We start from the raw sequence: 57,671 nt of genomic DNA on the forward strand, positions 1-57,671 counted from the left end.
CGCCCTGGACGCTCCGCGTCCATGTGACGCAGAGCGTCACCGGGATGCGTTACCACGCAGGAGCGTGGGAACGATCATCTATGGAAAACCCCAAAAAAAGCCCCGCGACCGAATGAGGCGCGGGGCTGAAAAATGGCTGGTTGCGGCCAACCAAAGAAGTGTTTGAATCAGTTGCTACTGGCAACCGTCTCTGGCTGCCAGCCGCCGCCGAGGGCTTTGTAGATGGCGACGATGCCGCGGTACAGATCGACTTCGGCCTGGGCCTGGGAATCTTCGGCAGCCAGACGTTCGCGTTGCGCGTCGAGCAACACGAGGAAGTCCGCAGTGCCTTCGCGGTAGCGAATTTCCGCCAGGTCGGCAGCAGCGCGGCTTGATTCACTCTGACGAATCAACGAAATCAGGCGCTGCTGACGTTTGCCGTAATCACTGAAGGCATTTTCCGATTCTTCCAGTGCCAACAGCACTTGTTGCTCATAGGTCGCCAGCGCGCCCTCGGCTTGAGCATTGGCACCGCGCAAGCGAGCCCGCACACTGCCCAGGTCGAACGCTGCCCAAGTGATGCTTGGGCCCAGCGCCCAGGCGTTGGCGGCCGAAGAACCGATCTGCGAGCCACGTCCGGCAGTGAAACCGAGGAAACCGCTCAAGCTGACCTTGGGAAACAAGTCGGCCTTGGCCACACCGATTCGCGCCGTCGCTGCCGCCAGTTTGCGCTCGGCGCTGAGGATGTCTGGACGGCGTTGCAGCAACTCACCCGGATCGCCAATCGGCAATGCCTTGGCAATCGCCGGCAGATTCGCCGGGCTGAGGTCCACGCTCAGTTTGTCCGGGCGCTCACCGAGCAGGGTGGCGATGCGATTACGCTCGCGCACTTGCTCGGCTTGCAATTGCGGCACGCTGGCTTCGACCGCCGCGAGGCGGGCATCGGCACGCACCACATCGAGCTGGTCACCGACGCCGACGTCACGCAGGCTTTCGGTGATTTTGCGCGAGTCCTGCTGGTTCTTCAGGTTGGCCAGCGCGATCTTTTCCCGCAGTTGCGCGCCGCGCAGTTGCCCGTAGGCATCCACCAACTCGGCAATCATGGTGACTTGCAGTTGGTAGAGATCGGCGGCGGCCACTTGGGTGTCGGCATCGCTGGCTTCCAGATTGCGCTGGATACGTCCGAACAAGTCCAGCTCCCAGGCCATGTCCAGGCCCAGATCGTAGCGTTCGGTGTGCACGCGCTTTTCAGTGATGCCAGGTTGCTGAGCCGTGCCTAGATTACTGCTGGCGCGGCTGGTGATGGTCGGCATGGCGTCATCGCTGACGTCATCGCGGATCGCTCGAGCCGCTTTCAAGCGGGCAAAGGCCACACGCAACTCACGGTTGCCCTGCAAGGATCGAGTCACCAACTGGTTGAGGGTCGGATCGTCGAACTGCTGCCACCAGATGCCTTCGAAACGTGCACGGTCGAAGTTCTTCTGACCGGCAGCGCCATCGGTGGCGGCCGTGATGTTGGCCGGCTCCGTGGCAGGGGTCTTATAGTCCGGGCCCACGGCACAGGCGCTCAAGGCTAGTGCCAGCAAGCTCGGCAGGAAGGCTTTCAGGCTCATTGTTGCTCCTCCAGTTTCAGGGCCTTGGCCGCTTTGCGTGCTTCGCCGCGCTCCACATAACGTCGGATCAATACGTAGAACACCGGTGTCAGCAACAGACCGAAGAAGGTCACCCCGAGCATCCCGGAGAACACCGCCACACCCATGGCGTGACGCATTTCCGCACCGGCACCGCTGGAGTAGACCAATGGCACCACACCCATGATGAAGGCAAACGAGGTCATCAGGATCGGCCGCAGACGCAGACGGCAGGCTTCCAGTACCGCACTGAGCGGGTCCAGTCCTTCCTCTTGCTTATCCTTGGCAAACTCGACGATCAGAATCGCGTTCTTACAGGCCAGTCCCACCAGTACGATCAAGCCGATCTGGGTGAAGATGTTGTTGTCGCCACCCGAAGCAATCACACCGGTGATGGCCGAGAGCAGGGTCATCGGTACGATCAGGATCACCGCCAGTGGCAGGCTCCAGCTCTCGTATTGTGCGGCCAGTACCAGGAACGCCAGCAGCACGCAGAGCGGGAACACGAACAGCGCGGTGTTACCCGAGAGAATCTGCTGGTAGGTCAGGTCGGTCCATTCGTAGGTCATGCCGTTAGGCAATTCGTCCTTGAGCAGTTTCTCGATTGCTTTCTGGGCTTGGCCGGAGCTGTAGCCAGGGGCTGCGGCACCGTTGATTTCAGCGGTGATAAAGCCGTTGTAATGCATCACGCGGTCCGGGCCCGAGGTGTCGCTGACCTTGATGAAGGTTGCCAGCGGGATCATCTCGCCTTTGTTGTTGCGCACTTTCAGCTGACCGATCTGCTCAGGCTCGAGGCGGAACTGTTGCTCGGCCTGAACGTTGACCTGATAGGTGCGGCCAAAGCGGTTGAAGTCGTTGGCATACAACGAGCCCAGGTAGATCTGCAGGGTGTCGAAGATGTCGCTGACGGCCACACCATGGGTCTTGGCTTTCTCCCGGTCGATGGCGGCATCGACCTGTGGCACGTTCACGGTATAGCTGGTGAACAGCCCGGCCAGTTCCGGCACGCTGCGGCTTTTGTTGATGATGTTCATGGTTTCTTTGAACAGCTCGTCATACCCCAGGTTGCCACGGTCTTCGATCTGCAGGCGGAAACCACCGATGGTGCCCAGGCCCTGTACTGGCGGCGGAGGGAAGATCGCCATGTAGGCTTCCTGAATGCCGGCGTACTGGCCGTTCAAGGCACCGGCAATGGCACCGGCCGATTGGCTCGGGTCCTTGCGCTGATCGAACGGTTTCAGGGTGACGAACACAATGCCGGCGTTAGGGCTGTTGGTGAAACCGTTGATCGACAGACCCGGGAAGGCCACTGCACTTTCCACGCCAGGCTGTTTCAGGGCCAGGTCGGACATGCGTTTGATCACATCCTCGGTACGGTCCAGGCTCGCTGCATCCGGCAGTTGGGCGAAGGCCACCAGGTATTGTTTGTCCTGGCCCGGCACGAAACCGGTCGGTGTGCTGGAGAAACCGAGGAACGTCAGCGCCATCAGGCCGGCGTACAGCAGCAGGGCGATACCGCTGCTGCGGATCACGCGGCTCACGGTGCCTACATAACCATGGCTGGCACGATCAAAGAAGCGGTTGAACGGACGGAACAGCCAGCCACCGAAGATCCCGTCGAGGACCTTCGAGAAGCGGTCCTTGGGCGCATCATGGCTTTTGAGCAATACCGCAGCCAATGCTGGCGACAGCGTCAGCGAGTTGAAGGCCGAGATCACCGTGGAGATCGCAATGGTCAACGCGAACTGCTTGTAGAACTGCCCGGTCAACCCGGAGATGAAGGCGGCCGGAATAAACACCGCACACAGCACCAGCGCGGTGGCGATGATCGGGCCGGTCACTTCACGCATGGCGCGCTTGGTCGCTTCGACCGGTGTCAGGCCCAGGCCGATGTTTCGTTCGACGTTTTCCACCACCACGATGGCGTCGTCAACGACGATACCGATGGCCAATACCAGTCCGAACAACGACAGCGCGTTCAGCGAGAAGCCGAACAGGTGCATCACCGCGAACGTACCGATCAGCGATACCGGCACTGCCACCAACGGAATGATCGAGGCGCGCCAGGTTTGCAGGAACAGGATCACTACCAGCACGACCAGAATCAGTGCTTCGAACAGCGTGTGCACCACTGCCTCGATAGAACCGCGAACGAAAATCGTCGGGTCATACACGATGCTGAAGTCCATGCCTTCAGGGAAGTTCTTCTTCAGCTCGGCCATTTTCGCCCGAACTTCGTTGGAGATCTCGATAGCGTTCGAACCCGGGCGCTGGAAGATCGGGATCGCCACGGCCGGTTGGTTGTTCAGCAAGGAACGCAAGGCGTATTGGCTCGAGCCCAACTCGACGCGAGCGATGTCTTTGAGGCGGGTGATTTCACCGTTTTCGCCGGAGCGAATAATGATGTTCTCGAACTCTTCCTCGGTGACCAGACGACCTTGGGTATTGACCGAGAGCTGGAACGCGGTGGCGCTCGGTGCTGGCGGCGCACCCAGGGCACCCGCGGCAACCTGACGGTTCTGTTCGCGAATCGCGTTGACCACATCGGTCGCGGTCAGGTTACGCGAAGCGGTCTTGTTCGGATCGAGCCAGACCCGCAGCGAGTAGTCGCCCATACCGAAAAGCTGCACATCGCCGACACCGCCCAGACGCGCCAGCTCATCCTTGATGTTGAGCAGGGCGTAGTTGGACAGGTAGAGCATGTCGTAGCGTTTGTCCGGCGAAGTCAAGTGCACAACCATGGTCAGGTCGGGCGAGGCCTTGTCCACCGTGATGCCGATGCGGGTCACTTCTGCGGGCAGCTTGGGCTCGGAGCGGGTGACGCGGTTCTGCACCTGCACCTGAGCGTTGTCCAGGTCGGTGCCCAGAGCAAAGGTGATGGTCAGGGTGATCTTGCCGTCAGCGGTTGACTGCGAGGACATGTACAGCATGTTCTCGACGCCGGTGATGGCTTGCTCCAAGGGAGCGGCCACGGTTTCACCGATGACTTTAGGGTTGGCACCCGGGAAGTTGGCGCGCACCACCACGGTCGGCGGTACCACTTCTGGGTATTCACTGATCGGTAACTGGAACAGCGAGATGGCGCCGGCGATCAGGATCAGCAGCGAAAGCACCGCTGCGAAGATCGGTCGTGAGATGAAGAATTGGGAAAAATTCATCGGAGTTGTCTCCCCTTAACCGCGTGGAGTCGCAGCGCTGGCCAGTTTCACCGCTACGCCAGTTGTGCTCTTGGCGGGCGCGACTTGGGGCAGGTTGCTGGCTTCCAGTGCTTGTCGTTGTTGCGCCAAAGCGGCGAGGGTTTCGTTGCTGGCCATGGGGACCACTTCAGGGGCGACCGGTGAACCCGGACGTACCCGCTGCAAGCCCTTGACGATGATGGTGTCGTCTTTGTTCAGGCCGCTGCGCACGATGCGCAAGCCTTCGATTTTCGGACCCAACTCGACCGCGCGATAGGCCGACTTGTTGTCGGCATCCATCACCAGCACGAACTTCTTGCCCAGATCAGTACCGACCGCTTCGTCGTTGATCAGCACAGCGGAGTAGGTACCGCTGCCGACCAGTTTCAGGCGGGCATACAAGCCAGGGGTGAATTCGCCTTTGCTGTTGTCGAAGACGGCACGACCACGGATGGTGCCGGTTTTCGGATTGACCTGGTTGTCGACGAAGTTCATCTGACCCTGGTGCGGGTTGCCGTCCTCATTGGACAGGCCGAGGTAAACCGGAGTGGTTTGACCGCGTTGGCCCTGGCGGGCGAGTTGGGTGTATTTGAGGAATACACGTTCATCGGCGTCGAAGTAGGCATAAACCTTGTCAGTGGAAACCACGCTGGTCAGGGCCGTTGTGTCGGCGGTCACCAGGTTGCCGGCGGTGATTTGCGCACGGCTGACGCGCCCGCTGATGGGCGAGATCACGCGGGTGAAACTCAGGTTCAGCTTGGCGACGTCCAGTTGCGCTTGAATTGCCGCGACGCCGGCGCGGGCTTCTTGCGCGGCGCTGGTGCGCGAGTCAGCCAGTTCGGCGGAGATCGCGTTGCTGGTCCGCAGCCGCTCGCCACGCTGGGCTTCGTTTTCACTGCGGGTGGCATTGGCGCGGGCCTGTGCAACTTGAGCTTCGAGGCGGCGGACTTCAGCCTGGAACGGCCGAGGGTCGATCTGGAACAGCAGGTCGCCTTTCTTGACCAGTGCACCTTCGATAAAGGCTACTTCATCGATCTGGCCGGACACCCGAGGACGGATTTCCACGGTTTCCGGGGCTTCGAGGCGACCGGTGAATTCGTCCCACTCGTTGACCGGTTGTTCCAGCACCTTGGCCACGCTGACCTTGGCTGCTGGCATGCTGGCGGCAGTGTTTGGCGTCTTGCCGCAGGCGCTCATCACCAGCAAGGCCAGAACGGCCAAGGGGAAGCGCATATGTTTGAGTGACTGTTCCATGAGTGCATCCGCCAATGTATTGAGATGGGCGGATAATGCTCGGCGTGGTTGTATCGCACGAATCGAATGAAGCAAAGGTAACTATCATTCGGAATGATATGAGTTCGAAACGAGCCCTCTAGCATGAGGCTTTCGTTAGGCGGCTATCAATCTTTTTGATGACAATTCACTATTGCAGGGAATGCAAAAGACGAGGTATCACCTCGTTCCTGTCGCTGGCAGGTTTTCCTCCCGCAGGTTCGTGTAAAGCCCGTAGCGGCATGGCTTGCAGGCGATTAATACCAATGTAGTGCAGCAAAGCTTCGGCCACTGCCGGTTCGGCAGTGACGAAGCCAACCCGCAGCGAGGGCGCCATGCTTTTAGAAATGCTGCCAATATAAATCACCGCTGCAGGTTGTCGAGGGCGGCCAGTGGTGGCTGGTTGTTCTGTATGTCTCGTCCTGAATAAGGTTTACACCTTCTGACCTGTCTTCAGGACTAGACACTACTCCTGTGGGTAACGATTCAAAGGGTGTTGCAGGTGATTCAGCGATCCCAGGGCGCGGTGCGCGAAGGGGCGGGTTTGTAGCGCTGGATCGCGTCGGCGAGTACGCCGGGGTCGAGGCCGTCATGGTCCACCAGACTTTTTAAACTGGCAATGACAATGCTGTGCTGATCCACCTCAAAGAATGCCCTGAGGTTTTGTCGATTATCGCTGCGGCCAAAACCGTCGGTGCCCAGGGTGGTGTAGGGCGCTTCGAGGTACTGGGCGATCAGTTGGGGCCAGGCGCGGATGTAGTCGGTGGCAGCGATGATTGGCCGCGTGCCGCCCAGGTATTTGTCCAGCTGGCTGCTGCGCCGGGCGCTGGCGTCCAGCCGATTGTCCCGCTCGACCTCGCGGGCCTGACGCGCCAGTTCGCTGAAGCTGGTGGCGCTGAACACCTCGCTGTCGATGCCCCAGTCCCGGGCCAGAATCTCGCTGGCTGCGATCACCTCCCGCAGGATGGTTCCTGAGCCCACCAGCCGCAGGCGAATCCGCGACGGCTCGGCGCTGCTGCTCGAATACCGATACAGGCCACGCAGGATATCGGCATGCCGGGTTTCAGCGATCGACGGCTGGGGGTAGTTTTCGTTCATCACCGCAACGTAGTGGAACTCGTCGCACTGCTCTTCCAGCAGGCGTCGTGCAGCGTGGTCGAGGATCACCGCCAGTTCCCCGGCAAAACACGGATCCCAGGCGCGGCAGTTGGGCACCATCGACGCCATCACCAGGCTGGAACCGTCCTGGTGCTGCAAGCCTTCACCGCCGAGGGTGGTGCGGCCTGCGGTGGCCCCCAGCAAAATGCCCCGGGAGCGCTGATCGGCGGCAGCCCAGATCAAGTCGCCGACCCGCTGGAAACCAAACATCGAGTAGTAGATATACACTGGCAGCATCGGTTCGCCGTGCACCGAATAGGAGGTGGCCGCGGCCACCCAGGACGACAGGGCGCCGGCCTCGGTGATGCCTTCTTCGAGCAATTGGCCGTCCCGGGATTCGCGATAGGACAGGATCGAGCCACAGTCTTCCGGTTCATACAACTGCCCGTGGGGCGAATAAATACCGATTTGCCGAAACAGGCTGGCCATGCCAAAGGTGCGCGCCTCATCGGCCACAATGGGTACCACCCGTGGCCCCAGCTGCGGGGCTTTTAGCCAGGCCGTGAGCATGCGCACGGCGGCCATGGTGGTGGACATCTCCTTGCCCTCGCTGTTCAAGGCAAAACCGCCGGCGGCTTCCAGTGGCGGCACCGGGATCTTCGGCGCCTGGCTCTTGCGCGCTGGCAGTGGCCCGCCCAGGGCCTGGCGACGCGCGCGCAGGTAGTGCATTTCCGGGCTGTCTTCGGGCGGGCGATAGAAACGCAGTTGCTCCACGTCCTCGTCCGACAGCGGCAAATGGAAGCGGTCGCGGAAGGTCAGCAGGGCGGCGACATCGAGTTTTTTCGCCTGGTGCGCGGTCATCCGCGACTCACCGGCCGCGCCGATGCCAAAGCCTTTTTTGGTTTTCGCCAGGATCACCGTCGGGCGGCCCTTGCAGGCTTTGGCGGCGGCGAAGGCGGCATACAGTTTTCGAAAATCATGCCCCCCGCGTTTGAGGCCATTGATCTCTTCGGCGCTCATATGCTTCACCAGGCGCTGGACTTGCGGGTCCTTCTGGAAGAAGTGTTCCAGGTTATATGCGCCGTCATGGGCACCGAGTGTCTGGAATTCGCCGTCCGGGGTGGCCGCCAGGCGTTTGAGCAGCACGTTGTCGGTGTCGCGGGCGAACAGCGCATCCCACTCCGAGCCCCACAGCACTTTGATCACGTTCCAGCCGGCACCGGCGAACAGCGCTTCGAGTTCCTGAATGATCTGGCCATTGCCGCGCACCGGGCCGTCGAGGCGTTGCAGGTTGCAGTTGACGATAAAGGTCAGGTTGTCCAGCTGCTCCCGGGCCGCCAGGGACAGGCCGGCGATGGACTCCGGTTCGTCCATCTCGCCATCGCCAAACACGCCCCAGACGTGACGCCCGGCGGTCTGCGCCAGGCCACGGTGCTGCAAATAGCGCATGAACCGCGCCTGATACACCGCACTGATGGGACCGATGCCCATGGAGCCGGTGGGGAACTGCCAGAAGTCCGGCATCAGCCACGGATGGGGGTAGGAGCACAGCCCCGGGCCGTTGATTTCCTGGCGGTAGTTGGCCAGTTGTTCTTCGCTCAGGCGACCTTCGAGAAAGGCCCGGGCGTACACTCCGGGCGCCGAGTGCGGCTGGAAAAACACCAGGTCGGCGTTGCGTTGTCCCGCGTCGCCATCACCGCGGAAAAAGTGCTGGAAGCCCACCTCGAAGATTTCCGCCGCCGAGGCGTAACTGGCGATATGCCCGCCCAGTTCTCCGTAGGCATGGTTGGCCCGGACCACCATGGCCAGGGCGTTCCAGCGCAGCAGACCGGTGATGCGCTCTTCCAGCAGCAAATCACCGGGGTAGGTGCCCTGTTGCTCCAGGGACAGGGTGTTGCGGTAGGCGGAAAACGCCTGGGCATCGCGGCTGATGCCGTGCTCGCCAGCGTATTCCTCCAGGCGCTTGAGCAGGTAGCGGGCGCGCTCCGGGCCACAGGCGGCGAGGGTGGAGGCCAGGGCGTCGAGCCATTCCCGGGTTTCCTGCGGGTCCTGGTCTTGCGCACTGAGGTCGCCATCGTTGACGGGGTTATGTGTGACCATGTTCAACCTCCCTTAAGCGCAGGCGTCCAGGGCCTGGGTGACGTCGGCCAGCAGGTCGGCAATGTCTTCCAACCCCACCGACAAGCGCACCAGCCCCTCGGAAATACCGTGGCGAGCGCGCTCTTCAGGGGTGTAGGTGGAATGGGTCATGCTCGCCGGGTGCTGGGCCAGGGATTCGGCGTCCCCCAGGCTGACCGCGCGGCTGAACAGCTCCAGGGCGTTCATGAAACGCTTACCGGTGACCAGTCCACCCTTGAGTTCGAAGGCGATCATGCCCCCAGGCAATTTCATCTGCCGGGACGCCAATTCGTATTGGGGGAAGGAGGGCAGGCCGGGGTAAGTCACCCACTCGACGGCCGGGTGGTCCTGCAAATATTGGGCAACCACCTGGGCGTTGCTGCAATGGCGTTCCATGCGCAACGACAGGGTCTTGAGCCCGCGCATCAGCAAAAAGGCGTCCTGGGGCGACATCACCGCGCCAGTCAGATCCTTCAACCCTTGCAGACGAATCCGGTCCGCCAGTACCTGGCTGGCAACCACGATACCGGCGGTGATGTCGCCATGGCCGCTGAGGTACTTGGTGGCCGAATGCACCACCACGTCGGCGCCCATGTCCAGCGGTCGTTGCAGGTAGGGGGTGCAGTAGGTGTTATCCACCACCAGGGTGACATCCCGGTGTTCACCGGCGATTTCGGCCACCGCCGTGATGTCGACCAACTGCATGTTCGGGTTGGCCGGGGATTCGAAATAGATCATGCGCGTGGCAGGGCCGATGGAATCGCGCAGTTCGGCCAGGTTGGACATGTCGACATGGCGCACCTTGACGCCAAACTCGCCGATACCGTGGTGCAGCAGGGCGAAGGTGCAACCGTACAGGGTACGGTTGACGATGATCTCGTCACCGGGCCGCAGCAGGGTCCAGAAGGTCGCGGCAATGGCGCCCATGCCGGAGCTGAAGGCCACCGCCGCTTCGCCGTTTTCCAGGGTCGCCATGCGCGACTCCAGCAGTGCCAGGGTAGGGTTGGAAATACGCGTGTAAAAATGCCCGCGTTCTTCGCCGGCAAAACAGCCGGCGCCGTATTCGGCGGTGGCGAAGGCGAAGGTGGAAGTGAGGTAAATCGGCGGAATCAGTGCGCCGTTGTTGTCCAGCGGGTTGTAGCCGTGATGGATCGCACGGGTGGAAAAGCCAAGGTCATTGTTTTTATTGTTCATGGTGAACGCTCCCGGATTTCCTACAATGCTATGCTCAATTTCAACGCGATAAATTCCAAACTGACCCATGAATAACGGGTAATTTGGAATAAATACCCATAAAAACAAGATAGAGAGGCAAGACATGCCTGTTGGCCTGGATCGTACCGACAAAGCCCTACTCATCGCCCTGCAAGGCAATGCCCGACTGACCATCGCCGAACTGGCCGACGCCGTTGCCCTGACCACCTCGCCGTGCTGGAGGCGGGTCAAGATCCTCGAAGAAAACGGGGTGATTAGCGGCTACCAGGCGATTCTTTCGCCCAAGGCCCTCGGCTACGGTGTCACCGCGTTTGTCAGCGTGATGATGGAATCCCACTCCCAGGACACGGCCAGAACCTTCGAACAGCGCCTGCTGGAAATCCCGGAAATCGTCGCCTGCCACAACGTGTCGGGGCGCTACGATTTCCTGCTGGAAGTGGTGGCCAAGGACCTGGAGTCCTTCGGCGAGTTTGCCCGAGAGGTGCTGCAAACCTTGCCGGCGGTCAAAGAGATCTACTCCAGTTTTTCGTTTAAATCGGTCAAGCCGTCGCGGGTGATCCCGGTGCTTGCTGCTGCGAATTAACCAAAGCGTCACTCAATAGAGTGGCGTTTTTGTTTGTGCGCGATTTATGCCTGGCGTCCGGTTTCTCGTCTGACCCGCTTCATGGCAACGCATTGCCTCAATGCGGCGGGAGGGTTGGAATTCACAAGTCACCTGAGGCATAGGTACCAAGGGAGAGACTCTCATCCGGTCGCGTCTTGCCGCCAGCGGGTTCGGCGCCTAATGTTAAGAAGCAGGCACCAGGCAAGGGAGGAGGTCGTATGCGCTGCGCAAACTGCGGATTCGAGAATCCCTCCGGGGCCAGCTTCTGTGAAGCGTGCGGCACCAGGCTGTTTCGCAGCTGTCCGCGTTGTGGCCACGAGGCGGGCCTTGGCGCCAAATTCTGCAGTGAATGCGGCGCACCGCTAACCGATGCGCCTGCTGCGCCATCACCGCGTCCCATGCCTGCTTCAGGGCCTTCTCCAGCGCCCATTCATTACACGCCCCATTACCTTGCCGAGCGCATCCGCGCCGAACAGGCGGCCATGGAAGCCCGGGGCGAGACCGCCGGTGAACGCAAGACCGTCACCGCGCTGTTTGCCGACATGGCCGGCTCCATGGCGCTGATCCACGACCTCGATCCGGAAGAGGCCCAGAGCCTGATCGAGCCTGTCGTCGCGTTGATGATGGAAGCCGTCCACTACTACGAAGGCTACGTGGCCAAGACGCTGGGTGATGGCATCCTTGCGCTGTTCGGCGCACCCATCGCCCATGAAGACCATCCGCAGCGGGCGCTGTATGCGGCACTGCGTATGCAGGAGGCGATACACCGACATGGCGACCGTATTCGTCTGGAGAAAGGCATTCCGCTGCAAATCCGCGTCGGCATCCACACCGGAGAGGTCGTCGTGCGTTCGATCCGCACGGACGATTTGCATACCGATTACGATCCGGTGGGGCACACGATCCACATTGCGTCCCGGATGGAGGGAATCGCCGCGCCATCGTCGATCCTGGTGAGCGAGTCCACCTACAAGCTGGCAGAGGGCTATTTCGAGTTCAGGACTCTGGGGGCCACCCAGGTCAAAGGCATCCCCGAGCCGCTCGTGGTGTACGAGGTGCAGGGTATCGGCGCGCTGCGCACGCGCCTGCAACTGGCGGCACATCGCGGACTGGCCAGGTTCGTCGGCCGCCAGGTCGAGCTCGACCACCTGCATCAGGCGCTCGATCAGGCCAAGGCGGGCCGCGGGCAGGTCGTCGCGGTGGTAGGCGAGGCCGGGGTCGGGAAGTCGCGGCTGTTCCATGAGTTCAAGGAACGCTCGCGGCGCGGCTGTCTGGTGCTGGAGACATTCTCGGTGTCGCACGGCAAGGCCTTTGCCTATTTTCCGCTCATCGAGCTGCTGAAAAACTACTTTCAGATCACTGCCCTGGACGACGAACGGCGGTGCCGGGAAAAGGTCATGGGCAAGGCCCTGACGCTCGAGCGCAGTTTCGAGGAGCTCGTGCCCTACCTGTTCTATCTGCTGGGTATCGGCGAGCGCAGTTCGGCGCTCGCGGAAATGGATCCGCAGATCCGGCGTGATCGCATGTTCGACGCGATTACGCAGCTTCTGGCGCGCGAGAGTCGCGATCAGCCGATCGAACTGCTGTTCGAGGACCTGCAATGGCTGGACCGCGAGACCGAAGCATTCCTCGCGTGCCTCATCGACCGCGTGGCGAGTGCTCCGATTCTGCTCCTCGTGAACTATCGGCCCGAGTATCAGCCTGCGTGGACGCACGCGGGTCATTGCAGCCTGCTGCGGCTCGAACCGCTGGGCCCGGCCGAAGCCCAGGGACTGCTCGCGGCCCTGCTTGGGGACGATCCGACCCTCGTCCCCCTCAAACAGCTCATCCTGGAGAAGACCGAGGGCAACCCTTTCTTCATGGAGGAAGTAGTGCAAACGCTGGTCGAGGAGAAATCGCTGCTCGGCGAACCCGGCCGTTACCGGATCGAGCAAACTCCGGCTGCGCTGCATATTCCCACCACCGTGCAGGGTGTGCTCGCCGCCCGTATCGACAGGCTCCCCGTTGCGCAGAAGGAATTGCTGCAGACGCTCGCCGTCATCGGCAAGGAGTTTGCGTTCAGTCTGATCCAGCGCATCTGTGAGGGCGCGCGGATGGACGACGATTTGCGCGATCTGCTGGCCCGACTGGAGGCCGCGGAGTTCATTTACCAGCGGCCCGCATTTCCGGAGGTGGAGTATTCGTTCAAGCATGCGCTGACCCAGGAGGTCGCGGGCCACTCGCTACTCACGGAGCGGCGTAGCGCACTGCACGAACGCACGGCGCAGGCCATTGAGGCACTGTTCCCCGCCCGCATCGCAGATTACAGCAGCGAACTGGCGCACCACTACAGGCTGAGCGGCAATGTTCCGAAGGCCGTGGAATACCTGCAGCGTACCGGGCAACAGGCCCTCCAGCATTGCGCCCATCTCGATGCGATGCGTCACCTCGGTGCGGCGCTGGAATTGCTCGAGCATTTGCCCGACACGCCCGCGCGTGCTCATCAGGAACTGACGTTGCTGCTCTGCCTGGGGCCGGCCCTGATGGCCGTGCGCGGCTATGGTGCGCCCGAGGTGGAGGCCACCTACACCCGTGCACTGGCGCTATGTGCGCAAGTAGGCGACGACGCGCTTTTCCCTGCGCTGCTGGGGTTGCGGATGTACTACGAGTTGCGTGCGCAATACTCAACTGCATGCGAACTGGGTGAGCGATTGCTCAGTGTTGCGCAAACTGCGCAGAATCCGGACTTGCTCGTGGGAGCCCATGCCGCACTCGGGGCGACATTGCTTTTCCAGGGTGATCTGCGCAATGCCCTTGAACACCTGGAGCGGGCGCGTGACCTCTACAACCCGGACCGTCATCACACATATGCCATTACGTACGGCATGGATCCGGGCTACACCCTGACATTTTCGGCCTGGTGCCTTTGGTACTTGGGTTTCCCCGATCAGGCAAGCACGCGCAGCCGGGATGCCCTTGCTCTGGCCAATAAGATTTGCGACCCGTTCAGCCTGGCCTTCACCCTGTCTGCTACGTCGATACTGGGACAGTTTCGGCACGACGTACGACTCGCCGAAGAGTGTGCTGATGCCGCCATCAAGCTTTCACTCGAACAAGGGTTTCCGTTTTATTTGGCGTGGGGAAATATTCTCCAGGGTTGGGCTCGCGCCGAGCAGGGAAACATTGACGAAGGAATCGCTCAGATAACCCAGAGTATCGCCACTTACCAGGCAGCCGGAGCAGAGCTTGGATGTTCTTATTTTCTGGCCCTGCTGGCCACAGCTCACGGACGCGCCGGGCAACCGCAGGCTGGACTGGATGCCGTGACCGACGCTCTGGCGATGGTGAACCGAACAGGTGAGCACTTTTACGAAGCAGAACTGTACCGGCTCAAGGGAGTTCTTACCCTCCAATGTCCGGGCGAAGACGGACAGGATTCTTCCGTGCAGCAGCAAGCGCAAGCATGCTTTCAAAAGGCGATCTCGATCGCTCGACTACAAGGGGCAAAGTCACTCGAGCTACGAGCCACAGTGAGCCTTGCTCAGCTATGGGAAACACGAGACAAGGAGGCGGCCAGGCAGATGCTCGCCGACATCTATAGTTTCTTCACCGAAGGCTTTGACAGCGTTGATTTGCTGCAAGCCAAGGCGCTGCTCGATGCATGGGCACCAGGCGGGGGGTGAACGATCGATGACGCATGGCGCGCAATGGAGCATCGGCGTGTCGTCGGCGAGCGCGTGACGAGGAGAGGCGCCGCAACAAGTTCTCGATTCGACTCAGCACCGACGAGGAGATCAAGAATGACCACGAAGAACGCAAAGCCTCGGGGCGGTGACGAGCGTAAGCCGGTCGCGCTGGCTTTGCAGGGCGGCGGGATGCACGGTGCGTTCACCTGGGGCGTGCTCGATCGGTTGCTCGAGGACGGCAGGCTGGCCATTGAAGGGGTGAGCGCAACCAGTGCCGGCGCGATGAATGCCGTCGTGCTGGCCTACGGCATGCTGCAGGGTGACGAGGCCGGCGCACGCCAGGCGCTGCACGACTTCTGGTACGCCGTGGCGCAGTCCGCCGAGCGTCATAACCCGTTGCGCTGGATGCCATGGCTGAAAGGGACCCACAGCTTCGGACTGGACCATTCGCCCATGTATGCGTTCGCGGACATGGCGCTTCGTATCTTCTCGCCTTACCAGTTCAATCGCCACAACTTGAATCCGCTGCGGGAGGTGCTGGAGAGTCAGATCGATTTCGCCGCCTTGCGAAAGCAATGCCCGCTCCACCTCTATCTGTGCGCGACCAATGTCGAGACGGGGAAGATACGCATCTTCTCGGGCGAGGACGTCTGCGCCGAGGCAGTGCTGGCTTCGGCCTGTGTGCCGACATTGTTCCAGGCGATCACGATCGACGGCCAGCACTACTGGGATGGCGGTTATATGGGAAACCCGGCCATTTTCCCGTTGATCTACCACTGCAATACGCGCGATGTAGTGATCGTCCACATCAACCCGCTCGTCCGCCCGGGCGTGCCCATTACAGCTGTCGACATTCTCAATCGCATCAATGAAATCAGCTTCAACTCGTCGCTGATGCGTGAGATGCGCACCATCGCCTTCGTCACTGACCTCATCCAGCAAGGCAAGGTCGATCGCGACGAGATGAAAGAGATGCTGATCCACTCCATTCGGTCCGACGAGGCGATGTGCGCGCTCAGCGTGTCCAGCAAGTACAACGCGGGCTGGGACTTCCTTTGCGGACTGCGCGACAACGGACGATGCGAGGCCGAGGCGTGGCTCACGGAGAACTACCGGAATATTGGCGAACGGTCGAGTATCGACATCCGAAAGGAATTTCTTTGAACGCCGCCATGAGACGGGAACAGGTGGCTGGCGTCGGCACGATCGGTCGCGCGATGTGCAGCGGTGCTGCGTCGCCGCGCTCGCCATGAGCCAGGCGCAAGCGCGCTTCATCTCACTGTGGTCACGCAGCGGCGGCATCCGGCGATAAAATTGACTCTGCCGCGCGGATGAGCTGTATTTTTGTATCTTGTATTGATGAGAGACAATCGTGCTAAGCTGATTGGCGAATTATTGGAGAGCACTCTGACGAAGCTTCGATCGGTGACAGGGTGTCAGCGGTGCGCTCTATATCCCATCATCTTCTGGCATGACGTGCTGATGAGTCTTGAGTCGGCCCACTTCGTCGAGATGCCGCCAGAGAAATTGCGCGGCTTCTTCACGCCGATCAGACTCGATGAGGTCGAGCAAATGGATGTGTTCCTGGCATTGCGCCATAAGACGAGTGCGATCGACGTTGGCTTTGTAGCTCATGAATCGTCTGAGTTGATTTTGCTGGCGGATGGCATCGATGAAAAAGACATTTCCGGAGCACTGCACGATCAGTTCGTGAAACTGGGCGCCCACCTGGAACAGTTGGGCACGGGACAAAGTGTGAATATCCCCGTCGAGCATAGCCTGCTGTTGCTGCCTGGCCTTGGCAAACGCGGCGTGATTGATCTGGTAGCCGGGCTCAAGCAGGGCGGCCGGCTCAATGGCCATACGGAAGCGGTAGCTTTGGATGTGTGTCTGGGCGTTATGCACGAAGTCTTTGAGAACCCATCCTTGCCCCGGCTTGCGCTCCACCATGGCTTCGCTGGCCAGCCTGTTCAATACCTTGAGCAACTGTCCGCGGGGCACTTCGTAACGGCGCAACAGCTGCGCTTCAAAAAAGTGGTCAGGTATTTCGCCGCCAAGTATGTCGTCGACCACGCGAAGGTAAAAGTCTTCGAAAGGATCACTGGCAATAGGGAATGTCGCCTCCCGAATCTGCCCCGCGTCCTGTTTCAGAAAGTAGCCACGATTGGGCTCCTGGATGGCCAGGTCCCACTCGGCGAGCAGGGCAAACACTCGTCGAATGGGCGAGCGCGAAACACCAAGCGCTTGGGCGAACGTCTGCTCGCGCAACGGCTCACCGGCTTTCATCGACCGGGCGCGAACCATGTCGATGACGCGTGGGGCCAACTGCAAGGCGAGGTCTTTCTTGATCACAGGCTCTATCTCGACTGGTTAGCTTCAGTCCGTTCCCGTTGGGGCAGATGCCCTCATCGGACTGGAGATGGAAAATACCATACGAACAGGATGTGGGTACCTGCACAAAGAGCGCTGGCGGACTTGTCGAACAACCTTGTCGAGGCACATGAGCATGAAGGCTCCACGCATTTTTCTGATCCACGCGACCGCACTGGCGATCGATCCCATCACGGCGGCCTTTGCCCGGCTATTGCCGCAGGCACAGATTGTCAATCTGCTCGAAGACTCGTTGTCCCGAGATCGAGTGGAGGAGGGCGGACTAACCACGAGTATGAAGGCGCGCTTTCTGACGCTTTCCCACTACGCAGTACAAAGCGCAGCAGACGCCATTCTTTTTACCTGTTCGGCTTTCGGCGATGCCATCGACCTATGCAAGCCTGACATTTCCATTCCACTACTCAAGCCGAACGAAGCCATGATCAACCTGGCTCTGACGCAAGCATCGCGTGTTGCCGTGCTGGCGACCTTCGAGCCTACCATCACCTCGATCATGGCCGAGTTCAAGCAAGGGGTTGAGCGTAGTGGTCGAGCGCTGGAGGTGGTGCCCTATTTTGTCCCTGGTGCAATGCAGGCACTGAGTGAAGGGAATAGAGAAGGTCACGATACCGCCATCGCGGAAATGGCCGGTCAGGTCGGGGCCTGCGATCTGATCTGTTTCGCACAGTTTTCGATGACGAGCGCCGCAGGGCAAGCACAGGCCCGCTCTGGTCTGCCTGTATTGACCACTCCCGATAGTGCAGTGCTGGAGCTACGAAAAATGCTCCAGGCTGATGATTTCGTTTCTTCCCAGGATGGATGTTTACCCAATGCTCAAGTTCAATGCTCATCTCGGTTTTCAGTTCAATGAATTGCCTTTTCTGCAGCGAATCGGGGCCGCCGCCGCCGCTGGTTTTCGGGCGGTGGAGTTTCCGTCTCCCTATGAATTCGACGCCAGTCTCCTGGCCGATCACCTGGCTCAATACGCTCTGCCTCTGATTCAGTTCGCCGCACCGGCCGGTGTTACCAAAGGCATTGCTGCCCTGCAAGGCAAGGAAGAAGAGTTTCGCGCTGGCTTGGTCCAGGCCGCCGGCTATGCAAAAGCGCTGGCGTGTTCGAATGTCCACATCATGTCTGGAGTCACGACGCAGGAAGAGGCACCGGTCATCTTCGGGGATAATTTGGAGTATGCAGTCAAGTACTTCGAAGATCAGGGCTTGCGGCCGCTTATCGAAGTGATCAGTTCGCAGGAGGTGCCGGGCTATTACATGTCTGACTTCAGCAAGGCGCAACAGGTGCTGGAGACCTTCCCGAGCGTTGGGCTGATTCTCGATCTTTACCATGCCCAGCTTCTGACCGGCGACGCAGCAGATGTTCTGGCCCGGTTTTATGACAGAACCGTCCATGTGCAAATTGCCGACTGCCCGGGTCGTCACGAACCGGGAACGGGGAGCATCGACTTTGCTGCCTTGTTCTCGGCGCTGGAGCAGCGTGGCTACTCAGGATGGATCGGTTGTGAGTACCGTCCTTCCGGCTCTACCGTTGCGAGCCTCGACTGGATTAAACACCTAAGTGCCTAGTGCTTGCGACCTGCGAGCGACACTCGGGCTACACCCATCAAGCATTCGGCTGTTTCGGCTATCAGCAAGCGCGTGTCGGAATCGGAGGTGCGATCGATAGTGGGACTGATCGTTTCCTACACCAAGCTCATCTGTAAATGGGCTTTCCTCAATCTTGTTTTTTGGAGCACATGATGAGTGCTATCACTCCTACTGTTATCGCCGAACTTGCCCCGGGGGGCGTGCTGCGTGCGGCGATCAATTTTGGTAATCCGGTGCTGGCGCAGAAAGGCCAGGAGGGTGCCCCCCAAGGCGTATCCGTCGCCTTGGCCAAAGCCCTGGCGCAGGAGTTGGGCGTACCCCTGGAGATGCGGACCTTCGACGCCGCCGGCAAGGTGTTTGCCGCGCTGGAGGAGGGGGCATGGAGCATTGCGTTTCTGGCCATTGAACCGGTACGCGAAGAGCAGATCGCCTTCAGCGAGCCTTATGTGATCATCGAGGGCACTTACCTGGTAGCGGCTGACGCGCCTTATCGTGAAGTCGCTGATCTCGATCAGCCTGGCTTGCGGCTCGCCGTCGGCAAGGGCGCCGCCTATGACCTGTTCCTGACGCGCACCTTGAAAAGCGCCCGGTTGGAACGGGCCGAGACGTCAGCGGCAGCGGTGGACCTGTTCTTCGATAAAGGCCTGGACGCCGCGGCGGGTGTGCGTCAGCCGTTGGAAAAGGTGGCCGCGGCCGACTCGCGTTATCGGGTGCTAGAGGGCGCGTTCACCGCCATTCGCCAGGCGATGGCCGTGCCTCGTCAGCGTGAAGCAGGTGCGGCCTATGTGAGGGCTTTCGTTGAGCGCAAGAAGGCCGAAGGCTTCGTCCACAGGGCACTCGCCGCGAGCGGTCAAGCGGATGTGACCGTGGCCTCGTAAAGAGGTGCGGCACTGATTGCAGAGATGCCGCTGAAGGTCCGCAGATGGGCGAATAGAGCACGTCATCAAGGGCTGCACTGGGGCGTTTGCTGTCTGTTCGACACACTGGAAACGCCCCGGGCGGACCTGCTTTTCACTTAGCCGGCATGCTGTAGCAGCTCAATCAGCCGGGCATGCAGCGCGGGATCTCCGCAGGCCACGACGGTACCGCCGTTTTGCGCGGTACTTCCATCCCAGGCCGTCATACGGCCACCCGCGGCCTCGATGATCGGGATCAATGCCTGTACGTCATAGGGCTGCAGTGCGGCCTCGACGATCACATCGACGAAGCCGGAGGCCAGCATGCAGTAGGCGTAACAGTCACCGCCAAAACGGACCAGCTGCGCCTGGCTGGCCACCTGTTCAAAGGCGTTTTTTCGTTCGATTGTGTCGAACATATCGGGTGTCGTGCACATCAGCCGCGCGGATGTGAGCTGGGAGCAGGCGCGTGTTTTCAACGCTGTGCCATTGCGCCAGGCACCTTGTGCGCTGCCGATGTACCGCTCACCGGTGAACGGCTGATTCATCACCCCTAATACCGGGCGCTGGCCATCGTTGAGTGCGATCAGCGTGCCCCACAGGGGCAGCCCGGTGACGAAGGCCCGTGTGCCGTCAATCGGGTCCAGGACCCAGGTCAGTTCGCTTTCTCCAACGTAGACGCCTTCCTCTTCACCGAGGATTCCATGCGTGGGGTAGCGGTTGCGGATCAGTTCACGCATGGCCTGCTCGGCCGCCTTGTCGGCTACGGTGACGGGGTCGAACAACCGGCCACCTTTGTCCTGTACTTCGATTGCCGTGCGGAAGTAGGGCTCAATGGCCGCGGCAGCAGCTTGCGCCAGTTGCTCGGCAAAATTCAGGTACTCATCGAGCTGATCGGTAGTGAGTGGCATCGGGGCGCACCTATATCCAGGTTGATTGATGAAGACTGCTGAAATGGCTCATTTTAATAGGGCTCTAGTGGCCTGTGTGGCTAGTTCTGTTAGTCAACTTCGGCGCCAGCAGCCCATATCCTGCGTTGCTGTTCCTCGCCATAGCGGGCTATGACTCGTCACAGCGCCTTGGCTCTGGGCCGCCGGCATCCGAATTTGAGCTAACGAACTAGCCACACAGGCCACTAGAGCAATGGCTTCAGGCCAAAAACTATTAGAGCTGCCCCCCGCATTTGCCCCCGATTGCACGCCGTACTCTGTTCGCTCCCTCCGGCTCGGGCAAGACCGCCACGCTCAACAACTTGCTCAATCAGGTCACGGCGGTGTATCGGCCGCGGCTGTTCATCGTTGAGGCCGGGAAGGTGCTACCAGCAGGGCGAATCTTCCCACAAATAGAATTAATTCCAATAAATTGTGGGTACGGCAGGAAATACCTAAATAAGACACAAATTCAGGGAATTACGCGCCTTGAGCTGGATTGTGGTTAATTCTATAATTTTGGGTATTAAACGGTGTGCAGCGACGGAAGGCACGTTATGTTGGATTTAAGCTTCAGTAAGCCGAGTGAGATCGTCAAGCGACTCTGCGATCGCCTGCGCACGGAGCGGCTGGCTCTGCAGATGACGCAAGCCGATGTGGCCGGTCGCGCCGGTATCGGGACCAATACCGTGTCCAACCTCGAAGCTGGGCGCAATGTCGGGTTCGAGAATGTGGTCCGTGTGGCCATGGTCCTTGGACGCACCAAGGAGCTCGAAGGACTGTTCTTGCCAAAGCTGGACAGCCTTGAAGACATTCGCCGATACGAAAACAGTGTCAATCGTCATCGTGCCAAGAGGAAGTCCGACAATGCTTGAGCAAGTTGACGTCTACTACGATGGTTGGGGTGAACGTTGGCTGTGGGGCACGCTTGTGTCTACGACCGCCATCACCGGTCGCCCACAGATTGTGTTTGAGTACAGCAATGAAGCGAAGAGTAGAGGCCTGGAGCTGTCGTCCTACACACTTCCATTGGAGGGGCCCCAGTTACGTCGAGGCTTTGCGCCCCACCAGTTGGGCCTGCCAGGGCCTGTCTATGACTCGTTGCCTGACGGTTGGGGCATGCTGCTGATGGACCGGTTGTTCAGGCGCCGTGGCCTCAACACAGCACGTACAGGACCTCTGGGGCGGCTTGCCTATATTGGCAACAATGCCATGGGGGCAATGTCGTTCGAGCCCGTGGCGCCCGAGGGGCAGGAGCCGCAAGCGCATATCCCCCTTGAGCAGCTTGGGGTTGAGGTTCAGGAAGTTCTCAATGGTGAAGGTGGGGAATTCCTGCAGACGTTGCTGCTGGTGGGGGGCGCGCCTCAAGGTGCCAGGCCAAAGGCGTTGGTCTATCGCGATCCTCAAACTGGAGCCTTTACCACCGCCGCCAAGCCGGGCTATGAAGCCTGGCTGATCAAGTTCCCGGCAAAAGAAGAACATCCCGAGGTGTGTGCTATCGAAATGGTCTATGCCGAGTGCTTGCGCATGTGCGGCATCCAGACCCCGGACACGCAGCACTTCAGTCTGCCCAACGGGCTGGCAGCCTTCGCGAGTAAACGCTTTGATCGTATAGACGGTCAGCGCGTGCCCATGCAGAGCCTTGCAGCCTTTACCGGGGCCGACTACAAGTCACCGGGGTCCTTGGACTATGTCAACTTCTTGCGTGCGACACAGATGTGCACCAACGATGTGCGAGAGAAAGCTATCGCCTTCGAGCGTGCCATCTTCAATGTCGCGTTCAACAACCGAGACGACCACCCCAAAAACTTCGCCTACGTCATGTCGCCGTCCGGTGCATGGCAGCTGGCGCCGGCCTACGACGTGACTTTCTGCGAGGGACCGGGCGGTTATCACCAGATGGACGTGATGGGCGAGGCCTTGGAGATTGACCGAGACGCGATGCTCAGACTTGCAGACGAAGCAGAGGTCTCAGTGGAGACTGCTGGCGGCATCACTGACAGGATTTGCCGCGTCGCTAGCCAGTTTGCGACCATCGCCGAGAACATGTACCCACGCGCGATCACCCAGGACACCCTGGATACCATTCAAGGCCGAATCGACGAGAACATCGACCTGCTGCGCTAACGCCACTGCTCGCCTACAACTTCAAACGGGTGTTGAACCTTCGGGGCGGTAACGCCCTGATGGCAGCGATGAAGGTCTGAACCGAGTTGATGGCCCTCTGTACTCATCGCAGGGCATGACGGAAATCTCAGCCTGGAAAACAGCCTCCACCTGACCGGTGAGCCAGGCGTGCGCGTAACTCACTCGGAGGGCAGGAAATCGGCCCTCCATCTGGATGACCAGCACCGGCGACCTCAGAATTCCAAAGTGGTGGCGGGGATTAGTTTGGATGCGGCAGATGAAGCAGTGGGCACTACGTCAATCACGCGGGTGTGGTAGGCAGTGAGGCTTTCACGATGGCCGATGCTGACCAGCGTGATATTGGTGGCTGCCAGCGCTTCGTACAACCGTCGCTCGGCATCGTCGTCCAGGCCCGATGTGGCTTCATCGAGGAACAGCAACGGTGGCCGAATCAATAACGCGCGGGCCATGGCCAGACGCTGTTGCTCGCCGGGGCTCAGGCGCCGGCTCCAGTCATCGGTGCCGTGCAACGGCAGATGCTGCAACTCTGCCAGTTTGAGTACTTCTTCCAGGTGCGTTTCATCAATGTCGATTGCGCTGGCGTCGCCCTGTTGATGCAAGAGTTCATACAGGGAACCACTGGGTAGATAAGGCCGCTGCGGCAGAATGAGTAGGCCATCGCGGTCCAGTTCGGCGCGACCCTGGTGCCGTGGCCACAATCCCGCCAGTGAGCGCAGCAGGGTGGTCTTGCCCACGCCGGAAGGGCCACGCAGCAGCAGCCGTTCGCCGGGTGCCAGTGTCAGCGTCAGCGTTTCGAACAGCGGTAAACCGTGCTCATTCAACGGTGCAAAGTCATGCAACCGCAGGCCGGCTGTACGACGGGTAACGGGGTCGACCGGGGCGGGCAGTGCGTCGAGTTCACGCCAGAAACTGCACAGGCGCGCCTTGGTCGCGCGCCATTCGGCGATTTGCGGGTAGCTGTGAATCAGAAACGACAGCGAGGCCTGTATTTCGCCAAAAGCCGAAGCGATCTGGGTCAGTTGCCCCAGTTGAATCTCCCGCGAGAAGAAGCGCGGTGACGCCAGCAACAGCGGCAAGGTAAAGGCGAATCGCTCATACGCCGCATTGATGCCCAGCAGGTGTTTTTTCGAGCGAACCAGCTTGCCGTAGTTGCTCAGCAGCAGTCCCAGTTGTCCCAATAACTGCTTGCTTTCCCAACCCTGACCACGGGAAAGGGCGACATTTTCGGCGTCTTCACGCAGACGCGTCAGGCCGAAACGAAAATCCGCCTCACGACGTTGTTGCAGGAAATTGAGCCCGATCAGCGGTCTGCCGATCCAGTGCGCGATGCCGCTGCCGATCACGGCGTAGATCAAGGCGAGCCACAACATATAGCCGGGGATGGCGACGGCATGCCCGGCGACTTCGAATTCCAGCGTGCCGGAAATGCGCCACATGATCATGCTGAACAGCACCACCAGAATGATCGCCTGAAGCAGGTTCAGGCCCAGGTCCAGGGTCTGCTCGACGAAGATCTTGCAGTCCTCGGCAATGCGCTGATCGGGGTTGTCGTAGGTCACGCTGTGAAAACGGCTGCGGTAGTAGCGCTGGTTGTCGAGCCACTTGGCGAGAAAGGCCTGGGTGAGTTTTTCTCGCCAGTTGATCAGCAGTCGTTGTTGAACCTGGAATTTGGCCATGGTGCAGGCGATGAAGGCGACGTCCAGCACGAGCAACTCCACGACGTGATAACCGAACGCGGCGGCATCCAGGCTTTGCAACGAGTTGTAAAAGCCCAGGCTCCACTCGTTCCAGCGCACCTGGATCGCAATGATCCCGGCCACCGCCAGCATGGCCAGGGCGAGAGTCAGCCACGCGCGACGACGACCTTCAGCCGACCAGTAAGGCGCGGCCAGTAACTTCATATCATGGATGAACATCAGAGCGTCCTGCCTGGCAAACTCGGGGGGTGACCTGCCGTGTTGAGTCTTCGGAATTCAAAAAACGTGGTAGGTTAACAGTTCTCAAACTCAGTTACGAAGCCTCATGACGTCTCTTCAAGCCACCGCCCGAATGCTCGACGAAACCCTGCTCGATCAGTTGTTTCGTTTCGAAGGCGCCTTTCTGCGCAGCACCTGCCGATTGAGCAGCCACGTTGAAGGTCGTGGGTTGATTGAGTTTCGCGATCCGCAAACCTGCACTGAATTGTTGGGCCTTTACGCCCACTACTATCCCGCTGCGCCTCGGGCCGCGCTGGTGTCGCAGTGGTCGATGGATTTGATCTGCGTGACGCTGGCCTTGCCGTTGGCCGCCGCTGCGCAAAATCTGCGTTGTAGCGTGCGTGATCCCCATGTGGCGCTGGAAAACGGCATGCCCGTGGCTCAGGTGTTTGCCGCCGGCGAAGTACTGCCGTTGAACGACCCGTTGGGCTTCGCGCAACAACTGCTGACTGACGACATGGCGCCTCTCGTGCAGGCACTGGCCAGCGCCGGGCGGGTAGCCCAGCGCTTGCTGTGGAACAACGTGGCGGCCGCCATCGATGTCGCGCTCGATTACTTCCAGATGCCGCACGCGCCGCAATGGCGCGATCATCTGTTCCGGGAGCGGCACTGGGCCGATGGCACGCGCAATCCGCTGTACGGCTTCCTGCAACTGGCCCCCGGCCCGAGCGGCGTCCCGTTGCTGATGCGCAAGGTGTGCTGCTTGCACCACCAACTCGGTGATGCGCGCCCGTACTGCGACAACTGTCCGCTGGTGCCGGGCGCTGGCATCACAGCGCCTCATCAGGCATAAGCCGCGTGGGCTTCGACCTGGGTCAGACGGCCGTTCTCGACTTTCAGTACCCGGTCGGCCTGTTGGAAATAAGCGTCGTCGTGGGTGATCACGATCACGGTTTTGCCCCGGGCCTTTAGTTCCGGCAACAGCTCCATATAGAACACGCGCTTGAAGGTCGGATCCTGGTCGGCGGCCCATTCATCGAACAGATAAAACGGCTTGTCGTCCAGATAGGCCGATACCAGCGCCAGTCGCTTGCGTTGACCCGTGGACAGCTCCACGGTAGAAAAGCGGTCGTCGACGATGCTGACTTTATGCCCCAGCCCCAGGGCTTTCACATAGCGGGTAGCCTCGGCGGTGCGGTGTTCGGCGTCCGGGCCGTCGTCGCCCAGCAGATGTTCGAACAGGTGGAAGTCGGCGAACACGGCGGCAAAGTGCTGACGGTATTGCTCGCGGTTGTCGTCGTCCACTTCCACGCCGTTCAGCATTACACAGCCGGTTTCCGGTGCATAAAGCCCAAGCATCAGCATTGACAGCGTGGTCTTGCCACTGCCGTTGCCACCCACCACAAACACCAGTTCGCCCTGTTCAAGCGCCAGGTCCACCGGCCCGAGCATGAAGGGATGATCCTCGTGTTCGCCGGGATAGCGGTGGCATACACCGTTGAGCAACAGGCGCATCGGACCTTCACTGGCGAATACGTTACCGACCGGCGCGGCCACCTGGGCTTCGGTGCTCAACTCGGCATCCAGTTGGCGAATGCGGTTCAGTGCGATACTGGCCTGACGCAACGAGGGCAGGGCGATCATCAGGTCGGATATCGGCCGCACCAGATACAGCAACGTCACGGTGAAACTGGTCAGCACGGTGATCGGTTGCGGCAGCCAGAACGGCACGACAAACAGCAGCACGCCAAGGTTGAGGTAGAACAGCAGCGTGCCGAGGTTGGCCACCACCGAATACCCGGCCATGCCGCGCAGGAACCGCACGCGAAACTCATCGGCGCCCGGACGGATGACCCGCTCGACGAAGGCTTCGCCACGGGCGTTGTTCAGCTGCAATTCCTTGCTGCCTTCGATCAGGCTGCGAAAGTGCTGGTAGAGCACATCCTTTTGTTGCCGCACCCGTTCCAGATGGCTCAGCGGCCCGCGTTCGGCCAAGTGAAACGCCACCAGACCGACCAGCAAAAACAACGCCAGAATCGCCAGCAACGACCACGACAGCCAGGCCAGATAGGCAAAGCACGCCAGGGTCACCACAGCGTTGACGAACAGCAGCGGCACCCACTCGAACGCCGCCGTAAAGGTGTGCACGTCTTCGGTGAGGATCACCAGCAAACGGTGTTTGCCCATGCCTTGCAGGCGTTTGAGCGGGGTGGCGAGTAGCTTGCGCGACAAGTCGATGCGCATCTGGAAAATCGCGCTTTGGGTCAGGTGCAGCAGCGACAACTCCGAGCAAAGTTTGCTCACCAGCATGCCGGCACACAGCCCGAAAAAACCCAGGGCCAGTTCCGGCAATTGCTGCGGGTTGGCCAGCCCGCGGTTGATCAGGATCACCAGCCCCGCACTGGCCAGACCGCCCAGTGCGCCGGTGATCGAGGCCAGTGCCAGCAGGCGTGCCGATTGGCGGTAGAGATAAAGAATCAGGTTCATGCGACGGTTTCCGTCGAGGCCACGGCCAGCGACTTGTTGAGTTGTTCATGGAAGGCGGATTGCCCGAGGATCGTGTCGTGATCGGCGGCGACCTGATGATGACAGGTTCGTTGGCTGATCGCGTCCCACTGCGCCGGCAGGGTCGGGCGCTCAACGAGGGTCTGTTCGGCCCACCACAGATGCAGGGTGGCACGCACGGTGGGCACTGAATAGCCGTTGACCCAACGGCGCGCGTCGGCCATCACCTTCAAGGTTTTCTCGACGTACGCCAGCGGTGCATTGAGGCTCAGGCTGTTGGCGCTCGACCATTGCAGCAGAGCGAAACGCAATTGATCCACGCGACCCAGCTCAGCAGTGGCTGTGCGCAGTTCCGTCAAACGTTCCGGGGCGAGTGCGGTCAGTCGTTGTCGACCGTCGCTGCTCAGCTCTTGTTGCACGATGGTGTATAGCGCATCCCACGCCAGCGATTCGTCCTCGGCGTGGAAGGTGCTATCGAACAATCCCAACCACTCAACCGTTTGCCCTTGCGCCTCCAGTTGCCGGGTCAGTTCCAGCGCGAGCAATCCGCCCATGGACCAACCGCCCAGGCGATACGGACCCTGAGCCTGAATCTGGCGGATCTGTGGCACGTATTCGCTGGCCAATGCAACGAGGTCCTGGTTGCGCAGCGATTCGGGCAGCGCAATGCCATACACCGGCCTGTCCTTCGGCAATCCGGCGACCATCGGCACATAGTGATGAACCCCGCCCGCAGGCTGGTGCAGGCAAAACAGCGCTGGCTGTCCTGCTTCGCCGGCCTGCAAGGTAATGACCGTCGTATGGTCGTCGGGCTGGGCAATCTGTCCGGCAAGCCCGATCAACGTCGGGTGCTGGAAGATCACGTTGACCGGCACTTCAATGCCGAGCGTGGCGCGCAACCTGGCGGTCATGCGCACCACCAGCAACGAATGGCCGCCGAGGGCGAAAAAATCGTCGTGGCGACCGATCACTTCGGCCTCCAGCAGCTCTTGCCACACCGCCGCGAGCACCTGTTCGACATGTCCTTCGGGCGCTGCGTAAGCCGCGAGGCTGCGGTTTGGCGCACGGGCCAGCAAGGCACGATGGTTGACCTTGCCATTGGCGGTGCGCGGCAGTTGCGCCAGCCACTGAATGTCGGCGGGAATCATGTGCGCCGGCAACAGCGCCGCCAGGGATTCGCGCACGGCACTGGCCTGAAGTTGAGTGGTCGATTCGATGAAAGCACGCAAACTCGGCTCGGCCTGGGTGGTGTCCAGCAACACCACCGCCAGTTTGGCGCTGCTGACGTTGCACAGCGCGGTTTCGATTTCGCCCAGCTCGATACGGTAACCGCGCAGTTTGATCTGCGAGTCGGTGCGCCCGAGGAACCGCAGTTGTCCGTCCAGATCCTGCCAGGCGAAATCGCCGCTGCGATACAGACGCTGACCGTCGAGGGATGGATGACCGGCCCGGATGAATTTCTCGGCGGTCATCTGCGGCAGGCCCAGATAACCTTCGGACAAGCCGGGTCCGGCAATGTGGATTTCACCCTTGATCCCTCGGGTCACAGGGGCGCCGTCGCTGTCGAGCAAGTACACCCGAGTGTGGGCAATGGCGCGGCCGATGGGCACAGTCGCCGCGTCTTGATCGGGCTGGCAGAGCGCGACGGTACTCCACACCGACGCCTCCGTCGGACCGTATTCGTTGTACAGCTGTGCACCGGGTTGGCGGCGATAGTGGCTGTCGACCAGCGCTGGTGGGCAGCTTTCTCCGGCGACGATCGTAGTGTTCAGCGGACTCGGGGCATCGCCCAATTCGTCCAGTATCAACGCGTACAACGAAGGCAGGGCCAGCAGGTGCGACACGCCGTGGCTGCGGATCAATCGGGCCAGTTGTAGCGGGTCTTTCTGTTCGGTTTCGCTGGCCAGGTGCAGGCAACCGCCCTGGGCCAGGCTCCAGAACAGCCCGGCGATGGAGCTGTCGAAGGCGAACGACGACAGCAGCAGGAAGCGTTCCACCGGATGCGGATACCCCGCCAGTCGCGCCGCCAAAGAGTGTAGGGCGTTGGCATGGCTGATGATCACGCCCTTGGGTTGGCCAGTACTGCCAGAGGTGTAAATCAGGTAGGCCGGCTGGTCCCGCGAGACTGTCGGCTCGTCCCGTAACGGCACTGTCGGCATCGCTTGATCAATCGCCAGTGCGCTCGGTTGCCAGTCTGCCGGCAGGTCTTGCACACGGGAGTGGTGGGTCAGCACCAGGCGTGCCTGGCTGTCGCGCAGAATATGTTCGATGCGCTCGGCGGGATACGCCGGATCGATCGGCACATAACAGGCACCGGCGCGCAGAATCGCCACCAGCGCCACCACCGCACCGATGTCGCGCGGCAGAAAGTGTGCGATCCGCGCTCCGGGTTCCAGGCCTTGGGCGAGCAGTTGCTGGGTGAGGGCGCTGACGCGCTGATCCAGCTCGGCGTAGCTCAAGGTGCCGCTCGGCCCGGTGACTGCCGGGCGTTGGGCGTTAGTGGCCGAGCCCTGAGCGAAGCAGGCGGCCAGGTTGGGCAGGGCGAAGGTGGCGGCATAAAGTTGTTCTTGCGCCGGGCTGAGGGGCGGCGAAGTGGCCAGTGCGCCGGTCACGCGTTGTTGCTCGGCCGCGCTGCAGGTCGACAGCCGGCTCAGGCTGGCGGACGGTTCGCGCAGGCTGTGCTCGATCACGCTCAGCAATTGCTCGGCGAGGAGCTCGACATGGGCTGGCGTGTAGAGCGCAGCGTCAAAATGAAGCGACAAACCACTGGCCGTACGCGGCTGATACTGCAACAGCAGCGCACAACCGTCGCTGACGCTGTCGGCCTGTTCGATCTGCCAACCGGCATCATTCAGGGCACTGTGCGGCACGACCGCGAGTTCGCGAAAGCCCACGCCGGACAGCGACGGTACGTTGCTCAAGTGGCTCGGGTAGCTGTCCCGGGCATCATTGAGCAGGCCGACGCGCTCGGTCAGTTGCTGGCACGACGCGGCAAACGATAGCTCGGGTGCGGTGTCGAGTGTCAGCGGCAACGGTTCGGAAAAAAGGCCGAGGGCATCGCCCAACACTTCCGGGCGCGCCTGGTTCTCATAGGCCAGCGTCAGGCGCTCGGCTTCGCTATAGCGCTGCCACAAGGTTAACCAAGCGGCGAGCACGACCGTCCCTGGACTGACGCCGAGACTGGCCGCCTGCTGATCGAGGCGATGCAGGCTCGAGTCGTCGAGACTCAGTTGCAAACGGCCAGGGTTGATCAGCCCGGTGGGCGCCGAGTTTTGGCGCTGCCAAGGCAACGGCACGTCTGCGACCACCGCGTTGAACTGCTCATCCCAGAACTGCCGGCCCTGATCGTCCACCGATTCCAGACGCCAGGCAGCATAGTCGGCGTATTGCAGCGGCGGCTCTTGAGGCGCTGCTTGCAAATAGCCCTGCGCCCATTCTTCGCTGAGGTAGCCCAGGCTGGTGCTGTCCAGATGCAAGGCCGGCAGGTGCAAGGTCGCTGACTGGGTGTCCACGTGCAGTTCGATGCCCAGCGCCAGCCAATCATCAATCGAATCGTCGATCACCTGCATTGGCAACGACAGGCCCGGCAGTTGTTGATAACGGGTACGCAGAATTTCGTGGCGCTGCATCAACGCCAGCAAACTGGTTTTCAGCCGTGAGCTGTCCAGTGGTTGTTCGCTGCGAATGCGCAGCGTGGCCCGCTGCGCTGACGGAGCCAGACGAGTTTGTTGCAGGCGCCACAGGTGCGCCTGTTGCGGCGACAGTTCGAAGCCTTCGAATGGCGTGTCTTCGTGAGTCTGAGTCATGCTGAGACCTGTACAAAAAAGTGGGACATGAGTGCTAGGGTCGACGGGCCGAAGGCAATCATTGTTCGGCATCCTTCACGACACTGCGGCGACGGGCCTGGCCCAGGGTGCTCTGACGCGCGCTGCCGGCTTCACGCAGCGCGGCTTGAGCCTGATCGCGGCGGGTCTGTTGCAGTTGATTGAGAGGCAGCAGCAACTGGGCGACGCTGGTGTCGGCGTTCAGGACGAGTTGCTCCAGCAGGCAGACGAACAGGCTGTCGAGCAGTTCGATGTAGGCACTGGCGTAACGCCCGGTGTCGTAGTCGTACACCACCAGCAGGCCTTCGCCGTCATCCACGACGTTGATCAGCAGGTCCACATCCGAGGCCTGAGGTTCCAGTTCTCGCTCGCTGATCGCCAGCCCCGGCAGATGCAGGTCCTGCTGACGGGTGTTCTGTACCACCAGTTTGACCTGGAAGAACGGCGTGTGACGTGCGTCCCGCTGCGGCAGCAAATCGGCCACCAGGGCGTCGAACGGCAAGTCCTGATGGGCAAAGGCATCCAGTGCGACGCGGCGGGCATCTCGGAGCAACTCATCGAACGTCTGCTGCGGCGTGACGCGGCAACGCAGAACCAACTGGTTGACGAAGAAGCCGACCATGTCTTCGGTTTGTTGCTGATGACGGTTGGCGATGTCGGTGCCCACCAGCAGGTCTTCGCGCCCGGTTTGCTGATGCAGCAACACGTTCAGCGCACTGTGCAGCACCATGAATGGCGAAGCCTCGCGAGCCGTGGCCAACTCGCCGATGGCCCGGGCCAGCGACGCCGGCAGGCGACTGCGATGACGCGCGCACCCGCCGTGGTCGCGGGGCTGGGCGCCCGGCAACAACAGTGGCGCCGGGGTGGCTTGCAACTGCTGGCGCCAGTAGGCCAGTTGTTGTTGCCAGACCGGACCCGGCAGGTGCGTGCGTTGCCACACGGCGAAGTCGGCGTATTGCAGGGCCGGGGTGGCTATGCAAGGAGCGGCGGTGCCGAAACCGATGTAGTCCGTGGCCAGTTGGTCCACCAGTTGTGCAATCGACCAGGCGTCCACCGCAATGTGGTGCATGGCGATGGCCAGCACATGAGTCTGCGCCTCCAGTTTCAGCAACCGCGCCCGAATCAATGGCGCCTGCGTCAGGTCGAACGGTTGGCCGAAGACCTCGGCCAATTGCGCCTGGATGGCCGGCTCCTGTTCGTGCGCCAGGACATGTTGCAGGTCGGTGACCGGCAAGGCAAACGCCTGCGCCACTTCGATCCGCTGCCACGGTTCGCCATGATCGCTGTGCACGGTGCTGCGCAACACTTCATGGCGGGCGATCAGTTGTTCGAACGCCAGGCGCAAGGCTTCGACATTCGGCGCCCCGGTCAAGGTCAGAGCGAACGGAATGTTGAAACCGCTGGAGCCAGGGTTCAGTTGCTCAAGGAACCACAACCGCTGTTGGGCAAACGACAACGGCAGCGGTTGCGAACGGTCTGCCACGGTGATCGCCGGCAGGGCCAAAGGCGCCCCCTGCAAGCGAGCGCTGTCGATGGCGCGTGCGAGGTTTTCCAGCACCGGGTGATCGAACACCGCACGCAACGGCAGGTCCACGGCGAGCTGGCTGCGAATCCGCGAGACCACCAGCGTCGCCAGTAGCGAGTGTCCGCCGAGGGCGAAGAAATTGTCGTCGGCACCAATCGCCGACACGTTGAGAATCTGTGCCCAGATTGCACCCAGTTGCTGCTCGGTGTCGCTGCTCAGCAGTCGTTGTTCGCTCAGGTCGCTACTGTCTAGCGCACGTGCGGTCAGCAGTTTGCGGTCGACCTTGCCGTTGGCGTTCTGCGGCAGTGCTTCCAGTTTTTGCCAATGCGCCGGCACCATGTACGACGGCAGACGTTGGGCCAGCCATTCGCGCAGCACCGCCACCGGCGTGTCGTCGCCGGTCCAGTACGCGACCAGTTGCAAGTCGCCTCGAAGGTCGGCATTGACGATTACCACTACCGCTTGCACGGCAGGATGACGACCGAGGTGATCTTCGATTTCACCCAGTTCGATCCGGTGGCCACGGATTTTCACCTGCTGATCGCGGCGACCGAGGAACTCGATCACCCCGTCCGCACGCCAGCGTCCCAGGTCACCGGTGCGGTAGAAACGCGCACCGGGTTCAAACGGATGCGCGACAAACGCGGCTCGGGTTTTCTGCGGATCGTTGAGATAGCCGCGACCGACGCCGACACCGCCGACGCAGATTTCCCCCGGTACACCCACTGGCACGGGCCGCAACGCGGCGTCCACCAGGTACAGATGATTGTTGGCGGTCGGCCGGCCAATCGGCATGGCAGTGCCGCCTTCTTCAGGCACAGAAGTCAGCGGGTGGAACGCCACGTCATCCGAGCATTCCGCCGGGCCATAGGCATTCATCAGCGGCACATGGGCAAAGCGGCTCAGCCAGGCCTGGGCCAGCGCCGGTGGCAGGGCTTCGCCGGTCGGCAGCAACCAGCGCAGCGCCAACAGTTGCGTGTCGGTGCGGGCGAGGTCGAGCAGGGCGCGGATCATCGTCGGCACGGCTTCGAGCACCGACAGTTGTTGGTTCTCCAGCGCTTGCAGCAGGCGTTCGGGGTCGTGGGCAATCACGTCCGGCAGGATGTGCACGGTGGCGCCGAGGATCGGTGCGGCGAGGAACTGCCAGACCGAAATGTCGAATGCCGGGGAGGCGGTCTGGGCAATCCGGTCCGCGCTCGACAGGCCCAGCGTCGGCACCTTGCCAAAGATGTTGTTGAGCATGCCCCGTTGTTCGACCATGGCACCTTTCGGCGTGCCGGTGGAGCCTGAGGTGAAGATCACATAGGCCAGATCATCAGGGCTGCCCGCCACGTTAAGTGGCGTTGCATCGCCCGCCAGCCACAGGGCTTCGGTGCGCAGGCGACTCGGGGTCGCGGAGCTGGAGGCCAGTGCCGGGTCGATAACCGAGTCGGCACTTTCGCTGGTCATCAGAATTGTCGCGCCAGACAGTTCGAGAATTTCGCTCAGGCGCTGTGGTGGATGCTTGATGTCCAGCGGCAAGTAGGCCGCGCCTGCCTTGAGTACGGCGATCATCATGCTCAGCAGCGACAGGCCGCGCTCGCCGGCCAGAGCCACCAGCGTGTCGCGACCGGCGCCGGCTTCGATCAGCGCACGCGCGAGACGATTCGAGCGCTGATCCAGTTCGGCGTAGCTCAGGCTGTTGGCACCACACACGGCAGCGATGCGCTGCGGATGCTGCGCCACTTGCCGGGCGAACAGCTCGGCGTAGGTTTGATCCAGCGGGAAGTCGAGTTCACTGCGGTTCCAGTCCACCAACAGTGTCTGGCGTTCGTCCGGCGTCAGCAGCGACAGCGTTGCCAGTGGCGCGTCAGGCTGCGCAACCATTTGCGTCAGCAACTGACGCAGGTGGCCGAGCATGCGTTGCACGGTATCGGTGTCAAAACGTGCGGCGTCGTAGGTCAGGCGAATGCCCAGGCGATCGCCGGGGTAGAGCACCACGGTCATCGGGTAGTTGGTGTGCACGCGGTCTTCGTAGATGTCGACGTTGAAGTCGACCTGGCGGTCCGACAGGCCGGCGTCGAACGGCGCGTTTTCGAACACCACCAGGCTGTCGAACAGCGAGCGACCGTGCTCGATTTCACTCCAGCGCTGGATGTCCACCAGCGGCGCATGTTCGTAGGCGCGCAACTCGAAGTTGTGCGCGAACAGCGCTTGTAGCCACGGCACCACGGTTTGCGAATCGTCGACCTTGACCCGCAACGGCAGGCTGTTGATGAACAGCCCGACGATGTCTTCCACGCCCGGCAACTCCGTCGGACGTCCCGACACCGTGACGCCGAACAGCACGTCGTCGCTGCCGCTGTAACGGGACAACAGCAAGGCCCAGGCACCCTGAATCCAGGTGTTGGGCGTGAGCTGGTGCTGTTGGCACAACGCGGTCAATGCACGGGTGTCGGCAATCGACAGGGTGACGTCCAGGTTGGCCACCGCTTCGACCGCTTGCTCGGTCACGGCCGGGCGATCCACCACCAACGGCGTCGGTGCGCTGAAACCGGCCAGTTCGCGGGTCCAGAATTGTTCAGTGATGGACGTATCCTGGCATTGCAACCAATGGATGTAGTTGCTGAACGGCGGCAGCAACGGACGCGCCACAGGCTGGCCCAATACGCGTGCCTGGTAGTGGGCGAACAGGTCAGCCATCAACAGACCGAAGCACCAGGCGTCAGTCAGGATGTGATGAAAGCTGCGCACGATCAGGAACTCTTGATCGGCCACCTGGAATACCCGAAGGAAGGTCAGCGGCGGGCGGCGCATGTCGAAACCGTGCCGGCATTCGGCGTCCAGCACGGCATCCAGTTGGCGCTGGCGGGTCGCTTCGTCGAGGTGACGCCAGTCGTACCAGGCGAATGCCGGGTCGGTGTCGTGGTAGACACATTGCAGCGCAGCCTTGCCGTCCTGCCACCAGAAACCGGTGCGCAGCATCGGATGCCGGGCCAGTTGCCGGGCCCAGGCGTATTCGATGGCGCTGCGGTCCAGTTCGCCGTCCCAGCGATAACGTTGTTGCATCAGGTAGATGCCGCTGTTGGGACGCAGCAGCGTGTGCAACAGCATGCCTTCTTGCATGGGCGACAGGGGCAGCAAGTCGTCGATGCCGGCCCAGTCGAAGTTTACACCCAAGGCTGTGAGGTCGTGGCCGGCGGCGCGGCACAACGGGAAGGCATGGACGCCCGGGATCGCTTGCTCGGCGTCGGCAGCGAGCAGGGCCAGACGCCGAGCAAGCGCCTCGGCCCAGTGTTCGGCGCCTGGGCCACGGCAATCGATTTGCAGTTGACCGTGTTGCAGGCTGACGGACAGGGTCAGCCCGGTGGCATCGATTGGCGCGCTGGTGGCGATAACCTCGCCCAACGGCCCTTCAGGGGTCTGCCATTCGCCGGCCATGACAATATGCACGGTTGGCTGCGGCAGGCTCAGCAGCGGTTCGCGCAAGTAGTCGTTGTCGGCCAGGTAACGCAGCACGCCGTAGTCGTCACCGGTGTGTGGGGCGGCGGCCAGTTGCGCGTCGATCTGGCCAAGTAACTGCGCGGCGCTGCCGGTGGGTGTCACGCTCAGACGCAGGGGAACGGCGTGGCTCAGCACGCCAATCACTGTGGCCGGGTTGAAGTCGGTGCGGCTCAAGGGACTGGTGAGCGGCAAACGGGCACGCTCGCAACGACCGCGATCCAGGGTCAGCCAGACGTCTTGTTCGGCATTTTGCTGCGCCAATTCTGCAGCGACGGCGGTGGCCACCAGCGATGCCCACGGTGCGTGACTGCGGCGTTGCAGCAGTTTCAGACGAGCGCTGAGTGGTGCCGAGATCTGCACGCGGCTTTCAGTCGCCACGTTGTCCTGCGTGGTTGATGGCAGGGTTTCACCGGCGTATTGCAGCCAGTATTCCCAGGCCGATTCCAGACCGTCTTCATCGCGGGCGCAGCGGTTTTGGTGTTCGGCCCATTCATCCAGATTACCGCCGTGACGCGGCAATTCGATCGCACGATCGTATTGCGCTTGAGCCACAGCCAGCGCCAGGTCGGTCATCAGCAAAGCCCAGGAACTGGCATCCAGACGCAGGGCGTGGGTAACCAACAGCACGGCGTCGCCCTGCGCCGACAGGCAGGCGTGCCAGCCTTCGCCTGCCACGTGATCCAGCGTGGCCAGGGTGGCTTCGGCCAGCTCGGCCAGTGCGTTCGAGTCATCAACGTTCAGTGGCTGACAACTGGCGCTGACCGGTTTCGGCATGCTCGGCAGGCTTTGCGCCCAGCGGCCGTCCGCCTCTTGGGTCAGTCCCAGTTGCAGCGCACGGTGTTGCTGTTGCAGGGCCAATATCGCGCGGTTCAGCACCTCCAGGCTGATCGGCGCATTCAACGCCACACAGCGCCAGTCTGCCGCTAACGGGCCGGCTTCGAGGCGGGCGTGTTGGCCCGCGGTCAGCGGAACATTGCGTGCAACACTGCTGGTGTCCCGGCTGTAGTTCGCGCCTTGACTGATCACCGCAGAAATCTCGGCAATGGTGCGGTTTTCGAACAACTGCTTGGGTGTCAGCTTCATGCCGCGCTGGTGGGCGCGCGCGATGATTTGCAGGTTTAGAATCGAATCGCCGCCCAAGGTAAAAAAGTCGTCATGAATGCCGACGCGCTCAACTCGCAACACATCCTGCCAGATCTCGGCGAAAGCGATTTCCACCGCATCGCGCGGGGCTTCGTAGGTGTCCTGGCTGGTCGGGGCGTCGGGCAATGGCAGGCGGGCGATGTCCGCTTTGCCATTGGCGTTCAGCGGGATCGCATCCAGCGCGATGAAGTCCGCCGGCACCATGTAATCCGGTACGCGCAGGGCCAGGTCATAACGCAGTTTTTCGGTGGACATCGAGGTGCTGGCCACCAGCCAGGCGATCAGCCGCGGTGTCTCGCTGGCCGGTTGCACAACACGGACCAGCACTTGCTGAATGTTGCTCGACAGGCGTTTGATTTGCGCTTCGACTTCGCCCAGCTCAATGCGGTAGCCACGCAGTTTGATCTGGTTGTCGACGCGCCCGAGGAACGCCAGTTCACCGGATTCCAGCCAACGCACTCGGTCGCCGGTACGGTAGGCGCGGGGCAGGTCGGCAACGGTCGTGAAGCGAGCGGCGGTTTGCGCCGGATCGCCCAGATAGTCCATGGCCAAGCCTTCGCCGCCGACCCACAGTTCACCTGGCACACCGACCGGCACGGCGTGACCGTGGCTGTCGAGTACCCGCAGTTGGCGGTTCGGTTGCGGATGGCCCAGCGGTTGTACGCCGGCCAGTGGCTGGTCGATGCGCGACAGGCAAATGCCCACGGCGCTTTCGGTCGGGCCGTAGTGGTTGTAGACCGCCAGTTGCGGACTAAGCCCTCGGATCGTGTCGAGCAACGTACCTTGCAGCGCTTCGCCACCGAGCAACAAAGCGCGACGTGGCAGCAAGTTTGCGTCGGGGTGAGCGGCGAGCAAACCGTGCAAGTGGTTGGGCGTGAGCTTGACCAGATCCGGTGTGAACTCGGCAAAACACTGTGCCAGGGCGTTCGGGTCGGCGCGGGTGTCGTCGTCCACCAGCAACAGGCTGCCACCGCTGACCAGCGCACCGAACAACTGGGTGTAACCGAGGTCCGCCGCCAGGGTCGAGAGCAGCGCGTGGCGCCACGGTTGTTCCGCCTCGGCGCAACCCAACTCGGCGAGAATGCCCGTGATATAGGCGACGATGGCGCGGTGGGACAGGCGTACGCCTTTGGGCGTACCGGTGGAGCCGGAGGTGTAAATCACATAGGCGCAGGCCTGTTGATCCACTGCGGGCAGGTCGATGCCGGAGGCGCGGGCCGAGGCGTCGATCACTTGCGCCGTGCCGGTGTCGAAGGCCGGCGAGCCGATGATGAAGTCCACGTCGGCACTGCCCATCAGCGCACTCAGTCGCGAGGCTGGTTGGCCCAGGTCCAGCGGCAGGAAGCAAGCGCCGGCCTGCATCACCGCCAGCAGTGAGACCACTGTGTCGTTGCAGCGGGGCAGGGCCAGCGCTACGCGATCACCCTGTTGCAGGCCGCGCTGGCGCAAGGCGCTGGCCAGTCCGGTCGAGGCTTCAAGCAGTTCGCCGTAGCTCAAGACGCCATGGGTGTCGCGGACGGCTTCACGTTCGGGATGGCGGCGAGCCTGGGCGGCGATCAGTTCGTGCAGCGGAGCATCAGGCAATTCGAGGGGCGCGCCGTTGCCCCAGGTGCGAGTCAGGCTCAGTTCCTGCGCCTGGCACAGCGGCACCTCGGCCAGCGGTCGATTGGCGTCGCGGCTCAGTTCTTCGAGCAGCACCACCAATTGCTCCAGCAGGCGGGCACCGGCAGCATCGGACAAGCGTTTGCGCTGATGCACCAGATGCAGCTGCAAGCTGTCGCCTTCCATCGATGCGATCAGTGACATCGGATAGTTGTTGCGCCCGCCGGTGTGGCGCGAAGGCGCGGTGTGGTCGGCGTCCGGCAGTCCGACGAGGCCATCGTCGATCTGATCCAGCTCCCGGGGGAACGGGAAGTTTTCAAACACCATGATCGCTTCGAACAACTCGCCACCGGGCGGCAGCGCGGTCAACGCCCGCAGACTGGCCAGCGGTGTGTGTTCGTGCTCGCGCATTTCGGCGTTCCAGTCCTGGATGCCCGCCAGCCATTGGCCAACGGTCGGTGCATCGTCCCAGCGCACCCGTAATGGCAAGGTGTTGATGAACAGACCGACCATGCGCTCGACGCCGCTCAGCCGCTGCGGACGCCCGGCCACGGTGACGCCGATCAAGGCCTCGTCGCTACCGTTGTGGCGGCCCAGCAGGTAAGCGTAAGCCGCTTGCAGCAGGGTGTTGACGGTCAGGTTGTTGCCGCGGGCGAAACCGCTCAGGCGTGCAGTCGTTGCCGCATCCAGCACACGCAGATGTTCGGTGCAGGGCAGGTGCGCCTCCACCGGGTCGGCGAGCAGGCCGCGCGGGTCGGACTCGGGCACGCGGGTGGTGTTGGCGAAGTCCGCCAGGCGGCTGCGCCAGAACTCATCGGCGGATGGGCGTTCGCTGAGGTAGGCCACGTAATCCTGGAACGGGCGCACCGTTTCCAGCGCCGCGTGCTGACCTCGACGTGCCGCGCGATACAGGTCGCGCCAGTCCGCCAGCAGCGAGCCGACGCTCCAGCCGTCGAGCAGCAAGTGATGGTGGGTCCACAACAACGACCAGTGGGCCTGGCCGTTTTGATCGTCCAGCCGCGCCAGGGTCAAACGCATCAGCGGAGCGGCACCCAGCTCGAAGGCCTGAGCGTGATCTTCCGCCGCCAGGGCTGCCAGCCCTTGCGGGTTGCCGCGCAAATCGACTTCGCGCAGCGGCAGATCGACTTCCTTGAGGATGACTTGATAGGCGTCGTCCAGCTCTTCCCAGAGAAACGCCGTGCGCAATACCGCGTGGCGTTGCATCAGGGCCAGCCAGGCCTGACGGAACGCGTCGAGGTCGAGCTCACCGGCCAGGCCGATGTTCATCTGCTGGTAGTAGACCCGCGACTCGGGAGCATAGGCCTCGTGGTACAGCAGACCTTTTTGCAGCGGCGTCAGCGAATAGATGTTTTCGATTTGGTCATGCATGGCAGCAGTGTTCAATCCGGAAAAACGTAGAGGCACGTGCGCCGCGGTCGGCGCACTCCGAAGTCAAATTCAGGGCAATGACGGGGCTCACTTCTTCGGCCCCAGGCGTTTGAGCAGGGTGTCGAGCGTCGCCTGGTTCATGCCTTTGGCCAGCGGGAAGTCCGACGGCATCAGCGTCCCGGCCTGCGGGTCGAGGCAATGCCCAACCAGTGCTTGCAGGTGTTCCAGCAGACGGCCAGGCAAGCGGCTGTCAGCGGCCGGGGTGACGCTGTGCCATTCGACACGCAGTACGCCGTCTTCCAGCCAGGCCACCACTTCACGGCCATGGGTCACCCGGTTGGCCAACGCCACTTCCGGCGGCGGGGTCAGGGTGCTGGCGCGCAACCAACCCTGCGGCGTTTGCTCATGCCCCAGGTAGTTGAACAGCACATCGCCACGGCCCGGCGGCAACTCGCCGCGTTGACGCAGCAGCCCATGGCCAAGGCCCTGACCCGGCACGGCGCGCAAGGCTTCCTTGGCGTTGCGCACCCGATCACCGGGGGGGCCGCTTGCGTTCACGCACAACGGGAACAGGGTGGTGAACCAACCGACGGTGCGGCTGACATCCAGGCCTTCGAACGGCGCATCGCGGCCATGGCGCTCCAGATCCACCACGATGTCGGCGCGGCTTTCGGCTTCCGCCAGGGTGGCGGCGAGGGCGGCAATCAGCAGTTCTTCCGGTTGCGTGCGGTACGCGGCCTGGGACTCGGTCAGCCATTGGTGGGTGCGGGTGGCATCCCAGCGAGCCGACAACGTCTGCCGCTCGGCGACTGTGGCCACCGGCGGGATGTTCGCGGTGGTCTGGGCGTTCCAGTAGCGCTGTTCGGTACCGACCGTGGCCGCATGGGCGTGCAGGTGCTCGGCCCATTGCCGGTAGGACGTGGTTTTCGCCGGCAGACTCGGCTTCTCGCCACGTTCCAGCCCTTGATACAGCTGCTGGAAATCTTCCAGCAACGGCGTCCACGACACCGCGTCTACGACCAGGTGATGCGCGACCAGATACAGGCGTTGCGGTTCGCCCTCCAGCAAGGCCGCCGCGAACAGTGGGCCGTGTTGCAGGTCCAGGTTTTGCGCGATGCTTTCCAGTTGCTCCAAATGCTCGCAGCACGTCAATTGCGCGGGTGCAACGGGGGCGAGGTGTGCTTGCCATTGCCCGTCAACCTCGGTGAAGCGCAGGCGCAAGGCGTCGTGATGGGCGACCAGTCGGTCCAGCGTTGCCTGCACGAGGTCCGGCTGCAGACGACGGTCGCTGTCGGCCAACACCGACTGGTTCCAGTGCGCGGCCTGCGGCTGATGTTGGTCGAAGAACCACTGATGCAACGGCATCAGCGGCATCGCACCGGTCACGTCGCCTTGTTCGGCCAGGGTCAGCAGCGGGCTGGCCACCTGAGCCAATGCCGCCGGGGTCGGCGAGCGGAACAGGTCTTTTGGCGTGAGCGAGTAGCCATGCTCACGCAGCCGCGAGATCAGCTTCAAACCGAGAATCGAATCACCGCCCAGGGCGAAGAAACTGTCCGAGGTACCGACCTCGCGACCACCGGTCAAGGCTTCGCCGAGCAGTTCGCCGAACAACTGGCAGAGCAGGGTTTCCAGTTCATTGCGCGGTGCGGCGTAATCTTCCTGAGTCTGTGGCAATGGCAGGGCGGCCAAGGCCTTGCGGTCGATCTTGCCGTTGGCTGTCAGGGGTAGGGCCGGTACTTCGACCCATACCGCTGGCACCATGTACGCCGGCAGCTCGGCGCTGAGTAGGGCGCCCAGCTCCGACTGCGCAGCGCTGCTGCTGTAGAACGCCACCAAGCGGTTGTCGATCACCAGGGTGCAGGCGCCGGTGATTGCAGGCTGGTTCAGCAGCGCTGCATCGATTTCCCCCAGTTCGATCCGCTGACCGCGCAGTTTCACCTGATGGTCGAGACGCCCCAGGTATTCGATGTTGCCATCGGCGAGGAAGCGGCAACGGTCGCCGGTGCGGTACAGGCGATCACCGTCGATGAACGGGCTGGCGAGGAAGCGTTCCTCGGTCAGGTCCGGCCGTTTCAGGTAACCCCGAGCGACGCCGACCCCGCCGATGTACAGCTCGCCGATGCTGCCGATCGGCAGTGGCTGCATCGCCTCGTCGAGAATGTACAACCGCAGGTTGGCGATCGGTTGGCCGATCGGCACGACCAGGTCGTCCACCGAGCAACGCCATACCGAGACGTCGATCGCCGCTTCGGTCGGGCCATACAGGTTGACCAGCGCGGCCGGGTGTTGGCTCATGAAACGCCGCACCAGATCCACCGGCAGCGCTTCGCCGCTGGCAAACACCTGACGCAGGCTGCGGCAGTCGGTCAGGCTCGGCTCTTCGACAAAGGCGCGCAGCATCGACGGTACGAAGTGCAGGGTGGTGACCTGCTCTTGCTGGATCAATTGGCTGAGGTACGCCGGATCGCGATGACCGTCCGGACGAGCCACCACCAGCGTCGCGCCAGTGATCAGCGGCCAGAAGAACTCCCACACCGACACGTCGAAACTGTACGGGGTCTTCTGCAAGACGCGGTCGTTCGGGCCAATCGGGAAGGCGTCCTGCATCCAGTGCAGACGGTTCATCAAGGCGCCGTGTTCGTTCATCACGCCTTTCGGTTGGCCGGTGGAACCGGAGGTGTAGAGCACATAGGCCAGGTCGTGGGCGCTGACGCTGATCGGCTCGCCGACTTCAGCCTTTGGCAAGGCATCCAGCGTCCAGGCCTGGTGCCCGGCCGGCAGACGCGCCAGCCACTGCGGTTGAGTCAAGCTGACCTGGGCGTCAGCGTCGGCAATCAGGAACGCCAGACGCGCAGCCGGCAGTTCCGGATCCAGCGGCAACCACGCCGCACCGGCATGCACGATGCCGAGCAGGGCCACGACCATTTCCACCGAGCGCTGCATGCACACCGGGACGATGGCGCCGCTGCCAATACCGGCAGCACGCAACGTCCGGGCAACGGTTTGCGCGCGCTGATCGAGCTCGGCATAACTCAGGCGCTGGCCTTCGAACACCAGTGCCGGAGCGTTGGGGCTCAGCGCCGCTTGTTGGGTCAGGGCGGTGTGCAGGTTGCTCGGGCCGCTGTAATGACGTTCGGTAGCGTTCCAGCGATCCAGTTGCTGCTGATCCTGTTGTTGCGGGAACAGTTCAACCAGCGCCAGCTCCGGCGTCGCCACCAGAGCGTCCAGCAGGGCACACCATTGCGCGCTCCAGCGCTGCATCGTCGACTCGTCATACAGCGCCGCCTGGTATTCCAGCGCGAGGCTCATGTCGCTGCCGTCGTCCTGGACTTCCCAGCTCTGTTCGAACTTGGCATCGATCACCGGCAGCGTCTGCTCTTCGATGTTCAGCCCCGGCCATTGGCTGCTGTCCATGCGGCCGTGGTTGAGGGAGAACATCACCTGGAACAGCGGCGTGCGGTTAAGGTCGCGGCGTTGGGCCACGGCGCCGACCAAGGTGGCGAACGGCAGGTCGGCATGGGCCTGAGCTGCGCGCAGGTCTGCTTCAACGCTGGCGAGCAACTGCTCGGCCGGGGCCTGTTGGTCGACTTCACCGCGAATCACCAAGGTGTTTACCAGGCACGCCAGCAGCGCCTGGGTTTGTGGCTGATCACGTTGATCGGCCGGGGTGCCAAGGCGAATATCACGCTGACCGCTGTAGCGGGCGAGCAGGGCAGTCAGGGCAGTGGCCAGCACGACATAGGTGGTGGTGCCGCGTTGACGGGCGAACTGGCGGATCGCCTCGGCTCGCTGGGCGCCGAGGCTGACAGTCAGTTGTTGGGCGCGACGTTCCGCTTCGACACCGCGTGGATGGTCAAGCGGCAGGTCGAGTTGGTAGTCGTCCTGGCCGAGGTGGTTTTTCCAGTAATCCAGGCTGTCGTTGCGCCGAGCCTGGGTGTCCGGGTGCTGCTGCCACAGGGCGAAATCGACATAGTCGACGTCCAGCGCCGCCCAGACGGGCGACTGCCCGTTCAGGCCGGCGCTGTAGGCCTGGGCCAGTTCGTCGATCAGCAATTGCATGGCCCAACCGTCGGTAGCGCTATGGTGCAGGCACACCAGCAACAGGCTTTCGTCGCTGCCTTGACGTTGCAACAGTTGCGCGCGCCAAGGTGCGGCGGCAGCCAGGTTGAACGGTGCCATCAGCTCGTTCTGAGCAACGGCGCACGCCGCCGCCCAGTCTTGTGTGGCGACCGAAGTGACCGCGAGCGCCGGGCCGTGATCGTCGATCAACAACTGCGGCTCGCCCTGGACTTCGACAATGCGGCTACGTAGCACCAGGTGGCGCTCGCTGACCTGCTCGAACGCCTCACGCAAGGCCTGAACCTGAAGCTCGCCACGCAAGGTCAGGGCGAACGGCATGTGGTACTCGCGGGAATCCGGCACCAGGCGGCTGAGCATCCAGAACCGTTGCTGAGCCAGACCGAGTGGCAGTTGTGCCGGACGCGGCTGTGCGGTGATCAGTTCGCCCGGCATCGCCGCACGCAGATGACCGGCAAGCGCCGCCACCGTTGGTTGGGCAAATACCAGCGCCAGCGGCAGGGTGGCGCCGAGGCGTTCACGGACCCGGGCGACCAGCCGGGTGGCCAGCAAGGAGTGGCCACCGAGGTGGAAGAAGTGATCGTCGATTCCCACCGACGGGCATTCCAGCAGTTCGCTGAACAACTCGCAGAGCACCGTTTCAGTGGCGTTGCGCGGTGCTGTGCGTGGCTGGTCACTTTTCGTTTCAGGCAATGCCATGGCGGCCAGCGCTTTGCGGTCGAGCTTGCCGTTGCTGTTGAGTGGCAGGCTGTCGAGTTGCACCAAAAGGCTTGGGAGCATGTGCGAAGGCAGGCTGTCGCTCAATGCCGCGCGCAGTGCAGCTTCTTCGGCGTCACCACACCAGAAGCTCACCAGACGCTGATCAAGCAACAGCGTGGCGGCATCGCGAACGCCGGTCTGTGCCAGCAATTCAGCGTCGATTTCCCCCAGTTCGATCCGCTGACCGCGCAGTTTCACCTGATGGTCGAGACGCCCCAGGTATTCGATGTTGCCATCGGCGAGGAAGCGGCAACGGTCGCCGGTGCGGTACAGGCGATCACCGTCGATGAACGGGCTGGCGAGGAAGCGTTCCTCGGTCAGGTCCGGCCGCTTCAGGTAACCCCGAGCGACGCCGACCCCGCCGATGTACAGCTCGCCGATGCTGCCGATCGGCAGTGGCTGCATCGCCTCGTCGAGAATGTACAACCGCAGGTTGGCGATCGGTTGGCCGATCGGCACGACCAGGTCGTCCACCGAGCAACGCCATACCGAGACGTCGATCGCCGCTTCGGTCGGGCCATACAGGTTGACCAGCGCGGCCGGGTGTTGGCTCATGAAACGCCGCACCAGATCCACCGGCAGCGCTTCGCCGCTGGCAAACACCTGACGCAGGCTGCGGCAGTCGGTCAGGCTCGGCTCTTCGACAAAGGCGCGCAGCATCGACGGTACGAAGTGCAGGGTGGTGACCTGTTCCTGCTGGATCAATTGGCTGAGGTACGCCGGATCGCGATGACCGTCCGGACGAGCCACCACCAAGGTGGCGCCAGTGATCAGCGGCCAGAAGAACTCCCATACCGACACGTCGAAACTGTACGGGGTTTTCTGCAAGACGCGGTCGTTCGGGCCAATCGGGAAGGCGTCCTGCATCCAGTGCAGACGGTTCATCAAGGCGCCGTGTTCGTTCATCACGCCTTTCGGTTGGCCGGTGGAACCGGAGGTGTAGAGCACGTAGGCCAGGTCGTTGGCGCTGACGCTGATCGGTTCTCCGGCAGGCGCTGGTGGCAGGGCATCCAGCGTCCAGGCCTGGTGCCCGGCCGGCAGACGCGCCAGCCACTGCGGTTGAGTCAAGCTGACCTGGGCGTCAGCGTCGGCAATCAGGAACGCCAGACGCGCAGCCGGCAGTTCCGGATCCAGCGGCAACCACGCCGCACCGGCATGCACGATGCCGAGCAGGGCCACGACCATTTCCACCGAGCGCTGCATGCACACCGGGACGATGGCGCCGCTGCCAATACCGGCAGAACGCAACGCCCGGGCCACGGTTTGCGCGCGCTGATCGAGCTCGGCATAACTCAGGCGCTGGCCTTCGAACACCAGTGCCGGAGCGTTGGGGCTCAGTGCCGCTTGTTGGGTCAGGGCGGTGTGCAGGTTGCTCGGGCCGCTGTAATGACGTTCGGTAGCGTTCCGCTCGAACAGTTGCCGTTGACGCTCCGACACCGTCAACGGTGACCAGTCGCCGAGGCGAGTCTGTGGTGCATCGAGCATGGTTTCGAGCAATTGTTGCCATTGCGCCAGCCAACCTCGGGCCGTGGTTTCGCTGAACAGCGCGGCGCGGTATTCGAGCAATACCGACAACACCTCGCCGTCATGCACTTCCCAGTTCAAGTCGTACTTGGTGGCCTGAGCGGTCACCGCGCGTTCGCGCACCTGCAATTGCGGCCAGTGGCTGGTCGAAGTGTCGGCGTTCTGCATCACGAACAATACCTGGAACAGCGGCGTCTGGCCGAGGCTGCGTTCTGGCGCCAGGTGCTCAACCACCTGATCGAACGGCACGTCCTGATGCTGCTGGGCATCCAGCACGCGGTTGCGTACCTGGCTCAGCAAACCTTCGAAATCCAGCGCCGGGTCGAGGTCGGTGCGCATCACCAGGGTGTTGACGAAGCAACCGATCAGCGGCTGCAGTTCGGCCAGCGGACGCTGGCCGACCGGACTGCCGATCCGTACGTCGCGCTGGTTGGCGTAGCGCCCCAACAGCAGTTGCGCTGCACTGAGCATCAACATGTACAGGGTGGCGCCGCGTTGTTGGGCGAACTGCCGCAAGCGTCCCACCAGTTCTGGCGGCAACTGCAGTTGTACCGCGCCGGCAACCGGGTCCAGCTGGTTTGGCCGCCCCTGTTCGGTGGGCAGGTCCAACAGGTAATTGCCGTCTTCCAGTTGCGTGCGCCAGTACTCGAGTTGACCACGGAACAATGCCTGCTGCTCTGATTCGCGCTGCCAGAGCGCGTAATCCGGGTATTGCAGCGCCAGATTCGGCAGTGCGGCGACGGTGCCTAGGCATTGAGCGGCGTAGAACTGCGCGAGTTCATCCAGCAGGTTCTGGCTGGATGCATCGTCGGTGGCGCAGTGGTGCACGGTCAGCAACAGCAACGCCTGGGCGCGACCGCTGCGCTGTATCAGCGTGGCGCGGATCGGCACTTGGGTGGCAAGGTCGAAACGGTGTCCGGTTTCGGCGTGGATGGCCTCGTCGGTCAGCTGTTGCCAGGTATCGTCGGTGGGCGCGTCCAGCGCTGCCACGCGCAAGGTGAGGTGGGCGTCGGTTTCGATGATCAGCGCCAACTCGCCAGCGGTATCGCGCACGATCCGGCTGCGCAGGATTTCGTGGCGTTGAACCACGCTGTTCAGGGCCGACTGCAAGGCCTGGGTGTTCAGCTCACCGTCGAACTGCACGGCGCTGACCACGTTGTATTCGCCACCGCCGGCGCTCAATTGCTCGAGGAACCACAAGCGTTGCTGTTCGAACGACAACGGCAAACGGGCGGGACGTGCCACCGGGATGAAGGTCGCCGCTGGCGCTTGCAGCGGCTCACCCAACAGGGCGGCCAGCGCGTCGAGGGTTGGGTGTTCGAACACTGCACGTAGTGACGGAACCTTGGCGAACTGTTGGCGCAGACGGGCAAACAGCACCGCCGCCAGCAGCGAATGACCGCCGAGGTAGAAGAAATGACTGTCGCGACCAATCTGGGTCAGCTGCACCTTCAGCAGCTCGGACCACAGGGCGGCGAGTTGCTGTTCGGCGACGGTGCGCGGCGGGTCCTGCGCATCCGGTTCAGCCTGGATGTCCGGCGCTGGCAGGGCCTTGCGGTTGAGTTTGCCGTTGTCGGTCAGCGGCAATTCATCGAGCAGCACGAACGCTGACGGCACCATGTAGTCGGGCAGGGCGGCGCCGATGGTTTTGCGCCAGGCGTTGATGTCGGCCTGCTGGTCGCAGGTGACGTAAGCCACCAGACGCTTGTCGCCGGGCAGGTCTTCTCGGGCCAGCACCACCGCCTGACGGACACCCGGTTGGGCGCCGATCAAGGCTTCGATTTCACCCAGCTCGACACGGAAACCACGGATTTTCACCTGATGGTCCATGCGCCCCAGGTATTCGAGCTGACCGTCGGGCAGCCAGCGCACCAGGTCGCCGGACTTGTACATCCGCGCACCCGCCAGCGGTGAGAACGGGTCTTCGATGAACACCTTCGCGGTCTGTTCGGCGCGGTTGAGGTAGCCCAGGGTCACACCGGCACCACCGATGTGCAGTTCACCCGGAACGCCGACCGGCATCGGATTGAGAAAGGCATCGAGCACGTAAGTGCGCACGTTGGCAATCGGCCGCCCGATGATCGGACGCTGCGGGTAGTCGTCGACGGCGCACCCGGTCGCATCAACGGTGCATTCGGTGGGGCCGTAAGTGTTGAAGAAGCGGCTGCCGGCAATCGATGGCAGGCGCTGCCAGAGCTGCGCATCCACCGCGTCGCCACCGAACAGCACGAAGCGCGGCAGGTAAACCTCGCCCCGGCGCACGCCGTCGCTTTCGAGCAAGACCTTGAGCTGCGCCGGGGTGCATTCGAAAGCGTCCAGACGGGTTTCGCGGAAAAACTGCGCCAGTGCCTCGGGGTCGTAGCGCACGTCTTCCGGGGTCAGGTACAGGCTATGGCCGTCGAGCAGCAGGATGAGCTCGGCCACCGAACTGTCGAAGGCAAACGAATAGTTGAAACTGCTGCGCATCGGTTGATCGGTGTAGCGCCGATACAGGCCATGGATGCGCGCCCAGGCCAGGTTGACCACCGAACCGTTGGTGACCAATGTGCCCTTGGGCTTACCGGTCGAGCCGGAGGTGTACATGATGTAGGCCAGGTCATCGGGACCGGCCAGTGGCGTGAGGTTGTTGTCCGGCTGATCGGCGAACAGTGCCGCGTCGCTGTCCAGGCGCAAGCGCGGCAGTTCGGCACCCAGCTGCTCCAGTAAGCCCTGCTGGCCGATGAACAACGCAGGTTGCGCGTCTTCGAGCATGTACGCCAGACGATCCACCGGGTAGGTCGGGTCCAGCGGCACGTAGGCGCCACCCGCTTTGAGAATGCCCAGCAAACCGATCAACAACTCCAGCGAGCGCTCGACACACAGTGCCACCGGGCGATTGGCGACCACGCCTTGACTGCGTAGGTAATGCGCGACCTGATTGGCCCGACGGTTCAGTTTGCCGTAGCTCAGGCTGCGGCCTTCGAAGCACAGCGCGTCACGCTCCGGGGTGCGCTCGGCCTGCTGCTCAAACAGTTGGGCGAAGGTCAGGTGTTGCGGCACCTCCATCTCGGTACGGTTCCACTCGACCACGGTGCGCTGCCATTCCGCTGCCATCAACAGCGGCAGGGCGGCCACCGGGCGTTGCGGCTCGGCGAGCATTTGCTCAAGCAAGTGTTCCAGGCGGGCGAGGGTTTGGCGGGCGCTGTCGGCGGCGAACAGATCCAGGGCGAACATCAGCTCCAGCTGAATCGGCGTATTGGCCGGGCACAGCACGTGCAGGTCCAGATCGCATTCGGACTGTTTGAGCGGGGTGTCGAGGGCTTCGAATTCCAGCCCCGGGAAGCGCAACCGCGATTCCATGGCCAGTTGCTGGGCGACCATCACTTGATACAGCGGCGCATGACTGAGGCTGCGCGGCAGTTGCAGGCTGTCCACCAGTTGCTCGAACGGCAGATCCTGATGCTGCAAACCCTCGCGCAGACGCTGGGCCACCTGGCCGACCAGCGCGGTGAAATCCGCTTGCGGCTCAAAGTCGGCACGGATGGCCAGGTTGTTCAGCAAAATGCCGAGCAAACCTTCGGTGCCCGGTTGTTCACGGTGGGTGACCGGGGTGCCGATCAACACGGTGGCATCGCCACTCAAACGGTGCATCAGCACGGCGAACCCGGCGAACAACACGGTGAACGGTGTAGTGCCCAGGCGACTGGCAAAGGCTTGCACCCGGCCACTGAGGTCGGCACTGAGTTCACGCTGCACGATGCCGGCGCGGTAGGTTTGCACCGAAGGCCGTGGATAGTCGGTGGGCAAGGCCAGCAGCGGACTGCCTTCGCTGTTGCGACGATCCAGCGTGGTGGTCCAGTAATCAAGTTGGCGCTTGAGTTCGGCGCCTTGCAGGTGTTCGCGCTGCCACAGGGCAAAATCGGCGTATTGCACTGCCAGGGCCGGGAGCTCGGCGGGCGCACCGTTGCAACGGGCTTCATAACCGAGCGCCAGTTCGCGCAGGGCGATGGTCGCCGACCACGCGTCCGAGACCAGGTGATGCAGGGCGATGCCCAGCACATGTTCACCCGGTGCAACACGTAGCAGTCGTGCACGCAGCAACGGCGGCGAGGTCAGGTCGAACGGCTGCTCAAAGGTTTCTTGCAGGGCATTGAACTGCGCACCTTCGCGAGCAGTGGCGCCCAGGCCCGACAAGTCATCGAACGGCAATGCAATGTTCAACGATTCGCTGATGTGCTGGCTGGGCACGCCATCAGTGCTGCGGATGCCGGTGCGCAGGATTTCATGACGCACCAGCAAATCATTCAGGCTGGCGTGCAGCGCTTCGACGTTGAGTTCACCTTTGAGATGCAGGGCAAACGGGATGTTGAACAGCGTCGTGCCGGGCGTCAGTTGCTCGATGAACCACAGGCGTTGTTGCGAGAACGACAGCGGCAGTAGCGCCGGGCGCACCTGGGCTTTAGGCGCACTGATCGCGGCGGCTTGCGGCGCTGCAGCGTCAGCCTGGCGCGCGGCGATGGCGACAGCCAGCAGCGCCACGGTCGGTTGTTCGAACAGCACCCGCAACGGCAGGTCGAGTTTGAAATGGGTGCGCAGGCGCGCGACGATCTGGGTGGCCAGCAGCGAGTGGCCGCCGAGGGTGAAGAAGTTGTCTTCCACGCCTACGGTGTCGCGACCCAGAACCTCAGCCCAGATCTTCGCCACGGCAGCTTCCAGCTCGTTGCGTGGCGCAATGCTTTCCTGGGTATCGGCCTGCCAGTTCAGTTCCTGGGCGGCCAGGGCCTTGCGGTCGACCTTGCCGTTGTTGTTCAGCGGCAAACGCTCCAGGCACACGAACGCGGCCGGCACCATGTACGGCGGCAGTTGTGCGCGCAGGTGTTCGGTTAGCCCGTCGTTGCCCAACGTATCGTCATGGGCCGACCAGTAGGCCACCAGCCAGGCTTCGCCAACGCTGTTTTCGCGCAGCAGCACGGCGGCTTCGCGCACGTTCGGGTGCTGGGCCAGACGGTGTTCGATTTCGGTCAGTTCGATCCGGTGACCGCGCAGTTTCACTTGCTGGTCGCGGCGGCCGAGGTATTCGATCACCCCATCGGCACGCCAGCGCCCGAGGTCACCGGTGCGGTACACGCGACCTTCAAGCTGCGGGTGGTCGATGAATGCGTCAGCGGTGCGTTGCGGATCGTGCAGGTAGCCGCGGCCGACGCCGACGCCACCGACACAGATTTCCCCGGCAACGCCAATCGGCACCGGCCGCAGCGCTTCGTCCAGCACGTACAAGCGGTTGTTGGCGGTCGGCTGGCCGATGGGCATATGGCTGACATTAGCGTCCGGCGCTTCGAAAATCGGCTGGAAGGCCACGTCGTCGGCACATTCGGCCGGACCGTAGGCGTTCATCAACGCGATGTCGGGGAAACGCGCAAACCAGTCCCGGGCCACGGTCGGCGGCAGCGCTTCACCGGTGGGCAGCACCCAGCGCAGATCGGGCAGTTGCAGGTCACACGGGCACAGCGCAAGTAGCGTGCGCATCAGGCTCGGGACAATTTCCAGCACGCTGAGGCGGTCGCTGGCGATGACTTGCAGAAGGCGTTGTGGGTCGTGCGCCACGTCGTCCGGCAGGATGTGCAGCGTGGCGCCCAGTACTGGCGCGGCGAGGAACTGCCACACGGAAATGTCGAAGGCCACCGAAGCGGTCTGTGGAATTCGGTCTTCGGCGTTCAGCCCCAGGGCCGGCACTTTGCCGAAGATGTTATTGAGCATGCCGCGTTGTTCGATCATCACGCCTTTGGGCGTACCGGTCGAGCCCGAGGTAAACAGCACGTAGGCCAGGCTGTCCGGGCCGCCGAGCAACGGCAGCGGCGCATCGTTGGCGGACTTCCAGCAGGCTTCGGCGAGCAGGGCGTTTGGTGCCTGATCGAGGCCGCTGAGCAACTGGTCGACCAGAGCGCTGCACTCTTCGCTGGCCACCAGCAACGGTGCGCGGGACAGGCTGAGGATTTCCCGCAGGCGCTCGGGCGGGTGATTGACTTCAAGGGGCAGCATAGCTGCGCCGGTCTTGAACACGGCAATCATCATGGTCAACAGCGCCAGACCACGCGGGGCCACCAGCGCGACCAGTTGATCTTCAACGGCACCGGCCTCGCGCAAGGCATGCGCCAGGCGCGTGGCGCGCTGATCCAGCTCGGCGTAGGTCAGGGATTCACCGTCGCAGATCGCAGCAATCTGCCCGCCGCGTTGGGCGACCTGGGCGGCAAACAGTTCGGCGTAACTATGATCCAGCGGGAAGTCGTGGGGATTGACGGCCCAGTCGCTCAACAGTTGCTGACGCTCATCAGCGGCCAGCAGTTCGAAACTGCCCAGCGGCGCATCCGGTGCGGCGAGCATGCTGCGCACCAGGCTGGCGATGTGACCAAGCAAGCGCTGCACGGTCGACGCCTCGAAACGCTCGCGATCGTAAGACACACGAATGCCCAACTGCTCGCCGGGCAGGATCACTACGGTCAATCCATAGTGGGTGTGCACGCTGTGGTCCATACCTTCGAGGCTGAACTGGAAACCGCCTTCCAGAATCTGCTCGTCGATCGGGGCGTTTTCGAATACCAGGATGCTGTCGAACAGGGTTTCACCCCGGGGGAAATCGCTCCAGCCCTGAATGTCGGTCAGGGGTGTGTGCTCAAAGTCGCGCATGTCGACGTTCAGCCCTTGCAGCGCGTTCAGCCAACTGCCGAGCGACGCGTCGGGGTCCACCGACACCCGCAGCGGCAGGGTGTTGATGAACAGGCCGATCATCTCTGCCACGCCGGTCAGCTCCGCCGGACGACCGGCGACGGTGACGCCGAACAGCACGTCGCGTTGGCCGCTATAGCGTGACAGCAACAGCGACCAGACACCTTGGAAGAAGGTGTTCGGGGTGATCCGGTGGCTACGGCAGAACGCTGCCAATGCCTGGGTTTCCTGCTCGGTCAGGTGAATCAGCTGATCGTCCACCAGCACCGCGTCGGTGTAACGGTCGCGGGTCACGCCGTTGTCCACGGTCAGCGGTGTGGGCGCATTCAGGCCCTGCAACTGGCCACGCCAGAACTGCTCGGCCTTGCCTGCATCCTGACGTTGCAGCCATTGGATGTAATCACGGAACGGGCGCGGGCTCTTGAGTTCAGGCGCGCGGTCATTGCACAGCGCCTCGTAGACTTTGAGGAAGTCCACGGTCACCAGCGAAATGCACCAGGCATCCATCAGGATGTGGTGGAAGCTGCGAATGAATTCGTAGGACTCATCGGCCAGTCGCACCAGGCGGAAGCGGATCAGCGGCGGCTTCGACAGGTTGAAACCGACTTTCTGTTCGTCCGCAAGCAACGTGCGGATCCGCGCTTCCTGTTCGTGCGGGGCGAGTCCGCGCAGGTCGAGGGTGTCCAGCGGCACCTTGACCTCGCGATGGATCACCTGCACCGGTTGTTTTTGGGTTTTCCACTGGAAACTGGCGCGCAGCGACGGGTGCAGCGCCACCACCTGGCGCCAGGATTCAAGGAATGCCACTTCATCAATGGCACCGCCGATGCGGTAGCGATCCTGCATCAGGTAAACGCCGGAGTCTTCATGCAGCAGGGAATGGAACAGCATCCCCTGCTGCAACGGCGACAGCGGGTAGATGTCTTCTATCGGATTGGCAGTGTTTTTTTCGGTGGTCATTGAAAGCGTCCTGCAAAAAAAGGGGCGACGGTGATGGCACGGCGGCGAGGGAAACCGGTCACAGGTCGGCCTCGCTCAGCTCGGCCATCAGCGCCTGCATTTCGTCATCGGACAGGCCCGAAGCGCTGAACTCGACGCTATCGGCAAGCGGCTCGACGGTGTCAGCGGCCAGCGGCTGTGCGACTTCGGCCATGGCCGCGATGGTCTGGCGCTCGAAGACATGCTTGGCCGAGAGCGCAATGCCTTGCTCATGGGCCTGGGCCACCACTTGCAGGCTGAGAATCGAGTCGCCGCCGATGGCGAAGAAGTTCTCGGTGACGCTCACGGTCGACAGCTTCAAGACCTTGGCGACGATGGCTTGCAGGGTGGTTTCCATCGCATTGCGCGGTGCCACGTGGGCGTCTTCGTCGAACTGGTCCGGGTCGGGCAACTGGCGGGTGTCGAGCTTGCCATTGGGCGTGCGCGGGAAGGTCGGCAGGGTCAGCACTCGGGTCGGCACCATGTACGACGGCAGGCGTTCACCGAGAAAACGCTTGATCGCTTCCGAGTCCGGCGCATAGCCATGCGCCGCCACAATGTAGGCCAGCAGACGTTTGCCGGCGGCGTGCTCTTGCACGATCACCGCGGCTTCGCGCACATCGCTATGGCTGCACAGTTGACGCTCGATTTCCCCGAGTTCGATGCGGTAGCCGCGTAACTTGACCTGATGGTCCTTGCGCCCGAGGAACGCCAGGCGTCCGTCCGCCAGCCAGCAGGCCAAGTCGCCCGTGCGGTAGGCGCGGGTACCATCGGCCAGGGTGACAAAGGCCTTGGCGGTTTCTTCGGGTTTGTTGCGGTAACCGCGCGCCAGGGTCGGGCCGGCGAGGACGATTTCGCCCGGTTCACCGATGCTGCTGGTGACGCCGTGTTCGTTCAGCACCCGCAGGTCCATGCCTGCAATCGGACGGCCAATGGTCAAGGCGCGGCTCGGATCCAGCACTTCATAGGTGGCCCAGACCGTGGCTTCGGTGGGGCCGTATTCGTTCACCAACCGGGCTTGCGGCAAGGTCTTGCTGTGCTGGGCGATCAATGAAGGCGGGCAGGCTTCACCAGCGACAATCCAGCACTCAAGGCTGTTGGCACCGCCATCGCGTTGCAATTGATCGAGCAAAGCCTGATACAGCGACGGCAGCGACAGACCGTGGCTGACCCGATGCTGGGCAATCAACTGCGCCAGACGGGCCATCTCCAGTTCTTCGCCTGTGGCTGGCAGCACCAGACGGCCGCCCTGGGCCAGGGTCCAGAAAATCCCGGCGACCGAGCTGTCAAAGGCAAACGATGACAGCAGCAGGTAAGCGCGCACCGGCGCCTCATAGGCGGCCATGCGCACTTGGGTCGATAAACTGAGTGCGCCGTGGCTGATTTCCACGGCTTTCGGTGCGCCGGTGGAGCCAGAGGTGTAAATCAGATACGCCAGGTCGTCCGCACCGGGCATGGGCAGTGGCGGCAGGTCACTGTTTTTTACAGTTGTCAGATCGTCAAGCACAAAGCGTTGCAGACTGGCGGGCACGCTGTCAGCCAATTCGGCGCTGACCACGATGTGCGCAATGGCACTGTCGGCGAGCATGTAGGCACGGCGATCCGCCGGGTAGCTCGGATCAACCGGCACGTAAGCGCCACCGGCCTTCAACACCGCGAGCATGGCGACGATGGCGGCGTTGCTGCGGGCGAACAGAATGCCGACGGGCACGCCCGGACCGATGCCGGCCGCCACCAGTTGATGGGCCAGATGCGTTGCGCAGGCATCGAGCCGGGCGTAGCTCAGGTCGCCGTCCTTGTCGCTGAGCGCGATGGCATTCGGCTGTTGCTGAACCTGACGGGCAATCAGCTCGACCAGGGTCACCGGTTCGATCGATGACAAGTTCGGTTGGGCACCGATAATTTGTGCTTGAAGCGGCCCGTTCAGTGGCAGATGAGCCCAGGCTTGCTGCGGTTCGGCCAGCGCGCCCAGCAGCAGCTGCAGCCATTGTTCGGCGAGGCAGGCCGCCGCTTCGCTGCTTAACGTGTGGCGGTCGTAAACCACCTGAGCGTGCAAGCTGTCGGGCAATTGACGAACATCCAGACAGGCCTTTACCGGGCTCATCACCGCGCTGGCATAACGCTCCCAGGTATCGCCCGAACGCCAGGCGAAGGCGTAACCGCCAGTCAGGTCCTGGGTGTAATAGTCCTGCCAACCAACCGTCCGCTCGATCATGGCGCCGACGTGTTGGCTTTGCTCCAGCAGGGTCGCCTGGGCCTGCAGATCGATGCGCACCAGCAGGCACTGCTCGAACAAACCCAGCGCGTTTTCAAGTTCCGGGCCACGGCTTTCGTGGATCAGTGTGATCGGGACTTGCTGCTGGCCGGCGAGTCGTCCGAGTACTGCAGCCCAGGCTGTCAGCATCAGGTTTGAGGTCAGGGACGGATGGCGGGCGAGATCGGCGGGCACTGCGATCTCCAGGTGTGCCGGCGCAAACACTTTGCCGCTGGTGGATTCAAGCGACAGCTGCAAGGCCGGCTGTTCGGTTTCGCTTAATGGTTTCCAGAAGCTCACGCCCGGATGGTCGGGCTCGTCTTCCGTCAGGCTCCAGCGCCACTCAGCGTAATCGGCGTATTGCAGAGCTTCGGACAGGTCCGGTTGAGCGTCTTGCAACAGCGCAGCAGCCAGCAGTTTCAGGCTGGCGAGGTCGAAGTGGCTGCTGGCGGCGGCCAGGTCCAGTACCGATTGTTCATCCGACAGTTGCACCAACGTCACGGACAGCGGGTTTGCCCAGTCGCGGGCCAGCGCAGCGAGGCTGGCCAGTGCAGCGTCCTGATCCGTGGGGCTGTGCCGACGCAAATCCTGTACGGTCACGGCCAGTGCACAAGTGTTGTGAATCACCTGCACCGGGTGCCGCAGACCCGGCACCGGCGTCAGGCGCGTGCGCAGGATTTCACTGTCGGCCATCAGTGCCAGCAGACGGCTGTTCAGCGAAATTGCGTCCACCGGACGGGACAACGACCACTGCAAATGGCAACTGAACGGGTGTTCGGTCGTGCCGTTGATGTGCGGGTACACAGATGCCTGTTGCGGCGAAATACGAAAACCTTGAAGTCCGCTCATGTTCAACTCGACTAAAAATGGGGCTTGAAACTGGGCCACGACAGCGGCGCTGAGGCTCGCCGAACAGATATCAGGCAACCTCTGGCGAGCAACTGGTGTACCCGTTGAAAGTCAGACGGCGACGTCACTCTGCAGCAGGGCCTCGGCCATGCCGGTCATGATTGCGCGCTTGCCGGTGAAAGGTTCGCGACCGTGCACCGCGAGCATGTTGTCGATGAACAACACGTCGCCCTGTTGCCAGCTGAAGCGCACCAGCGAGTCGAGGTAGGCCGCTCGCAGCGACTCCAGCACCTGCGGTTCAATCGGTTCGCCATCGCCATAAAAAGTGTTGGTGGGCAGGTCGAGGTCGTTGAAGTTGCTTTGCAGAGAATCGCGGATCGCCGGGGGCAGGGTGCTGATATGAAAGAAGGTCGCGTGGTTGAACCAGACTTCTTCGCCG

At 62.4% G+C, this 57,671-nt stretch carries 23 protein-coding genes and 2 pseudogenes (1 of these 25 running past the window's edge); 9 read left to right on the top strand and 16 right to left on the bottom strand.

Annotated features, from left to right (window positions below):
• Positions 1-167: 167 nt before the first annotated feature.
• The 5 genes from AC07UI_RS23990 to AC07UI_RS24010 all read right to left on the bottom strand — a co-directional run bounded on the left by AC07UI_RS23990 (position 168) and on the right by AC07UI_RS24010 (position 10,468).
• Positions 168-1,592 carry an efflux transporter outer membrane subunit gene (locus AC07UI_RS23990; protein WP_494994847.1) on the bottom strand — a complete coding sequence of 475 codons (1,425 nt, stop codon included), beginning with the start codon at positions 1,590-1,592 and terminating at the stop codon, positions 168-170.
• Entirely contained in the window at positions 1,589-4,768 is a 3,180-nt protein-coding gene (locus tag AC07UI_RS23995) for an efflux RND transporter permease subunit (protein ID WP_494994848.1), read from the bottom strand. The genes AC07UI_RS23990 and AC07UI_RS23995 overlap by 4 nt, the downstream gene beginning before the upstream one ends.
• 15 nt (positions 4,769-4,783) lie before the next feature.
• Positions 4,784-6,040 carry a multidrug efflux RND transporter periplasmic adaptor subunit MexE gene (gene mexE / locus AC07UI_RS24000; protein WP_494994849.1) on the bottom strand — a complete coding sequence of 419 codons (1,257 nt, stop codon included), beginning with the start codon at positions 6,038-6,040 and terminating at the stop codon, positions 4,784-4,786.
• A 525-nt stretch (positions 6,041-6,565) separates the two neighbouring features.
• Positions 6,566-9,256 (bottom strand): alpha-ketoglutarate dehydrogenase, encoded by a 2,691-nt coding sequence (mdeB, locus tag AC07UI_RS24005; RefSeq protein ID WP_494994850.1) that lies wholly within the window; start codon positions 9,254-9,256, stop codon positions 6,566-6,568.
• A 12-nt stretch (positions 9,257-9,268) separates the two neighbouring features.
• On the bottom strand, positions 9,269-10,468 hold the full coding sequence (locus AC07UI_RS24010) for a methionine gamma-lyase (protein ID WP_494994851.1): 1,200 nt from the start codon (positions 10,466-10,468) through the stop codon (positions 9,269-9,271).
• 124 nt (positions 10,469-10,592) lie between these two features.
• On the opposite strand from AC07UI_RS24010, the gene AC07UI_RS24015 reads away from it, so the two are divergent.
• The 3 genes from AC07UI_RS24015 to AC07UI_RS24025 all read left to right on the top strand — a co-directional run bounded on the left by AC07UI_RS24015 (position 10,593) and on the right by AC07UI_RS24025 (position 15,922).
• On the top strand, positions 10,593-11,072 hold the full coding sequence (locus AC07UI_RS24015) for an Lrp/AsnC family transcriptional regulator (RefSeq protein WP_494994852.1): 480 nt from the start codon (positions 10,593-10,595) through the stop codon (positions 11,070-11,072).
• Positions 11,073-11,311: 239 nt separating this feature from the next.
• Entirely contained in the window at positions 11,312-14,755 is a 3,444-nt protein-coding gene (locus AC07UI_RS24020; RefSeq protein ID WP_494994853.1) for an adenylate/guanylate cyclase domain-containing protein, read from the top strand.
• A gap of 117 nt (positions 14,756-14,872) precedes the next feature.
• Positions 14,873-15,922, top strand: coding sequence for a patatin-like phospholipase family protein (locus tag AC07UI_RS24025; protein ID WP_494994854.1), 1,050 nt, complete (start codon positions 14,873-14,875; stop codon positions 15,920-15,922).
• A 285-nt stretch (positions 15,923-16,207) separates the two neighbouring features.
• On the opposite strand, the gene AC07UI_RS24030 is transcribed toward AC07UI_RS24025, so the two are convergent.
• A complete protein-coding gene (locus AC07UI_RS24030; RefSeq protein ID WP_494994855.1) occupies positions 16,208-17,110 on the bottom strand; it encodes a GntR family transcriptional regulator in 903 nt (300 codons plus the stop codon).
• Between the two features lie 154 nt (positions 17,111-17,264).
• Here AC07UI_RS24030 and AC07UI_RS24035 point away from each other — a divergent pair, with 154 nt between their 5' ends.
• The 3 genes from AC07UI_RS24035 to AC07UI_RS24045 all read left to right on the top strand — a co-directional run bounded on the left by AC07UI_RS24035 (position 17,265) and on the right by AC07UI_RS24045 (position 19,607).
• Positions 17,265-17,999 carry an aspartate/glutamate racemase family protein gene (locus tag AC07UI_RS24035; RefSeq protein ID WP_494994856.1) on the top strand — a complete coding sequence of 245 codons (735 nt, stop codon included), beginning with the start codon at positions 17,265-17,267 and terminating at the stop codon, positions 17,997-17,999.
• Complete coding sequence (locus tag AC07UI_RS24040) at positions 17,959-18,708, top strand: hydroxypyruvate isomerase family protein (protein ID WP_494994857.1); 750 nt, start codon at positions 17,959-17,961, stop codon at positions 18,706-18,708. The genes AC07UI_RS24035 and AC07UI_RS24040 overlap by 41 nt, the downstream gene beginning before the upstream one ends.
• A 173-nt stretch (positions 18,709-18,881) precedes the next feature.
• A complete protein-coding gene (locus tag AC07UI_RS24045) occupies positions 18,882-19,607 on the top strand; it encodes a transporter substrate-binding domain-containing protein (protein WP_494994858.1) in 726 nt (241 codons plus the stop codon).
• Between the two features lie 137 nt (positions 19,608-19,744).
• On the opposite strand, the gene hisN is transcribed toward AC07UI_RS24045, so the two are convergent.
• Positions 19,745-20,536 carry a histidinol-phosphatase gene (gene hisN / locus AC07UI_RS24050; protein ID WP_494994859.1) on the bottom strand — a complete coding sequence of 264 codons (792 nt, stop codon included), beginning with the start codon at positions 20,534-20,536 and terminating at the stop codon, positions 19,745-19,747.
• A 575-nt stretch (positions 20,537-21,111) separates the two neighbouring features.
• Between hisN and AC07UI_RS24055 the strand changes: the two genes are divergently transcribed.
• Complete coding sequence (locus tag AC07UI_RS24055; protein ID WP_007936692.1) at positions 21,112-21,429, top strand: helix-turn-helix domain-containing protein; 318 nt, start codon at positions 21,112-21,114, stop codon at positions 21,427-21,429.
• Entirely contained in the window at positions 21,422-22,681 is a 1,260-nt protein-coding gene (locus tag AC07UI_RS24060) for a type II toxin-antitoxin system HipA family toxin (RefSeq protein ID WP_494994860.1), read from the top strand. Before AC07UI_RS24055 ends, AC07UI_RS24060 begins: the two co-directional genes overlap by 8 nt.
• A gap of 233 nt (positions 22,682-22,914) precedes the next feature.
• Here the strand turns inward: AC07UI_RS24060 and AC07UI_RS24065 are convergent, their stop codons facing one another.
• Positions 22,915-24,618: an ABC transporter ATP-binding protein/permease gene (locus AC07UI_RS24065; protein ID WP_494994861.1), complete on the bottom strand. Its 1,704-nt coding sequence runs from the start codon at positions 24,616-24,618 to the stop codon at positions 22,915-22,917.
• 106 nt (positions 24,619-24,724) lie between these two features.
• Between AC07UI_RS24065 and fhuF the strand changes: the two genes are divergently transcribed.
• On the top strand, positions 24,725-25,471 hold the full coding sequence (gene fhuF / locus AC07UI_RS24070) for a siderophore-iron reductase FhuF (RefSeq protein ID WP_494994862.1): 747 nt from the start codon (positions 24,725-24,727) through the stop codon (positions 25,469-25,471).
• On the opposite strand, the gene AC07UI_RS24075 is transcribed toward fhuF, so the two are convergent.
• From AC07UI_RS24075 to AC07UI_RS24110, 8 genes and pseudogenes are all read right to left on the bottom strand, one after another.
• Positions 25,462-27,105, bottom strand: a complete 1,644-nt coding sequence (locus AC07UI_RS24075) for a cyclic peptide export ABC transporter (RefSeq protein ID WP_494994863.1) — start codon at positions 27,103-27,105, stop codon at positions 25,462-25,464. The two genes, fhuF and AC07UI_RS24075, sit on opposite strands and share 10 nt — an antisense overlap.
• Complete coding sequence (locus tag AC07UI_RS24080) at positions 27,102-30,929, bottom strand: non-ribosomal peptide synthetase (RefSeq protein ID WP_494994864.1); 3,828 nt, start codon at positions 30,927-30,929, stop codon at positions 27,102-27,104. Before AC07UI_RS24080 ends, AC07UI_RS24075 begins: the two co-directional genes overlap by 4 nt.
• A 58-nt stretch (positions 30,930-30,987) precedes the next feature.
• Entirely contained in the window at positions 30,988-32,742 is a 1,755-nt protein-coding gene (locus AC07UI_RS24085) for a condensation domain-containing protein (RefSeq protein ID WP_494994953.1), read from the bottom strand.
• 3 nt (positions 32,743-32,745) lie between these two features.
• Positions 32,746-35,892, bottom strand: a pseudogene (locus tag AC07UI_RS24090) (amino acid adenylation domain-containing protein); the annotation flags it as partial.
• A gap of 42 nt (positions 35,893-35,934) precedes the next feature.
• Positions 35,935-40,089 (bottom strand): annotated as a pseudogene (locus AC07UI_RS24095) (amino acid adenylation domain-containing protein); the annotation flags it as partial.
• An 87-nt stretch (positions 40,090-40,176) separates the two neighbouring features.
• A complete protein-coding gene (locus AC07UI_RS24100; protein WP_494994865.1) occupies positions 40,177-54,111 on the bottom strand; it encodes a non-ribosomal peptide synthase/polyketide synthase in 13,935 nt (4,644 codons plus the stop codon).
• 58 nt (positions 54,112-54,169) lie between these two features.
• Positions 54,170-57,232 (bottom strand): non-ribosomal peptide synthetase, encoded by a 3,063-nt coding sequence (locus tag AC07UI_RS24105; protein WP_494994866.1) that lies wholly within the window; start codon positions 57,230-57,232, stop codon positions 54,170-54,172.
• A gap of 111 nt (positions 57,233-57,343) precedes the next feature.
• A protein-coding gene (locus AC07UI_RS24110; RefSeq protein WP_494994867.1) for a TauD/TfdA family dioxygenase crosses the window boundary here: on the bottom strand, positions 57,344-57,671 show its 3' portion. The gene runs 719 nt beyond the window's last position; 328 of the gene's 1,047 nt are visible here — the last part of the coding sequence; its start codon lies beyond the right edge, outside the window — the gene reads right to left on this strand; it ends in the stop codon at positions 57,344-57,346.

Source organism: Pseudomonas sp. GW821-FHT04C07, assembly GCF_059420325.1.

What these genes read in the sequence shown, in the direction of transcription:
- AC07UI_RS24035 (WP_494994856.1), top strand. Translation starts at nt 17,265, where the DNA reads ATGAAGGCTCCACGCATTTTTCTGATCCACGCGACCGCACTGGCGATC.
- AC07UI_RS24080 (WP_494994864.1), bottom strand. Translation starts at nt 30,929, where the DNA reads ATGACTCAGACTCACGAAGACACGCCATTCGAAGGCTTCGAACTGTCG.
- AC07UI_RS24015 (WP_494994852.1), top strand. Translation starts at nt 10,593, where the DNA reads ATGCCTGTTGGCCTGGATCGTACCGACAAAGCCCTACTCATCGCCCTG.
- AC07UI_RS24055 (WP_007936692.1), top strand. Translation starts at nt 21,112, where the DNA reads ATGTTGGATTTAAGCTTCAGTAAGCCGAGTGAGATCGTCAAGCGACTC.
- AC07UI_RS24060 (WP_494994860.1), top strand. Translation starts at nt 21,422, where the DNA reads ATGCTTGAGCAAGTTGACGTCTACTACGATGGTTGGGGTGAACGTTGG.
- AC07UI_RS23990 (WP_494994847.1), bottom strand. Translation starts at nt 1,592, where the DNA reads ATGAGCCTGAAAGCCTTCCTGCCGAGCTTGCTGGCACTAGCCTTGAGC.
- mdeB (WP_494994850.1), bottom strand. Translation starts at nt 9,256, where the DNA reads ATGGTCACACATAACCCCGTCAACGATGGCGACCTCAGTGCGCAAGAC.
- AC07UI_RS24075 (WP_494994863.1), bottom strand. Translation starts at nt 27,105, where the DNA reads ATGAACCTGATTCTTTATCTCTACCGCCAATCGGCACGCCTGCTGGCA.
- hisN (WP_494994859.1), bottom strand. Translation starts at nt 20,536, where the DNA reads ATGCCACTCACTACCGATCAGCTCGATGAGTACCTGAATTTTGCCGAG.
- AC07UI_RS24065 (WP_494994861.1), bottom strand. Translation starts at nt 24,618, where the DNA reads ATGTTCATCCATGATATGAAGTTACTGGCCGCGCCTTACTGGTCGGCT.
- AC07UI_RS24010 (WP_494994851.1), bottom strand. Translation starts at nt 10,468, where the DNA reads ATGAACAATAAAAACAATGACCTTGGCTTTTCCACCCGTGCGATCCAT.
- AC07UI_RS23995 (WP_494994848.1), bottom strand. Translation starts at nt 4,768, where the DNA reads ATGAATTTTTCCCAATTCTTCATCTCACGACCGATCTTCGCAGCGGTG.
- AC07UI_RS24020 (WP_494994853.1), top strand. Translation starts at nt 11,312, where the DNA reads ATGCGCTGCGCAAACTGCGGATTCGAGAATCCCTCCGGGGCCAGCTTC.
- mexE (WP_494994849.1), bottom strand. Translation starts at nt 6,040, where the DNA reads ATGGAACAGTCACTCAAACATATGCGCTTCCCCTTGGCCGTTCTGGCC.
- AC07UI_RS24025 (WP_494994854.1), top strand. Translation starts at nt 14,873, where the DNA reads ATGACCACGAAGAACGCAAAGCCTCGGGGCGGTGACGAGCGTAAGCCG.
- AC07UI_RS24045 (WP_494994858.1), top strand. Translation starts at nt 18,882, where the DNA reads ATGAGTGCTATCACTCCTACTGTTATCGCCGAACTTGCCCCGGGGGGC.
- AC07UI_RS24040 (WP_494994857.1), top strand. Translation starts at nt 17,959, where the DNA reads ATGCTCAAGTTCAATGCTCATCTCGGTTTTCAGTTCAATGAATTGCCT.
- fhuF (WP_494994862.1), top strand. Translation starts at nt 24,725, where the DNA reads ATGACGTCTCTTCAAGCCACCGCCCGAATGCTCGACGAAACCCTGCTC.
- AC07UI_RS24100 (WP_494994865.1), bottom strand. Translation starts at nt 54,111, where the DNA reads ATGACCACCGAAAAAAACACTGCCAATCCGATAGAAGACATCTACCCG.
- AC07UI_RS24105 (WP_494994866.1), bottom strand. Translation starts at nt 57,232, where the DNA reads ATGAGCGGACTTCAAGGTTTTCGTATTTCGCCGCAACAGGCATCTGTG.